The 50333-nt window shown below is 68.5% G+C and carries 43 protein-coding genes and 1 rRNA gene (1 of these 44 only partly in view); 22 read left to right on the top strand and 22 right to left on the bottom strand.

Translation table 11 applies throughout. The features are described from left to right. A 16S ribosomal RNA gene (locus VG561_RS14810) occupies nucleotides 1-78 on the bottom strand; the annotation flags it as partial. Nucleotides 79-734: 656 nt separating this feature from the next. Here VG561_RS14810 and VG561_RS14805 point away from each other — a divergent pair. Beyond that, on the top strand, nucleotides 735-1922 hold the full coding sequence (locus VG561_RS14805) for a benzoate/H(+) symporter BenE family transporter (protein ID WP_046433322.1): 1188 nt from the start codon (nucleotides 735-737) through the stop codon (nucleotides 1920-1922). A 23-nt stretch (nucleotides 1923-1945) separates the two neighbouring features. On the opposite strand, the gene VG561_RS14800 is transcribed toward VG561_RS14805, so the two are convergent. The 6 genes from VG561_RS14800 to egtB all read right to left on the bottom strand — a co-directional run bounded on the left by VG561_RS14800 (nucleotide 1946) and on the right by egtB (nucleotide 7886). Beyond that, nucleotides 1946-2491, bottom strand: a complete 546-nt coding sequence (locus tag VG561_RS14800; RefSeq protein ID WP_049442564.1) for a DUF2628 domain-containing protein — start codon at nucleotides 2489-2491, stop codon at nucleotides 1946-1948. A 71-nt stretch (nucleotides 2492-2562) separates the two neighbouring features. Then, nucleotides 2563-3333: a GYF domain-containing protein gene (locus VG561_RS14795; protein ID WP_262093452.1), complete on the bottom strand. Its 771-nt coding sequence runs from the start codon at nucleotides 3331-3333 to the stop codon at nucleotides 2563-2565. Nucleotides 3334-3359: 26 nt separating this feature from the next. Continuing rightward, complete coding sequence (locus VG561_RS14790) at nucleotides 3360-4250, bottom strand: D-hexose-6-phosphate mutarotase (protein ID WP_049442562.1); 891 nt, start codon at nucleotides 4248-4250, stop codon at nucleotides 3360-3362. A 61-nt stretch (nucleotides 4251-4311) separates the two neighbouring features. After that, on the bottom strand, nucleotides 4312-5559 hold the full coding sequence (locus VG561_RS14785; RefSeq protein ID WP_423179728.1) for a lytic murein transglycosylase: 1248 nt from the start codon (nucleotides 5557-5559) through the stop codon (nucleotides 4312-4314). Between the two features lie 84 nt (nucleotides 5560-5643). Continuing rightward, nucleotides 5644-6618 (bottom strand): L-histidine N(alpha)-methyltransferase, encoded by a 975-nt coding sequence (gene egtD, locus VG561_RS14780; RefSeq protein ID WP_262093451.1) that lies wholly within the window; start codon nucleotides 6616-6618, stop codon nucleotides 5644-5646. After that, nucleotides 6615-7886 (bottom strand): ergothioneine biosynthesis protein EgtB, encoded by a 1272-nt coding sequence (egtB, locus tag VG561_RS14775; protein WP_262093457.1) that lies wholly within the window; start codon nucleotides 7884-7886, stop codon nucleotides 6615-6617. Before egtB ends, egtD begins: the two co-directional genes overlap by 4 nt. A gap of 151 nt (nucleotides 7887-8037) precedes the next feature. Here egtB and VG561_RS14770 point away from each other — a divergent pair, with 151 nt between their 5' ends. After that, a complete protein-coding gene (locus VG561_RS14770) occupies nucleotides 8038-9318 on the top strand; it encodes a GGDEF domain-containing protein (RefSeq protein ID WP_075076415.1) in 1281 nt (426 codons plus the stop codon). Between the two features lie 3 nt (nucleotides 9319-9321). On the opposite strand, the gene VG561_RS14765 is transcribed toward VG561_RS14770, so the two are convergent. Further along, nucleotides 9322-9714, bottom strand: a complete 393-nt coding sequence (locus VG561_RS14765; protein ID WP_041863982.1) for a YchJ family protein — start codon at nucleotides 9712-9714, stop codon at nucleotides 9322-9324. Between the two features lie 102 nt (nucleotides 9715-9816). On the opposite strand from VG561_RS14765, the gene VG561_RS14760 reads away from it, so the two are divergent. Beyond that, on the top strand, nucleotides 9817-10596 hold the full coding sequence (locus VG561_RS14760; protein WP_032960169.1) for a sulfite exporter TauE/SafE family protein: 780 nt from the start codon (nucleotides 9817-9819) through the stop codon (nucleotides 10594-10596). A 104-nt stretch (nucleotides 10597-10700) separates the two neighbouring features. On the opposite strand, the gene VG561_RS14755 is transcribed toward VG561_RS14760, so the two are convergent. The 4 genes from VG561_RS14755 to folE form a co-directional block, all read right to left on the bottom strand. Next, nucleotides 10701-14081 (bottom strand): ATP-binding protein, encoded by a 3381-nt coding sequence (locus tag VG561_RS14755; RefSeq protein WP_032960149.1) that lies wholly within the window; start codon nucleotides 14079-14081, stop codon nucleotides 10701-10703. A gap of 16 nt (nucleotides 14082-14097) precedes the next feature. Continuing rightward, complete coding sequence (locus VG561_RS14750) at nucleotides 14098-14799, bottom strand: DUF4194 domain-containing protein (protein WP_005421303.1); 702 nt, start codon at nucleotides 14797-14799, stop codon at nucleotides 14098-14100. Beyond that, nucleotides 14786-16255 carry a DUF3375 domain-containing protein gene (locus tag VG561_RS14745; RefSeq protein ID WP_032960145.1) on the bottom strand — a complete coding sequence of 490 codons (1470 nt, stop codon included), beginning with the start codon at nucleotides 16253-16255 and terminating at the stop codon, nucleotides 14786-14788. The genes VG561_RS14750 and VG561_RS14745 overlap by 14 nt, the downstream gene beginning before the upstream one ends. Nucleotides 16256-16367: 112 nt before the next feature. Continuing rightward, nucleotides 16368-16979 carry a GTP cyclohydrolase I FolE gene (folE, locus tag VG561_RS14740; RefSeq protein ID WP_004141296.1) on the bottom strand — a complete coding sequence of 204 codons (612 nt, stop codon included), beginning with the start codon at nucleotides 16977-16979 and terminating at the stop codon, nucleotides 16368-16370. A gap of 592 nt (nucleotides 16980-17571) precedes the next feature. Between folE and VG561_RS14735 the strand changes: the two genes are divergently transcribed. The 6 genes from VG561_RS14735 (at nucleotide 17572) to VG561_RS14710 (ending at nucleotide 23252) form a co-directional block, all read left to right on the top strand. Beyond that, nucleotides 17572-18027, top strand: a complete 456-nt coding sequence (locus VG561_RS14735; protein WP_012481667.1) for a MarR family winged helix-turn-helix transcriptional regulator — start codon at nucleotides 17572-17574, stop codon at nucleotides 18025-18027. A 108-nt stretch (nucleotides 18028-18135) separates the two neighbouring features. Next, nucleotides 18136-18345, top strand: a complete 210-nt coding sequence (locus VG561_RS14730; RefSeq protein ID WP_010487502.1) for a DUF1656 domain-containing protein — start codon at nucleotides 18136-18138, stop codon at nucleotides 18343-18345. Then, nucleotides 18342-19259, top strand: coding sequence for an HlyD family secretion protein (locus VG561_RS14725; RefSeq protein WP_049442557.1), 918 nt, complete (start codon nucleotides 18342-18344; stop codon nucleotides 19257-19259). Before VG561_RS14730 ends, VG561_RS14725 begins: the two co-directional genes overlap by 4 nt. After that, nucleotides 19256-20716, top strand: a complete 1461-nt coding sequence (locus tag VG561_RS14720) for an efflux transporter outer membrane subunit (RefSeq protein ID WP_014648928.1) — start codon at nucleotides 19256-19258, stop codon at nucleotides 20714-20716. The genes VG561_RS14725 and VG561_RS14720 overlap by 4 nt, the downstream gene beginning before the upstream one ends. Nucleotides 20717-20719: 3 nt before the next feature. Then, nucleotides 20720-22759, top strand: coding sequence for an FUSC family protein (locus VG561_RS14715; protein WP_111205876.1), 2040 nt, complete (start codon nucleotides 20720-20722; stop codon nucleotides 22757-22759). A gap of 94 nt (nucleotides 22760-22853) precedes the next feature. Beyond that, nucleotides 22854-23252 carry a hypothetical protein gene (locus tag VG561_RS14710; RefSeq protein ID WP_049405551.1) on the top strand — a complete coding sequence of 133 codons (399 nt, stop codon included), beginning with the start codon at nucleotides 22854-22856 and terminating at the stop codon, nucleotides 23250-23252. 226 nt (nucleotides 23253-23478) lie between these two features. Here the strand turns inward: VG561_RS14710 and recD are convergent, their stop codons facing one another. Genes recD through recC form a run of 3 tightly spaced genes read right to left on the bottom strand, consistent with a single transcriptional unit; the run spans nucleotide 23479 to nucleotide 32374 of the window. After that, nucleotides 23479-25359 carry an exodeoxyribonuclease V subunit alpha gene (gene recD, locus VG561_RS14705; RefSeq protein ID WP_423179727.1) on the bottom strand — a complete coding sequence of 627 codons (1881 nt, stop codon included), beginning with the start codon at nucleotides 25357-25359 and terminating at the stop codon, nucleotides 23479-23481. After that, nucleotides 25356-29033, bottom strand: a complete 3678-nt coding sequence (gene recB / locus VG561_RS14700; RefSeq protein WP_423179726.1) for an exodeoxyribonuclease V subunit beta — start codon at nucleotides 29031-29033, stop codon at nucleotides 25356-25358. The genes recD and recB overlap by 4 nt, the downstream gene beginning before the upstream one ends. After that, nucleotides 29030-32374 (bottom strand): exodeoxyribonuclease V subunit gamma, encoded by a 3345-nt coding sequence (gene recC / locus VG561_RS14695; protein WP_262093448.1) that lies wholly within the window; start codon nucleotides 32372-32374, stop codon nucleotides 29030-29032. The genes recB and recC overlap by 4 nt, the downstream gene beginning before the upstream one ends. A 189-nt stretch (nucleotides 32375-32563) precedes the next feature. On the opposite strand from recC, the gene VG561_RS14690 reads away from it, so the two are divergent. The 6 genes from VG561_RS14690 to VG561_RS14665 are packed head-to-tail and all read left to right on the top strand — an operon-like array spanning nucleotide 32564 to nucleotide 36663. Next, complete coding sequence (locus VG561_RS14690; protein ID WP_014648934.1) at nucleotides 32564-33352, top strand: ABC transporter ATP-binding protein; 789 nt, start codon at nucleotides 32564-32566, stop codon at nucleotides 33350-33352. Then, nucleotides 33352-34101 carry an MlaE family lipid ABC transporter permease subunit gene (locus VG561_RS14685; RefSeq protein ID WP_005414955.1) on the top strand — a complete coding sequence of 250 codons (750 nt, stop codon included), beginning with the start codon at nucleotides 33352-33354 and terminating at the stop codon, nucleotides 34099-34101. Before VG561_RS14690 ends, VG561_RS14685 begins: the two co-directional genes overlap by 1 nt. Before the next feature lie 59 nt (nucleotides 34102-34160). After that, complete coding sequence (gene mlaD, locus VG561_RS14680) at nucleotides 34161-34685, top strand: outer membrane lipid asymmetry maintenance protein MlaD (RefSeq protein WP_014039020.1); 525 nt, start codon at nucleotides 34161-34163, stop codon at nucleotides 34683-34685. Then, nucleotides 34682-35350 (top strand): MlaC/ttg2D family ABC transporter substrate-binding protein, encoded by a 669-nt coding sequence (locus VG561_RS14675; protein ID WP_014648935.1) that lies wholly within the window; start codon nucleotides 34682-34684, stop codon nucleotides 35348-35350. The genes mlaD and VG561_RS14675 overlap by 4 nt, the downstream gene beginning before the upstream one ends. Beyond that, on the top strand, nucleotides 35340-35651 hold the full coding sequence (locus VG561_RS14670) for an STAS domain-containing protein (protein ID WP_014648936.1): 312 nt from the start codon (nucleotides 35340-35342) through the stop codon (nucleotides 35649-35651). The genes VG561_RS14675 and VG561_RS14670 overlap by 11 nt, the downstream gene beginning before the upstream one ends. Before the next feature lies 1 nt (nucleotide 35652). Continuing rightward, on the top strand, nucleotides 35653-36663 hold the full coding sequence (locus VG561_RS14665; protein WP_100450830.1) for an MlaA family lipoprotein: 1011 nt from the start codon (nucleotides 35653-35655) through the stop codon (nucleotides 36661-36663). A gap of 84 nt (nucleotides 36664-36747) precedes the next feature. On the opposite strand, the gene VG561_RS14660 is transcribed toward VG561_RS14665, so the two are convergent. The 3 genes from VG561_RS14660 to rmuC all read right to left on the bottom strand — a co-directional run bounded on the left by VG561_RS14660 (nucleotide 36748) and on the right by rmuC (nucleotide 39439). Beyond that, nucleotides 36748-37293 (bottom strand): glutathione peroxidase, encoded by a 546-nt coding sequence (locus VG561_RS14660; RefSeq protein ID WP_014648938.1) that lies wholly within the window; start codon nucleotides 37291-37293, stop codon nucleotides 36748-36750. Nucleotides 37294-37419: 126 nt separating this feature from the next. Further along, nucleotides 37420-37809 carry a hypothetical protein gene (locus tag VG561_RS14655; RefSeq protein ID WP_423179725.1) on the bottom strand — a complete coding sequence of 130 codons (390 nt, stop codon included), beginning with the start codon at nucleotides 37807-37809 and terminating at the stop codon, nucleotides 37420-37422. Between the two features lie 61 nt (nucleotides 37810-37870). Then, the gene (gene rmuC, locus VG561_RS14650; protein ID WP_423179724.1) at nucleotides 37871-39439 is read right to left on the bottom strand and encodes a DNA recombination protein RmuC; all 1569 of its coding nucleotides are present in this window, start codon (nucleotides 39437-39439) and stop codon (nucleotides 37871-37873) included. 55 nt (nucleotides 39440-39494) lie between these two features. Here rmuC and VG561_RS14645 point away from each other — a divergent pair, with 55 nt between their 5' ends. Next, a complete protein-coding gene (locus VG561_RS14645; RefSeq protein ID WP_126411548.1) occupies nucleotides 39495-40100 on the top strand; it encodes a glutathione S-transferase family protein in 606 nt (201 codons plus the stop codon). A gap of 67 nt (nucleotides 40101-40167) precedes the next feature. On the opposite strand, the gene VG561_RS14640 is transcribed toward VG561_RS14645, so the two are convergent. Then, on the bottom strand, nucleotides 40168-41175 hold the full coding sequence (locus VG561_RS14640) for a zinc-binding alcohol dehydrogenase family protein (RefSeq protein ID WP_014648942.1): 1008 nt from the start codon (nucleotides 41173-41175) through the stop codon (nucleotides 40168-40170). Between the two features lie 91 nt (nucleotides 41176-41266). Here VG561_RS14640 and VG561_RS14635 point away from each other — a divergent pair, with 91 nt between their 5' ends. From VG561_RS14635 to VG561_RS14625, 3 genes are read left to right on the top strand one after another with little or no spacing between them, the layout of a single operon-like run. Continuing rightward, nucleotides 41267-42238, top strand: coding sequence for a LysR substrate-binding domain-containing protein (locus VG561_RS14635; protein ID WP_423179723.1), 972 nt, complete (start codon nucleotides 41267-41269; stop codon nucleotides 42236-42238). A gap of 15 nt (nucleotides 42239-42253) precedes the next feature. Then, nucleotides 42254-42883: a leucine efflux protein LeuE gene (leuE, locus tag VG561_RS14630; RefSeq protein WP_005411716.1), complete on the top strand. Its 630-nt coding sequence runs from the start codon at nucleotides 42254-42256 to the stop codon at nucleotides 42881-42883. After that, entirely contained in the window at nucleotides 42880-43317 is a 438-nt protein-coding gene (locus VG561_RS14625; RefSeq protein ID WP_014648944.1) for a hypothetical protein, read from the top strand. Before leuE ends, VG561_RS14625 begins: the two co-directional genes overlap by 4 nt. Before the next feature lie 23 nt (nucleotides 43318-43340). Here the strand turns inward: VG561_RS14625 and VG561_RS14620 are convergent, their stop codons facing one another. Next, nucleotides 43341-44243, bottom strand: a complete 903-nt coding sequence (locus VG561_RS14620; RefSeq protein ID WP_046433388.1) for a LysR family transcriptional regulator — start codon at nucleotides 44241-44243, stop codon at nucleotides 43341-43343. Nucleotides 44244-44364: 121 nt separating this feature from the next. Between VG561_RS14620 and VG561_RS14615 the strand changes: the two genes are divergently transcribed. Both VG561_RS14615 and VG561_RS14610 read left to right on the top strand, forming a co-directional pair. Further along, nucleotides 44365-45360 carry an aldo/keto reductase gene (locus VG561_RS14615; RefSeq protein ID WP_126411549.1) on the top strand — a complete coding sequence of 332 codons (996 nt, stop codon included), beginning with the start codon at nucleotides 44365-44367 and terminating at the stop codon, nucleotides 45358-45360. A gap of 175 nt (nucleotides 45361-45535) precedes the next feature. Further along, entirely contained in the window at nucleotides 45536-46963 is a 1428-nt protein-coding gene (locus VG561_RS14610; RefSeq protein ID WP_046433392.1) for an amino acid permease, read from the top strand. A gap of 92 nt (nucleotides 46964-47055) precedes the next feature. On the opposite strand, the gene VG561_RS14605 is transcribed toward VG561_RS14610, so the two are convergent. Then, nucleotides 47056-48297, bottom strand: coding sequence for a dipeptidase (locus tag VG561_RS14605; protein ID WP_126411550.1), 1242 nt, complete (start codon nucleotides 48295-48297; stop codon nucleotides 47056-47058). Between the two features lie 135 nt (nucleotides 48298-48432). Next, the gene (locus tag VG561_RS14600) at nucleotides 48433-49602 is read right to left on the bottom strand and encodes a class I SAM-dependent rRNA methyltransferase (RefSeq protein WP_014648949.1); all 1170 of its coding nucleotides are present in this window, start codon (nucleotides 49600-49602) and stop codon (nucleotides 48433-48435) included. Between the two features lie 386 nt (nucleotides 49603-49988). On the opposite strand from VG561_RS14600, the gene VG561_RS14595 reads away from it, so the two are divergent. Beyond that, nucleotides 49989-50333, top strand: partial view of a TerC family protein gene (locus VG561_RS14595; RefSeq protein WP_014648950.1) — the 5' portion only. 618 nt of this gene lie beyond the right edge of the window; only the first 345 of its 963 coding nucleotides appear in the window; the start codon lies at nucleotides 49989-49991; its stop codon lies off the right edge, out of view.

Here is a 50333-nt window from a genome sequence, read left to right as displayed (position 1 = left end):
CCTGTGCTGCCGTTCGACTTGCATGTGTTAGGCCTACCGCCAGCGTTCACTCTGAGCCAGGATCAAACTCTTCACTTAAAACTACATGATCCGAAGATCAAAATTTAAAGCTGCAGATGATTGATTCTGGCAACGTATCGCTTGCTTTAAAACAATTAATAGTTGCTTGATCAAACGTCTGCAAGATGGACAATCATCCTTCCTGCAGGCGCCTTCACAAGATACCTGCGCATACTTTCAAAGATCCGGGGAAGTGGCCTCAGCGCCATTCCCGTGTGCTGCGAAGTTTCCTTCGTAGCGAGCCGCCCATTATAGCCGGCTTTTCCGCTTCGTCAACACCTTTTTTTCAAGGCCGTCTCACCGGAGTGGACGTTGTTGCCGATGCCGCTTCGTCGTTGGACCCGAGGGCCTTTCGTCGTTGCGAGCCGCCTATTATGCCGGACTTTTCGAGTCCGTCAACACCTTCGTTCGATCAATTCGTTCGCCGGTGGTGGCGTCGCTGTTCGCGTGTCGTTTCCGGGGAAGCGATGCGCTGCAGCAAGGGAGCGAATTCTAGAGATCCTGCGGATTTCGTCAAGGCTTTTTTTGCAGCGTGATGACAGAAGCACCACGCCATCACGCATGACGTACGCTCGAAGATCACTGCGGCGTTGCCCGCGCGTTGCGCGGTCAACGCCGCAACCCTAATCAATGCAGGGATGCACAATGCAGGGATGCACAGTGGAGACAGCACAATGAGCATGCAGGTGCGGCGCGCGTGGTGGCGCGATCTTTCGATGCCGGCAATCGTCGCTGGCTTCATTACGGTACTGGTGGGCTTCGCCAGCTCGGCCGTGATCGTGTTCCAGGCGGCACAGGCCGTCGGTGCCGACCAGGCGCAGATCGCCTCCTGGATGTGGGCGCTGGGGCTGGGCATGGGCGTGACCTGCATTGGCCTGTCGCTGCGCTATCGGGTGCCGGTGGTGACAGCGTGGTCGACCCCGGGTGCAGCGATGCTGGTGGTGGGTGCCGGCGGTGCTTCGCTCTCCGAGGCCACGGGCGCATTCCTGCTGGCCGCCGTGCTGGGCCTGCTTGCGGGTTTCTCGGGGGTCTTCGCGCGACTGATGCAACGGGTACCGATGGCGCTGGCCGCCGGCATGCTGGCCGGTGTGCTGCTGCGCTTCGGGCTGGATGTGTTCGTCGCCATGAACACCCAGCTGGTGCTCGCGCTGGCAATGTTCGCCACCTGGCTGGCCGGGCGCCGGCTGTTCCCGCGCTATGCGGTGATCGCCACATTGCTGGTCGGCATCGCCGTCGCCGCGAGCCGTGGCCTGCTGCACGCCCAGCAGGTGCATCTGCAACTGGCGATCCCGCAGTGGGTGACGCCCTCGCTGTCGTGGACCGCCGTGGCCGGCATTGCCCTGCCCCTGTTCGTGGTCACCATGGCCTCGCAGAACATTCCCGGTGTGGCGGTGATGCGCGCGTCCGGCTACGACGCCCCGGTGTCGCCGTTGATCGGCTGGATCGGTGTAGTCAATACGCTGCTGGCGCCGTTCGGTGCGTATGCACTGAACCTGGCGGCGATCACCGCCGCCATCTGCATGGGCCGCGATGCGCACGAGGATCCGGCGCGCCGCTACACCGCAGCGATGGCGGCCGGCGCCTTCTACATTGTCATCGGGCTGTTCGGCGCCACGGTGGCCGCACTGTTCGCGGCCTTCCCCAGGGAGCTGGTGGCCTGCGTGGCCGGTATCGCGCTGTTCGGCACCATCGGCAACAGCCTGGCCAGTGCATTGGCGGTGGAGCGCGACCGCGAGGCGGCGCTGGTCACCTTCCTTGTTACCGCCTCCGGAGTTTCCCTGGCCGGGATCGGCTCGGCGTTCTGGGGACTGCTGGCCGGTGCGCTGTGCCTGCTGGTGTTGCGGGCACGGACAGCGGCCTGAGCAACCCTATCAGGCCGGCATGATCAGGCCGCCATGCGGGCGACGGTATTGATCACCGCGTTGGCCGCCATGCCGATCACCACCGCCCACACGCTGGTGCCGCCACGACGCTGCAGTTCGGCACGGATGCGGTTGTGCTGCCCGGCGTGGGCAGCCTTCACTTTGCCCAGCAGTCGCGTGCAGTAGCGCAGGTACAGGGTGTTGGCGGTCACCGCGATGGCGAACCGAGGCACCGCCAGCAACGCCACCGTGAGCAGCGGGTTGGCGCGGGCCGCCAGCAGCGCGATACCGATCAGGACCAGCTCGAAGAGGATGGCTGCCAGGTACATCTTCCGGTGCAGCAGCCAGTACGTCGGCACCAGGAAGGCGGGCCAGTGCCACGGTCGCGGCGGCTTCGGCACCGGGCTGCCCAGGTGCCAGCGCTGGCGGTAGAGCGCCGCGTTGGGGCCGACGAGGAGGTTCAGGTAGTCCGCGTCGGACGGAGCGGGCGCGTCGGCCACCTCTGTGGCGGGCGCAAGATAGGGATTGTCATCCGCCGGGGAAACCGGCGGAGTATCCAGATGATTCATGTCGGCGATTCCTTGCCCAGGATGATCCCGCGGTAGCGGCAGCCACCGCTGGATCTGAAGCCTTCCCGGCCTCAGCCTGCCAGCGCCTGCCCCACCAGCATCATCGCAACGACGGCGATGGCCACCACCGCCGCCGCCAGTGCATTGGTGTCACCCCGTCTGGCCAGCTCGCTGCGCAGGCGCGCCTCGTCATCTCCCACCAACGCGCGCGCGCGGGCGATCTCACGCTGGCAATGCGCCAGGTACCAGCGGTTGGCATACGCTGCGGCGGTGATGTTGATGACGAGGGTGATGACCGTCGACACGCCTTCCGGAACGCCCAGCAACGCCTCGGCGATGCTGAAGAACACCAGCACGCCGGCCCAGATCGCCGCCAGCCGGTACATCCTGCGGTACACCATCCAGATCACGCCGATCAGGAACGCCGGCCAGTGCCAGGTGCCGTTGCCGTCGGCAATGCCCTGGTCGAGCCGCCAGCGCTGTCGATAGATCGGGAAGTTGCCGCCGACCACGGCGGCGTACAAGGCGATGTCGCCTTCCAGCTGCGGCGCGGTCGCGGCCACCGGCGAAGCTGCCGGCGCACGATAGGGGTCGGACGGATCAGCGGTCGATGCGCCGCTGGCGCTGACGGCCTGCGCCGGTTCAATCGACGGCGGGGTCGGATCCATCGGCGCCACCGAAGGATCCAGCTCGGCCAGCGGCCGCCACGATGCCATTCCTTCCCGCCACATCAGCGTACGGGCGGTTACCGTGCCGTCCTGCTGCAGACGGCGCAGCCCGGCCAGGTCCACCGGCCCTTCGCTCTGCTTGCTGTTGGCGTACCACCACTGTGCGTCCTGCATGCCATCCATTCCTGTCGATCCCATGGTTACTCCGAACACCCCGCCACGGCCTGCAGCGGTTCACTGGCCAGTACCTGCACCAACTGGTGGCGCGCGCCGGGTGCAAGGGCAATCTGCTCCGGCCCGGCATTGGCTACTTCCAGGCACACGTAATCGTGCCAACCGTCGCCGACATCGGCCATCTTCGCCGCCGCCTCCGCGCCCGGATTCCACGCCACCAGGGTCTGGCTGCCTTCGCTGCGGATCTCGATCCGCCGCTGCAGGACGGGATCGCGAAGCACGTAGTGGCCACCGGCACCGGTATAGATGCGGTCGCTGCGCCCCGGATCGCGCGGGTCACGCAGCGACCAGGGCCCCTGCTGCCGGCGCAGCTGCGTGTAATCCTCGTACTTGTCCAGATAGTGCAGGCCATCGAGGCCATCAACCTCGACACGACGGGCATCGCCTACCCGGAAGTAGCTGTGCAGGGCCTGGGTGAAAGCCACCGGGGACGGGCCGGTGTTCTCGGTGGTCAACTGCTGGCGCAGCTGGCGACCGATGCGCAGCTGCATCTGCAGGCGCAGGCCACACTCGGCAATCGACAGGGGCGCCAGCTGCAGCTCCAGTTCACCGTCATCGTCCTGGCGGGCCTGCAGCAGCTCCCAGCGCGCGGTGCGTACCAGGCCGTGTGCCGGCACGTCATCATCCTGGCCCTGGCGACCGAACCACGGCCAGCACACTGGAACGCCACCCCGGATCGGCGTGGGCAGCCCGGCCCGTTTCGGCGACAGCCACAGCAGGTCCGGCTGCCCCTCCGGGATGAACGACAGCAGCTGTCCGCCGAACACGCTGATGACCGCGGTGGCGCTGGGCGTGCGTATCTGCCAGGCCTCGAGCCCGTGGTACAGGCCGGTGCTGATGTCCGGGTTCGACTGCATGCTATGACGCTCCTTGAAGACCGCGGCGATGATGTCGCGGCCAGCCTGTGATCGGCAAGGTCTAGCGGGTGGCAGGCGTCCCTGCGGCTGCCTCCTGCTGCAACGCGCGCAGGATGCGCTGGCCGGCGCGCCCATCCGCATTGGCCCAGCCCAGGCGCTGCTGCTCGGCCTGGATCGCGCGGCGCGTGGCGGTGCCGATCATGCCGTCCGCGCTGCCGATGTCGTGGCCGCGGGCCAGCAGCAGGGTCTGCAGCTGGCGGCGTTCATCGCGGCCGATGCCGGGATCATCGGTCGGCCAGGCGGTGGCCAGGCCGGTGCCGCCACGCAGCTGGTCGGCCAGCGTGGCGATGGCCAGTGCATAGCTTTCGGCGGCGTTGTAGCTGTAGATCGCATCGTAGTTGCGGAACACCAGCAGCGCCGGGCCCTTGATGCCGGCCGGCAGCAGCAGGGCGGCGCGCGCGTCGGCCAGCAGATTGGGCGGCCCCAGCGCGCTGCCATCCAGCGCGGTCACGCCCTGCACGCGCCAATCGGCGAGGGCTCGACGTTGGGTGCGGCCCGCCTGGCTGGCATTGAAGCCGGGGGGAACACGGACCTCCATGCCCCACGGTTCGCCACTGCGCCAACCCGCACGCTTGAGGTAGTTGGCGGTGGACGCCAGCGCGTCGGGAATGCTGCCGACCAGATCGCGGCGGCCATCGCCGTCACCATCGACCGCGATACGTGCGTAGGTGCTGGGCATGAACTGCGTATGCCCGAAGGCGCCGGCCCAGGAACCGGTGAGCCCCTGGGCCTGCAGGTCGCCGCGGTCGATCAGCTTGAGCAGCGCCAGCAGTTCGCCACGGAAGAAGGCCTGGCGGCGGCCGGCGCAGGACAGCGTGGCCAGCGACTGCAGCAGCGGGCGCTTGCCGAAGACGCGGCCATAGTCGCTCTCCACCCCCCAGACCGCGACGATGGTGGCCGGGTCGACGCCATACTGCGCGGAGACGCGATCGAGCAGATCGCGATGTTGCTGCAGCAGGGTGCGGCCATCATCGACGCGCTGGCGGTCGACCAGCGCGGCCAGGTAATCCCAGATCGGCGTGGTGAATTCCGGCTGTGCGTCCAGCAGTCCGAGCACGCTCGGGTCCGGCGTGAGCCCGGTGGTGATCTCGTTGAAACGGTCGGCGCCGATGCCCTGGGTTGCGGCGGTGGCCTGCAGGCCCGCCAGGCAGCGGCTGAACGCCGGATCGTTGCTGGCGGCAGGGGCCGCAGGCAGCGTCGGGGTCGACGCGAGGGCGGCCGCCAGGCCGAGCGTGGTCAGAATGGGCATGGCGTCCTCCGTGTTGCCGTTGCACGGCCATCTTAGGGGCAGCAGTGCGGCCGAACCTGAAGGGGCACCGGCTGGCCGTCCCCCCTAGGCAACGCGCAGCAGGCGCAGGCCATAGGCGGGACTTTCGGCATCCCAACGCTGTGCGACCTGCAGGCCCGCCTGCTGCAACAGCGCCTCGAAGCTGTCATCGGTGTACTTGTGGCTGTACTCGACGCGGATGGGTTCACCGGCAGCAAAGTGGAAGGTGCGGCCACCGAGGTGGACGTCCTGCGGCCACTGGCTGACCAGGTCGGTTTCGATGCGCAGCCGCGCGGTGTTGTAACGGGCGCGGTGGCGGAATCCATCGAGATCGAAATCGCTTCCGATCTCGCGGTTGAGGCGGGCCAGCAGATTGAGGGTGAATGCCGCAGTGACGCCCTGCACATCGTTGTAGGCCGCTTCGATCAGCGCCGTGTCCTTGTGCAGGTCGATGCCGATCAGGGCCAGGCCGTCGCGGCCCATCGTCTGACGCATCGCCCGCAGCAGGGCGACGGCCTCCGCTTCGGCGAAATTGCCCAATGTGGAACCGGGGAAGAACAGCAGCCGTCGCGCGGGTTCGCGTTCGGGCATGGGCACGGCGACGGCGCGGGTGAAGTCCGCGCAGACCGGCAGCATCTCGACCTCGGGCAGCGCCGGCGCCAGGTGGTCGATGCTGGACAGCAGTGCGGCCCGCGAGATCTCGATCGGCGTATAGGCCACCGGATCCTGCAGCGCGGCCAGCAGCAACGCGGTCTTGCGGCCACTGCCGCTGCCCAGCTCCACCACATGCAGGCGCGGGCCGACCACGCGCGCGATATCGGGCAGCACCCGCGCCAGCAGCGCCAGCTCGGTGCGCGTGGGGTAGTACTCGCGGGTCTGGGTGATCTGTTCAAACAGACGCGAGCCGCGGGCATCGTAGAAGTACTTGGAAGGCAGCTGCCGCGATGCGCATGACAGACCGGCCAGCGCATCGGCCAGGATCTGCTGGCGGCTGGGGGTCAGGTCGGTCAGCGCCTGCAGCGCGTCATGCACCGTGCTCATATGAGGTCCCTGGCCAGGCGCAGTCCGGAGAACTGCCAGCGCGCCGGCGGCATGAAGAAATTGCGGTAGCTGGCGCGCACATGGCCACGGGGCGTGGCACAGCTGCCGCCGCGCAGCACCCATTGCCCGCACATGAACTTGCCGTTGTATTCGCCGAGGTTGCCGTCAAAAGAGCGGAAGCCCGGGTAGGCACCATAGGCGCTGGCGGTCCATTCCCAGACATCACCGAACAGCTGCCGCAGCCCACTGCCCCCGGCTGCCTGCGGGTGCAGGTGATCGTCATCGGCGAAATGACCGCGCAGGGGCTGCGACGCGGCGGCCGCTTCCCACTCGAACTCGCTGGGCAGGCGCGCACCGGCCCAGCGGGCGCAGGCATCGGCCTCGTAGTAACTGAGGTGGCAGACCGGCGCGTGCGGGTCCAGCTCGCGCCAACCACCCAGGGTGTACTCGCGCTGCAGGGCATCATCCCAGTACAGGGGGTGCTGCCAGCCTTCGGCTTCTCGCAGCGCCCAGCCTTCGCTGAGCCACCAGCGCGGTTCGCGGTACCCCCCTGCCTCGATGAAGGTGCGGTACTCGGCATTGCTGACGGGACGCTCGGCCAGGGCATGCGCGGGCAGCAGCACGCGGTGCGGCGGCGATTCGTTGTCGTAGGCAAAGGCGGCGTGCCGGGGCCATGCCGCGGCACCGACGGTGACGATGCGTTCGGGCGATTCGATCCAGCCCTGCGTCGCGGCGGTGCTGGCAACGGGCCGCAGGTCGTCGCGATACGGTGGCTGCAGTGGATTGCACCAGAACGCATGCTTGATGTCGGTCAACAGCAGTTCCTGGTGCTGTTGTTCGTGCTGCAGACCCAACTGCAGGTGGTGCAGCGCCTGCGCGTCGAGGTCACCGGCTGCCAGCCGTGACTGCACCTGCATGTCGACCTGTTGCCGGTAGTCGCGCACCTGCTGCAGCGAGGGCCGCGACAGCAGACCGCGTTGCGGCCGCGCATGCGCCGGGCCGATGCTCTTGTAATAGCTGTTGAACAGATAGTCCCAGGCCGGGTCATGCGCGGGCGTGGTGGCGAAACCGGCCAGCACGAAGCGTTCGAAAAACCAGGTGGTATGGGCCAGGTGCCACTTGCTGGGACTGGCGTCGGCCATGCTCTGCAGCATGGCGTCCTCGGCACTGAGCGGCGCGGCCAGCTGCAGGCTGCGCGCCCGCACCTGTGCAAAGCGGCGGGCGAGATCGCGCTGCGGGGCAGCGACGGCGGTGGGTACGCTGTCCATGCCGGAAGCATCGGCGCAGGACGGTGAGCGCAACGTCATGGCACCACATCACCACGTTCACATGACAGCGGGCACGCGCATTCAAGAAGCGCGTGGGGACGCCGCTAACGGCAATGTTGCGGCCGCATCGTCACCGCACTGGACTTACCGCGTGCCCCTGCATCCGCTCCGCCAGCCTGCGCATTACCTGTTCGTGCTGCCCGCCGTGCTGGTCGTCCTGGTGCTGTGGATGGCGCTGGGCACCGAGGATGTCGCCAGCCCGGCGCAGCGCATCCTGCCCTGGCTGCTGGCCTGTCTCGGTGCAGGCCTGGCCCTGCTCTACCACCAGATGCGCACGTTGTGCCTGCTGCTGGTGGTGGCGGTGGTATTCGCCCTGCTGCACCGGGACGTCGGTGGCTACCTGCGCAGCGGCCATGTCGACGCCCTGACCCCGCTGCGCTTCCACGCGATCTCGGCGTGGGTGCCGCTGCTGTTCGCCGGACTGGCACTATGGCCGGAACGCGGACGCCGACGCCAGGACCTGCTGCTGCGCAGCGTAGTGTGCGGCGCGGCGCTGATGATCTTCCTGCTGCTGGCGGCACAGCAGCCGCAGGGGATGCACGATCTGCTGTCGAACCGTCACTGGGCCTGGATTCCCGCCAACTGGAACGCGTTGGCGCAGTTGCCGGCGCTGCTGTTCCTGCTGGCGACCGCAGCATTGGGCTGGCAGGCGTGGCGGCATCCGCGGCCACTGCACACGGCAATGCTGCTGGCCCTGCTGTGCCTGTGGTGGATGCTGCCGCGGATCTTCCTGCAGCCGGTGCTGCTGCCGGCGCTGAGCAGTGCCGCCCTGCTGCTGATGCTGGGCGCGATGCTGCAGGAATCCTTCCACATGGCCTTCCGCGATGAGCTGACCGGCCTGCCGGGGCGACGGGCGTTCAACGAGACCCTGCAGCGGGCACGCGGTACCTACAGCATCGCGATGGTGGACGTTGACCACTTCAAGTCATTCAACGACACCCATGGTCACGACACCGGCGACGATGTGCTGCGCCTGGTGGCGTCGCGGCTGGCGCGGGTGGGCGACGGTGGCCGTGCGTTCCGCTATGGCGGCGAGGAGTTCGCGGTGGTGTTCCTGGACCGGCCGGCGGCAGCCTGTGTCGATGCCGTGGAAGCATTGCGGCAGAGCATCGAGGACACCCGCATGCAGCTTCGCGACCGCAGCACCCGCAGCCGTGACGACGAAGCCGGCCGCCAGCGGCGCGGACGCGGTGGCAGCGGCCAGGTGGTACAGGTGACGGTGAGCATCGGGCTGGCCGACAGCCGCGTGGATCCGCGGCCGATGGCCGTGGTCAAGGCCGCCGACCAGGCCCTGTATGTGGCCAAGGACGGGGGCCGCAACCAGGTGCGCGCGCACGGCGGCCAGCGCGTTCTGGCAGCGCACAGCGCGTAGTGCTCAGACCGCGTCGAGGTAGTACCAGCGGCCGTCGATGCGTTGGAAGCGGCTGTGCTCGGTCATCCTCACCGCGCTGCCGCCGCCGATGCGGTAGCGCGCGGTGAAGCGGACTTCGGCGCTGTCAGCACCAGTGACAGTGTGCTCGTGCACGGTCAGGCCCAGCCAATGGGTGCGCTGGCCGGGGGCATCGTCCAGCGACAGCTCGGCCGGACGCGTGTCCGGATGCCAGGACTGGCGCAGGTAGTCAGCCAGGCCACGCACATAGGCGCTGTAGCGCGAACGCATCAGGTGCTCTGCATCAGGCGCGGCTTCACCGGCATGGAAACGGCCACAGCAGGCAGCATAGTCGGCGGGAAGGCCACAGGGGCAGGGATCGGCGGGTTTTCGGCTCATGCCGGCATTGTCGCCGGGTTGCCGGGATTGATCCACGCGGGGCCGCAGTCGCCCGGAGCAGGACAGGCGTATGCTGTCGCGCCCCCTCCTTGATTGATCGCCGTGCTGGAACTGGTTCCCCCTGAGTTGTGGTGGCTGGTGGTGATCGCCTTCATCGCCGGCCTTGTGGATGCCGCTGTCGGTGGCGGTGGCCTGGTGCAGCTGCCCGGCCTGTTCACGGTGCTGCCGCAGCAGACGCCGGCGATGCTGTTCGGTACCAACAAGTTCAGTTCGATGTTCGGTACCGGTGCGGCCGCCTGGCGCTATGCGCGCAACGTGCGCTTCCCGTGGAAGCCGGTACTGTTCGCGGCCGGTACCGCCTTCATCTTCTCCTTCGCCGGGGCCACCGCGGTGAGCCTGCTGCCCAAGGACGCGGTGCGCCCACTGGTGCTGGTGCTGCTGATCGCGATGCTGGCCTACACGTTGTGGAAGAAGGACTTCGGCGCGTTGCACCGGCCGCAGGAGATCGGCCGCCGCGAACTGGCGATCGCGCTGGCGATCGGTGCGGCGATCGGCTTCTACGACGGCTTCTTCGGGCCGGGCACCGGCAGCTTCCTGATCTTCCTGTTCGTGCGCTTCTTCGGCCTGGATTTCCTGCGTGCGTCAGCGGCGTCGAAGGTGGTGAACCTGGCGACCAATGTGGCGGCAATCTCGTTCTTCGTACCGACCGGCAACATCCTGTGGCTGTTCGCGCTGCCGATGGCGGCGGCCAACATCATCGGCTCGGTGGTGGGCACGCGCCTGGCGTTGAAGGGCGGCACGCCGTTCATCCGCAAGTTGTTCGTGGGGCTGGTGGTGGTACTGATCGCGCGGATGGCGTGGGATACCTTCCGCGGTGCGTGAATGCGGTTGCCGGCCGCTGGCCGGCATCCCCATCCGATCGGGTCGTGAACCCCGCCCATGGGTAATGCCGGCCGCTGGCCGGCATCCCCATTCAATCGACCGGGTCAGGCTTCGGCTTCTTCCGGTTCGTTGGCCTGCTGGCGGCTGCGCTCGGGCAGCTTCAGGCGCTTGCCTTCTTCGTCGTACTCGATCAGCAGCACGCCGGAGTCGTGGCGGCCGCTGATCTCGACGAAGCAGGCGCCACCGATGAACGGCTCCAGCGTCATCACCGACTTCAGCGGAGTGGCGACCACCATCTGGAAACCGAAGTTGTCGAAGATGTTCATCGCCAGCGCGGTGAACTCGTTGTCGGCCTTGTCGAAGGCTTCGTCGAGCACGACGGCGGCGTAGCTGGGCAGCTGGCTGTCGGCGCCGCCGAGCTGGTAGCGCAGTGCCGCAGCCAGGCAGGTGGTGGCCAGTTTCTGGCGCTGGCCACCGGACTTGCCCGCGCCACTACGGTAGATCTCGACCTGCTGGCGCGTTTCCGCATCCAGCTCGACGCCGATGAACTCCACGTGCATGCGTACGTCCAGCACCAGCTCGCGCCAGCGCTTGTCCTCGCCTTCCTGCGAACCCAGGCGGTTGACCAGCTGGCGCAGCACGGTGAACTGCGATTCGGCCAGCTCGCGCTGCTCGGTCTGCTGCTGCGCCAGCACCTCGCGCAGCTGCAGGTGGAACTCGCCGACTTCCGGCAGGCGGCGGTCGCTCAGTTCGATGGTCAGCAGCGTGCCACGGTTGAACGGCACCTGCTCCAGGCTGGCGTTCACTTCGTCCAGGCGCTGGCCGATCGACTTGCGGGCCTCGGCGCTGTGGCGCTGCAGGGCCAGCAGGTTGTTCTTGCTCTGGTTCTGCAGCAGATCGAAGAAGCGCTCTTCGTGCTGCGGCAGGCCGTCGCGCTCCAGGCGCTCGAGGCGGGCAAGGAAATCCTCGGCCGAGGCCACCGATACGGTGAAGTCGCCCGATTCCTCCGGCCACTGCTGGATGAAGCGACGGAAGCAACCGATCAGCTGGTTCTCGATGCGGTTGAGGTCCTGCTGCGAGGTCGACAGCTGCTCGTTCAGCGCGTTGCTGACCTGGCGCATGTGCGCCTCCAGCGTTTCCAGGCTGAGCGGGCCCTGCTCCTGCAGGCGCTCGGCGAGCCCGGCTTCCTGCTCCTGGGCAAGGCTCGGCAGCACCAGCGCACGGCTCTGCTGGCGAGCGCGGTCGAGGCGATCGCGTTCCTTGACCAGCTGCCCGCGCTCGACGCGGACGTCTTCATAGGTGCGGCGGGCCTGCTCGATGTCGGCGCGCACGGCGTCGATCTGCTTGGCCAGCTTGGCCAGGTCGGCATTGCCTTCGCGCAGGTCGCGCAGGGTGGCCTCGATATCGGTCAGGCGCTGCTGCGGGGCGGCGATGTCGATCTCGTTCCAGCTGATGCTGACCAGCTCGTGGCAGGCCAGGCGACGTTCGTTGTCGCGGTCACGCTGCCCACGCAGGCGCGCGATGTCGGTCTCGCAGCTGGCGATGCGCTTGGCCAGTTCCTGGGCTTCGCGCTCGAAGGCGCCCACCTTGTCGTGGTTGTTGAAGCCGAGGATCCAGCGACGGCGGTCGCCCACCGCACTGCGGTCGTCCTTCTCGAAGCGGTCGCCGGGATGCTTGACCTGGCCTTCTCGGGTGATGCCGCGGTCGACGTTGCGCAGCTGCTTGGCATCCACGCACTCGTAGTCGAAGCGCTTGCCGAGCTCACGGCGCAGCCAGCTTTCGAACACGTGCTCGCGCAGCTCCAGCTTGTGCAGCAGCGACTTCGCCGACGGCTCGCGCGCGAACGCATCATCGTTGCGGCGCACACGGTAGTAGGTGAAGCGCATGCCCAGGTGAGTGCGATTCACCCACTCGGCGACGTCGTTGTAGTGCTTGTCATCGACCAGCAGCGACAGCGCGAAGCCACCCAGCACACGCTCGATGGCACCCTGCCAGCCCTGCTCTTCCGAGCGGACCTGGATCAGCTCGCCGACGAACGGCAGCGCCGCCTCGGCAATGCCGGTTTCCTCGGCCAGGCGCGCGCGCAGCTTCTGCATCGGCGCCGGGATGTTGGAGGGCGTGCGCTGCATCGCTTCGAGTTCCGCACGGACTTCGCCGAAACGGCGCTCGTCATCGCGCTTGCCACCCAGGCGATCGCTGATCGCATCGTCCAGCGCCGAGGAGGCACGCTGGCGGTCCTGCAGTTCGTTCTGCGCACGCTCGACCAGCTCGGCGAAGCCGTGTGCGTCGTCCGGAAGTTCAGCCCCCAGCTGCTGCGCGGCCAGGCTTGCCTGCTCGCGCTTGGCTTGGCGGCGGTCACGCTCGGCTTCGGCGCGGCCCTGCTCGCGTTCCAGTTCCTCGATGCGCTCACCGCCCTGCTGGCGACGCTGCAGTTCCAGTTCGGCCAGGCGCTCGGTGTGGTTGTCCAGTGCGGCACGGCGCTGGGCTTCTTCCCCGAGCAGGCCACGGTCACGCACGTCCATCTCGCGCAGGCGCGCCTCGATCAGCGCCTGGCGGCGGCTTTCACGGAAGCTGTCGACGCCAAGCTTGAGGGCTTCGTCGTCGCCGCGCCGGCGGTGCATTTCCTTCAGGTCGTTGTAGTAGGCGCGTGCCGGCAGCAGGGTCTCCACCTGGCGGCGGGCGGTGACCACGGCCTGGTGCGCGCCATCGAGTTCGGCGAAGTCGCTGACCAGGCGCTCGGCGGCGTCGAAGGTCTTCGGCGTGTCGAGCATGAAGTCGCGCAGGAAGACGTTGAGGTCGCCCAGGTTCTTCGCCGACTGCGTCTTGTGCAGCAGGCGCAGCGCCATCTCGTTGTCGATGCCGAGCAGGTCGCGGAAGCGCTCGGCGTAGCCGGAGAAGGTGTCGAAGTGGTGCAGGTCGGACAGCTTCTGCTTGAGCTTGCGCAGGTCCAGGTCGAAGCCGCCAAGATCCTTGGCGATGTCGAACGGACGCTCGGCGATCATGTAGTGCTTGCGCACGTCACCGGCCGAGGTTCCGTTACCGGAGATCCACAGCAGGCGCACGAGGCTGACCACGCGGCCATCGCCGGCGCGGTACTCCAGCACCAGCGCAGTCCAGGTCGCGCCCTTGCGAAGGTACTGGGTGGCGATTTCGCCAGTGCCGCTGTCCTGCTGGTCGGCCCACGCGCCACGCACGTAGGACACCAGGTTGCGGTCGCGGCCACTGCGCTCGGCTTCACGCGCGGCGGCGTTGAAATCGACGATGGCCGGCGGCGTCAGCAGCGCGGACATGGCATCGAGCAGGGTCGACTTGCCCGAGCCGGAACGGCCGACGAACAGGAAGCCACGCTCGGCGATCGGTACTTCGGTCAGTCCGTTGAACGTGCCCCAGTTGTGTACCTGCAGGCGACGCATGCGGAACTGCTGCAGGCGCGGGTCCGGCAGGCCTTCGTTGAACAGGGCGGGAGTGTGCTTGGAGATAGCCATGCGATGGTCGGGTCTCTCAGGCCTCGGCGGCCGGGGTTTCACGCAGCTGGCGGTAGACCGCCGAAAGCTGGGATACGTCTTCGGCGGAGAACAGCAGCTTCAGCGCCGGCGAGACTTCGTGGCGGTCTTCCTGGCCGCTGAGGCGGGTCAGGATGTGGTTGTCCTTCATCTTCTGCACCGCCGAGGCGACACGGCGGTTGAAGCCGGCGCGGTCGGTGGACAGGTTCTTCTCGTAGATGGCCAGCGCTTCGGCCATCTCGGCGTCGGCGACCACCGCGCGGTTGCCGCGCGCATCGGCCTCGGCCAGCTGCTGGCGCAGGTACAGCAGCAGCACCGAATCGATGAAGGTCAGCGGCGAGGTGCGCAGCAGCACCGGCGCATCCACGTCTTCGGTATCGGCCTGGCGGGTGAAGGCCACGCCGCTGTCACGGTCGAGCACCAGTTCCAGGAACAGGTCCGCCAGCGAGGAGCGGATGGCCGCCTCGCTGCGGATCAGTGCCGGCCACAGCTTGGCGTGGCGCAGCTGGTCGATGCTGGGGCCGATCAGCAGCTGGCACAGCGCGCGGCGTGCATCCAGCGGCAGGCGCCCGGTGTCGCCGAGGTAATACACGTCATTGCCACGGCGGGGCTGCGCCACGGCCGCCACCGGTTCGGCTTCGTAGGCGTCTTCCGCCACGTCGGCCTGCGGTGCGTCGATGGGATCTTCATGCCAGCTCATGGCGTCTCTCCTGGGTGAACCAAACCAGCGGGATGCGGGCGCGACGGACCTGGCCGTCGCCACCACGCCATTCGGCAAGCTCCTGCTCACCAGCGATCACGTTGCCGAAGCGCGTGCCCAGCGACAGGTAGCCGATGACGCTGCCGAGCCCCTGCGGTGCTTCGCGCTGCGACAGTGCCTGGGCGATGCTGAGCCGCGGCTGTGCATCGAGCAGGTCGTGCAGGTCGCGGCGCAGGGTGCGGAAGTCGATTTCAGACGAAGCGACCAGGTCACCGACGCTCTCCAGGCTGATGGCTGCGGCGTCGTTGTACTCGACGTTGCCATCGACCTGGGCGCTGCGCGGATCGTGCAGCTTCCACTGCGACCACGAGCGCAGGCGGCTGGTGGTCAGCTGCAGGTCGCGGCCGATGCCGCGTTGTGCGGGGAATTCGTCGCGCAGGGCCAGCGCTTCGGACTGCGCCTGCTTCAGCAGCTGGTTGAGGCGGCGCTGTTCCAGATAGCCACGGCTCTGCACGAAGCCACGCAGGCTGCGCGCGAAATTCTGCAGCACGTCGTGCACCTGGCCACCGCGCTCGAGCATGGTGCTGGTGAAGCCGCGCAGGAAGTTGCGTTCGTTACGGTCCAGGCGGCGGGCGAAGCCACGCGCCAGCACCGCTTCCAGCGCGGCATCGAGCTGGGCGCTCTGTTCGGCGTCGTTGAGCAGGCGCCAGAAGGCCTGGAAGCTGCGACCGGCATCGCTCTCGCCGATCACATCCACGCCTTCGAACAGCTGCGACAGCACATCGCCGCGCTCGCCCTCGTCGTCGATGATGCGTTCGCGGAAGTCGCGGTTGAGCTGCTCGAAATCGTCGCGCACGCGACGGAAATCCTCGGTCAGCTCGTCGGCCAGGCCGATGATCTGGCGCGCACGCTCCAGCGCGCGCTTGCCATCCAGCGCGACCACGCGGCCGGCGCCGACGCGGGCGATCTCGGCGTCGATGCGGTCGCGCTCGTCGCGCAGTGCCGACAGGCGTGCGTCCGGATCCGATTCGGTCTGCGCGGCCAACTGCGAGAGCTGTTCGATGACCAGCGCCAGGCGGCTTTCGGTGGCGGCCACGCGGGCCTGCTCAAGACCATCGGCGAAGCGGATGGCCTGCAGTGCCGCAGTCGACAGCTCGTACTGCTCCTGGTCGGCGCCTTCGGGCAGGCGGCGTTCCAGCCAGCCCTGGGCCAGCCAGTGCGCGATGTAGGCCTGCGCGGTACGCGGCAGCTCACGCGACAGTTCGTCGCCGTTGAGCTGGTCCAGCGCACGCTGCAGGCGCTCGTTGAGCACCGACGACGGCAGCGTGCGCTCGCCGTCCATCAGCAGCCCCTGCAGCAGGCCGATGATTTCCGGGGCGTGGTCGGCGGCAAGCAGCTTCCACTGGGGCTGTTCGCGCAGATGGCGGTAACGGGAGATGCGTTCGCGGTGCTTCATGCAGCGAAAGGAGTCATGAGGGCTGGCGGGGACGAGCAGCCGCCCGCGGCGGCCGCGCGGGCAGCCGTGGGCATGCCGGCCCGCAGAGGCCGGCGCAGTGCGGTCAAGCGGCTCAGCGCTTGCCGCCCACTTCGATGAAGCGCAGGAACTCGGCGCGGGTACGCGCGTCGTCGCGGAAGCTGCCCAGCATCTTCGAGGTGACCATGCTGACGCCGCGCTTGTGGATGCCGCGGGTGGTCATGCATTCGTGGGCACCTTCGACGACCACACCGACGCCGATCGGCTGCAGCACATCCTGGATGCACTGGGCGATCTGCGCGGTCATCTTCTCCTGCACCTGGAAACGGCGGGCGTAGGCTTCGACGACGCGGGCCAGCTTGCTGATGCCCACCACCTTGCCGGCCGGCAGGTAGCCGACGTGGACGCGGCCGATGATCGGCGCCATGTGGTGCTCGCAGTGGCTTTCGTACTCGATGTCACGCAGGACGATCAGTTCGTCGTAGCCGGCCACTTCCTCGAAGGTCCGCTCCATGTAGGCGCGCGGGTCGTCGCGGTAACCGCTGAACCAGTCGCCATAGGCTTCGGCGACACGGCGGGGGGTATCCAGCAGGCCTTCGCGGGACGGGTCCTCACCGGCCCAGCGCAGCAGGGTGCGCACGGCATCCTCGGCCTGGTCCTGGGTCACGTCGCCCTGCGGGGCGGCCTTTTCGTTGTTCTTGCTCATTGCGTACAGCGTCCCGAACGGGGGGCGAGCATCGTACCCGACCGGGGGGTGGGTCGTCCTGTTGGGACGGTTCATCGGGGGTCTCTTGCAGCGCCTCGGTGCTGCTGAGCGAGAGGAGGAGGGGCAGGCCGGGCAGGACACGCCGCAAGTACGTCCCTGTAGGCTCGGCCACGGCATCCATGCCGTGGACGGTCCTGCCCGGCCTGCCCCTCCCCCTCTCCGACGGTTTCCTGCGGGCGCGGCCGGACCGCCCGAAAGCGGGGGCAAAAGCGGGGGTTCATGGCTTCGGAAGCACCGCGGGCCGCTGCTGCGGTGGGTGCGGGCCGTTGGTCCGCACTGCTCCTGCCTTTAAAGAGCCAACCCACCGCGCTCGCGGGGTGATGGGAGGGCAGCGGGGGCGGGGCGGGGCAGGACCGTCCGCGGCATGGATGCCGCGGCCGAGCCTACAGGGACGTACTTGCGGCGTGTCCTGCACCGTCCGGCCCCCGCTGCCCCACCCGACACCAGGCAGGCGCAACGCTTTCCCCGCTACACCCCCATTCAGAAAAACCTATTGATAGGAATGAAATTAGTAGTATCCTATCTATCTCTTATGGACCGACCCCTCGACGAGCGCACCGTGCTGCAGATGCAGCTCAGCTCCGGCCTGCTGTACGCAGGGCGGCAGTGGCAGCGCCTGGCCGACAGCCGGCTCGGCAGCTACGGCATCTCCACCGCCTGCACCATGCCCCTGCTGATGATCGGCCGCTCCGGCGGTGGCATCCGCCAGGTGGCGCTGGCCCAGCAGCTGGGCATGGAGGGTCCTTCCCTGGTGCGCCTGCTGGACAAGCTGTGCGCCAGCGACCTGGTCCGCCGCGAGAGCGACGCCAGCGACCGCCGCGCCAACCTGCTGTGGCTGACCGACGCGGGCCATGCGCTGGTCAGCGAGCTGGAAGACCAGTTGATCGGCCTGCGCCAGGACGTGTTCGGTGAGCTTTCCATGGATGAACTGCACGCCGTGCTGAAGGCATGGCGCCTGCTGGCCGAGGCCGCCGACCGCATCACGTAAGACCGCTGCCCCCGAATACCGCCGCTGCCGTGCACACGCCAGCGGCTTTTACCCGTTGCTGTTGTTTCGTTGTTCCTCCCCTCCCCCACCTCGCCCCCGCCCCTACCGATGCCCGGTGAATTCAGTCTCCACGGAGTGTTCGTCCCGACCCTACTCGGGCTGATGTTGTTGGCCTACCTGGTCAACAGCGGCCTGCACGCGCTGCTGCAGCGTGCCGGCGCCTATCGCCACGTATGGCACCCGGCGCTGTTCAACCTGGCCCTGTACGGGATCGTGCTTGGCCTGCTGTTCCACCTCCTGCGTTGGATGCAATCGTGAACAAGATCGTGAAGAAGACCCTGCCGGTGCTGCTCACCAGCGCAGCCGTGATCATCGCCCTGCTGGTGCTGCGCCAGCTGTGGGTCTATTACATGGATGAGCCGTGGACCCGCGATGCCCATGTCGGCGCCGACGTGGTGCAGGTGGCGCCGGACGTGTCCGGGCTGGTGGAAACGGTGCAGGTGGCCGACAACCAGGCGGTGAAGAAGGGTGACCTGCTGTTCGTGGTCGACCGCGCCCGCTACCGCATCGCGCTGGAGCAGGCCCGCGCCAACCTGGCCGAGCGCCAGGCATCGGTGGCGCAGCTGCGCCGCGAGATCGGCCGTGACCGCAGCCTGCAGGACCTGGTCGCCGCCGAGGACGCCGAAGTGCGCCGCGCCAAGCTGCAGGCCGCACAGGCTGCGCTGGCCACCGCACAGGCGGCGGTCGACCTGGCCGAGCTCAACCTGGGCCGCACCGAAGTGCGCGCACCGGCCGACGGCCGGGTCAACGACCGCACCCTGCGCGTGGGCGACTACGTGGTAGCCGGCAAGCCGGTGCTGGCGCTGCTGGATACCGGCTCGTTCCGCATCGATGGCTACTTCGAGGAAACCCGCCTGCGCGGCGTGGCCCCGGGGCAGCGCGTGGACATCCGCCTGATGGGCGAGTCGGCCCCGCTGCGTGGCCACGTGGAAAGCATTGCCGCCGGCATCGAAGACCGCTACCGCAGCAACGGCAGCACCCTGCTGCCGAACGTGACCCCGGCCTTCGACTGGGTGCGGCTGGCACAGCGCATTCCGGTGCGCATCGCCATCGACGAAGTACCCAAGGGCGTGGAACTGATCGCCGGCCGTACCGCCACGGTGACCGTGGACACCGGCCGCCATCCGCACAACGACAAGGCCGGCACTGCGCCGACACAGGCGGGCCTGTGAACGCCGCCCTCCCCCGTCTCGGCCTGATCGTTGCGCTGGCCAGCCTGGCGGCCTGCAAGACCGTCGGCCCGGATTACGCCCTGCCGGAAGGCTCGGCCTTCAAGCGCCCGCAGGCCAATGCGGCCTTCATCGATACGCAGAACCCGCAGGTGGCCGCCAACCAGGCGCTGCCCGACCGCTGGTGGTCACTGTACAACGACCCGGTGCTGGACGGCCTGATCACGCAGGCGCTGCGTGACAACGTCGAGCTGAAGGCCGCCGATGCACACCTGCGCCGTGCCGCGGCGGTGTACGAGCAGGCGCTGGACGCCGGTGGCTTCGAGTACGAGGCCGAGGCCGGGGTCAGCCGCGCGCAGCTGTCGGCCGAATCGTTCCTGCAGGAGCACGAGCTGCCGGTGATCAACCTGGCCGATGGCAAGTTCGCGGTCAGCTACCAGTTCGACCTGTTCGGCAAGCTCAAGCGCGGCGCCGAGGCAGCGCGTGCCGACGAGCAGTCCGTTGCTGCCGCGCGCGACCTGGCCCAGGTCAGCGTGGTCGCGCAGGTGGCCGACAGCTATCTGGAAATCTGCCATGCCAACCACGAGCTGCACGTGGCCGAACATTCGCTGCAGCTGCAGCAACGCAGCCGTACGGTCACCGAGCGCCTGATCGCGGCTGGCCGTGGCACGCCGCCGGAACTGGCCCGCGCCAATGCCCAGGTGGCGCTGCTGGAGGCGGCACTGCCGCCGCTGCGCGCGCAGCGTTCGGCGGCCGCCTATTCGTTGGCCGCGTTGCTGGGCCAGACCCCGGGCCAGCTGCCGGCCGGCGTGATCGACTGCGCGCACGCGCCCAGCCTGGCGCAGCCGCTGCCGGTCGGTGATGGGCGTGCGCTGCTGCAGCGCCGTCCGGACGTGCGCCAGGCCGAACGCAAGCTGGCCTCGGCCACCGCGCGGATCGGCGTGGCCACCGCCGAGCTGTACCCGGACATCCGCCTGGGTGCCTCGGTGGGTGCCGCCGGCCTGCTGGAAGACTTCGGCACGCCGATGACCCAGCAGTGGTCGATCGGCCCGCTGATCTCGTGGACGCTGCCGTCCTCCGGCACGCACGCACGCATCCACGCCGCCGAGGCGGGCGCCGATGCCGCGCTGGCCGAGTTCGACCACACCGTGCTGCAGGCGCTGCGCGAGACCCAGACAGCGCTGGACCGCTATGCGCAGGACCTGCGCCGGCTGCAGTCGCTGCGCATCGCGCAGGAGCAGGCCGCACTGGCCGCCGAGCAGAACCGCCGGCTGTACCAGGGTGGCCGTACGCCGTACCTGTCCAGCCTGGATGCCGACCGCAGCCTGGCCACCAGCGATGCCACCCTGGCGGCCGCCGAAGCGCAGGTCTCGCGCGACCAGATCCATCTGTTCCTGGTGCTGGGCGGTGGCTGGCAGGCAAGCGCCACCGCGCCCAACGCCTCGACCGCAGCGAAGTAAACCATGAACGCGCTGACCGACCGCCAGGCCTGGCTGTTCTCGATCAAGACCTACCTGGCCGCGGTGGCCGCGCTGTACATCGCCATGGCCGGCAACCTGTCGCGCCCGTACTGGGCGATGGGCACGGTGTACATCGTCAGCCAGCCGCTGCTGGGCCCAACCCGCGCCAAGGGCGTGTACCGCATCGTTGGCACCCTGGTGGCCGGCCTGGCCACCCTGCTGGTGCTGCCGGCGCTGGTGGAAACGCCGCTGGTGCTGAGCGCGGCCATGTCGATCTGGCTGGCCGGCTGCCTGTTCATGGCCCTGCTCAACCGCGGCCCGCGCGGTTACGCGTTCCTGCTGGCCGGCTACACCACCGCCTTCATCGGTTTCCCTGCGGTGACTTCGCCGGAGACCATCTTCGACACGGTGGTGGCACGCAGCGAGGAGATCATCCTCGGCACGGTCGTGGCGGTGCTGGCCGCTTCGCTGCTGTTCCCGGCCTCGGTACGCCCGATGCTGCGCGCGCGCATCGGCAACTGGATGGAGGACGCCGCGCAGTGGTGCCGGCAGATCCTTGAACGTGGACGCGCGCACGCGCCGCGCAACCGGCTGGCCGCCGACCTGGTGCAGTTCGAGGCACTGATCGAATTCCTGCGCCGCGATGATCCGCGCCATGCCGGGTCTGCGGTGTCGATGGAGCGCCTGCGTGAGCGCATGCTGCTGCTGTTGCCAGTGCTGTCCTCGATTGCCGATCGCCTGAGTGCGCTGCGCAGCGACGGCCAGGCCCTGCCCGAAGGGCTGCCGGCGCTGGTCGATGACATCCACGATTGGCTGGATGGCCCGACCAACGCCAGTGAATACGCCCGCCTGCGCGCGCGCATCAGCGCGCTGAAGCCGCAGGTGGACCGCGACCTGCAGCATCTGCAGCTGGCCAGCCTGCTGCTGCGCCTGGAGGAACTGGTGGACCTGTGGCAGGACTGCCGCACCCTGCAGCACGCCATCGACCACGGCACCGCGCCGCTGGACCGCGCGCATTACCGCATCCGTACCGAACGCGTGGCCGCCGACAAGCACGTCGACTACGGCATGGCGCTGTTCTCCGCGCTCAGTGCCGGCGTGGCACTGATGAGCTACTGCGTGCTGTGGATCGCGCTGGGTTGGGAGGGCGGTGGCAACGGCGCGATGATGGCGGCGGTGACGGCGGCGTTCTTCGCCGCGCAGGACGACCCGGCACCGAGCATGGTGTCGTTCCTGGTGTGGGCCATGGTCGCCTCGGTGGTGGCCGGCGTGTACCTGTTCGGCGTGTTCCCGGCCGTGCACGACTTCGGCCTGCTGGCGCTGGTGCTGGCGGTGGCGTTCCTGCCGCTGGGGCTGATGCTGCACCACCCCAAGAGCGCGCTGTTCGCACTGCCGCTGACGGTGAACCTGGCCGCGCTGCTGAGCCTGCAGAACACCTACAGCGCCAACATCCAGACCTTCCTCAACTCGTCGATCGCGATGTTCATCGGCATTGGCTTTGCGGTGGTGATGACCCGCCTGTTCCGTTCGGTGGGTGCCGAGTGGACCGCGCGCCGGCTGGTGCGGCAGGGCTGGACCACGCTGGCCGAGGCCGCCGAAGGGCGCGGCCAGCAGGACCGCCAGCGCTTCGCCGCACGCATGCTCGACCTGCTGGGCCTGCTCGCGCCGCGCCTGGCGGCGACGCCGGAGGGCAGCGACATCGCCTCGGTGGACATGCTCAATGAAGCACGCATCGGCCTGAACATCCTGCAGCTGCGCCGCGCGCGGCTGGAACTGCCCGAGCGCAGCCGCGAAGCGGTCGAGCACATCCTGGAAGAGGTCGCCGTGCACTACCGGCGGCAGATTGCCGCACGCAAGCCGATGGTGGCGGCCGACGCATTGCGCGAGCGGCTGGATACCTCGCTGGGACGGGTCGGCAGCGTAGCCGCCTGCAAGGCACGCGACGAGGCGCTGATGGGCCTGATCGGCCTGCGCTTCGCGCTGTTCCCGGAGGCGAAGGCGCTGGCGCCGGGCCTGGCCATGAGTGCAGCCGAACAGCCGTAGCGCGATACCCTGTGCAGCCACAGACCTCGTTGCCGGGGTCGGATCCTTCGCCGCGAGCGGAGGCTCTGACCCCTGCTCTGCACAGGAAGCTCCAATGAGTTACGACATGATGGTGTTCGAGGCCAGCGCCGCGCCACGCGAGGCGGCAGCCTTCATCGCCTGGTTCGAAAAGCAGACGCAGTGGAACGAGCGCCACGAGTACGACGACCCGGCAGTCAGCAGCGCGGCGCTGCAGGCGTGGTTCGCGGAGATGGCGCAGGACTTCCCGCCGTTGAACGGCCCATTGAGCAACGACGATGACGACCGCGCCGAGGTGACCGAGTACAGCATCGGCCAGCAGGTGATCTACGGTGCGTTTGCCTATTCGGTGGCCGAGCGTGCGCATGGCCGCGTGCAGGACCTGGCCGAAAAGCACGGCGTGGGCTTCTTCGACGTGAGTGCCGATGAAGCGGCGATCGTGTTCCCAGATGGGCTGGTGTTGATCGCGGAATAGGTGTGGCGGCAGGGCTGCGCCCTGCACCTGCCGAAACAACGTCAACAGCAACGTCAAATGCGTGCTATCCGTGGGTTGGCGGGGTGGGTCCACGCCATGCGTGGATGAACGTCGGAATGATCGAAGTACGCTTCTGTAGAGTCGAGCCATGCTCGACTGCTTTTGCCTGGCGATCAGGTGAAGGGGTCAGAGCCCGTTCCCGGTGGGAAGGGGACCCGACCCCGATTCAGAACAACTGGCCCTGCACCGTGGGCTGTTCGAGGCGCGCCGGTGCTTCGGCCACCGCTTCCGCACCCAGCCGCCAGGCCAGGCCACCCAACCGGCTGGCGTGGCGTTTCAATGCGGCCTGCAGCACCTCTGCGCTGCCCGCCACATGCAGCACCTGGCGGGCGCGGGTCAGGCCGGTGTAGACCAGTTCGCGCGACAGCACACGGCTGTCCTGGCGTGGCAGCTGCAACCACACTTCATCGAACTCCGAGCCCTGTGCCTTGTGCACGGTCATCGCAAAGGCGCTTTCGTGCGCGGGCAGTGCCGCCGGGTGGAAGGCGCGCGGCTGCTCGACGGTGTCGCCGGGGAACCAGGCCACCATCGCGCCGCTGCGGTCGCGCAGGCAGATGCCGATATCGCCGTTGAACAGGCGGTGCCGGTAGCTGTTCTCGGTCACCAGCAGCAGGCGGCCCTGGAAGTAGCCCGGGGTGTTGCCCGCCAGGAGTTGCTCGATACGGCTGTTGAGGCCACGCGCGCCCTGCGGGCCTTCGCGCAGCGCGGTCAGCACGCGCAGTCGCCCGGCCTGCTGCAGGGCAAGCACCGGATCGGCGGCGTCGGCCAACGCACGCCAATGGCCCAGCAGGTGCTCGCGCTGGCCGCGCAGCGGGTCTGCCTCACCTTCATTGAAATGCACGCCTGCCAGTTCACCGCCGCGCAGCAGCTGCAAAGCGGCGACGGCGTCACCCTCGCGCACGGCATCTGCCAACGGGGCCAGCACCAGTGCATCGCTCTGCCGGTACCCTCGTTGCAGCTGCACGCGGCGGCCGGCGAAGGTGTTCGGTTCGGCCTGGGGCTGCAGCGTGGACGGCGCCAGCAATCCACGCAGCGCCTGCGCGTCATCGGCGCGGGTGCCGATGCCATCACCGCTGGCACGCAGGATCGCACTGAGTACGTCGCCGGCCTCCACCGACGGCAGCTGGTCGGGATCGCCGAGCAGGATCAGCCGCGTGCCGCTGGCGATCGCATCGACCAGCTTGGCCATCATCGGCAGATCGATCATCGAGGCTTCGTCGACCACCACCACGTCTACCGGCAGCGGATTGTCGGCGTGGTGGCGGAAGCGCGGCGAATCCGGGATCACGCCGAGCAGGCGATGCAGGGTGGTGCCGGAACTGGGCAGTGCCGCGCGCAGCGCCGGGTCCACGCCGTGCTCCTGCAGGCGCTGCACGGCCAGCCGCAGGCTCTCGGCCATGCGTTCGGCGGCGCGCCCGGTGGGCGCGGCCAGCGCCACCTCGGGCAGCGGCTGGCCAGCGTGCCGGGCCTGTGCGGCCAGCAGCAGCAACAGCCGCGCGATGGTGGTGGTCTTGCCGGTGCCGGGACCGCCGGTGACCAGCGCCAGCGGATGGCGCAGGGTCACGCCGGCGGCGCGTGCCTGGTGATCCTCGCTGCCCAGTGCCTGCGGGAACAGCTGCGCGAACAACGGTGCCAGCGCGGCCATGTCCGGTGCCGGCAGCGGATGCCGGCCGATGCGCTGCAGCCCGGCCGCCAACTGCCGCTCGTACTCGCGATAGCGGCGCAGGTAGAGCAGGCCGTTCTCCAGCACCAGCGGCGCATCCTCGGCGATGGCATCGGCCTGCTCCGGCGTCGCTACCCAGGGCGATGCGCGCAGCTGCGCCAGCCAGTCCTGCGCGGCAGGCCACTCGGGCACGCCGTCCAGCAACCGCTGCGGCTGTGCCGGATCAAACCCGGCGTGGCCCTGCGACACCGCCAGCGAGGCGAGCGCGGCCGCCAGCGCCACACTGTCCGGCGTGTCGTCGCGCAACCGCTGCAGGCTGGTCGCCAACGCGTGATCGAGGGTGCGCAGCAGGCCCTTCTGGTGCAGTTCCTTCAGCAGGCTCATGCGCTGGCCCCACGGGCACGTGCGGCCAGTTCGGCCTGGGCCTGCTCGCCACCTGCGAACAGCGCGTCGAGTGCATCCACCAGCGCGAACGGGAAGCGGTCCACATGCACGCCGTTGCCGGCTGCATCCAGGCCGCGGCAGAACAGGTAGCGGATGCCCCCCATGTCGCGCTCGTAATCGTAGGCCGCGCCCAGACGGAAGCGCAGCCAGCGATGCAGGGCCACGGTATAGATCAGCGCCTGCAGGTCGTACTCGCTGTGGCGCATGGCAATGGCCAGCAGGTCCGGACTGTAGCCGGGCAGCCGGTTGGATTTGTAGTCGAGCACGTACCAGCGCCCGTCGCGCACGTAGGTCAGGTCGATCATGCCGGTCATCAGCCCTTCCAGGCGGCGGCGCTGGCCGAAGCCGCGACGCGCACTGGAAACCCCATGTGCATGCAGCAGCTGCAACAGCGCCGGTACCGTGGTCGGTTCGATGGCAAAATGGAAGTCGATTTCCGCGCGCCGCTCGCCTTCGCCCAGGCTGTGCAGCGCACCGCCCTCGGGCAGTGGCACGGTGAGCGTGTGGCCGACCAACGGCACCAGCACCGCCACGCCATCGTCCAGGTCGACGTCGGCATAGCCTTCATCGTGCAGCGCCTTGCGCAGCACCTCGGCCTGGCCCTCGGGCGCTTCCAGGCCCGGCTGCCAGCCCCCCCACGCAGCGAAGTCGACGTTCTCCATCGCCTCGTGCAGCACGTTGCCGAAGCGGCTGCCCATGAAGCGCGGGTCGACCGGCGGGCTGTCTTCGACGGCGGCGGGTTCCGGCAGCGCGGGCTCCAGCGGCAGTTCCGGGCCCGCGGGTTCGTCGGCGGCGGGCGCCGGCAGCTCGGTGGCGGCGGCTTCAATATCACTGCCAGCGCCCGCGTCGGCATGCGCCAGCTGGGTGAAGCTGTATACCCACCAGTCGTGCGGCACGCGCCGGGTCAGTGCACGCACTGCCGGAAGATCCCCTTCCACTTCGGCCGCCAGCTGCGGCAGCGCGGCCACTGTCTCACTGTCATCGATGTGCACGTCGGCGTGCGCGCGCAGCGCCTGCAGGTCGCCCAGCAGCGGCGCCAGGCGCGTCTTGCCAAGCCCGGCCAGATCACCCACGGCGATCCACAGCGCATGCTCGGCGCGGGTCAGTCCCACATACAGCAGGCGCGCATCCTCGGCCCGCTGCTCACGCTCGCGCTGTGTGCTGGCCGCTTCCCAGGCCTCGTCCCTGTCCAGCTTCCAGTGCAGCTGGCGCTGGCCATCGACGTGCACGGTGCAGTGCGAGGCGGTGTTCGGTGCGCCGCCGTCGATGCCGACGAAGGGCAGGAACACCAGCGGATACTCCAGGCCCTTGCTCTTGTGCAGGGTGATGATCTGCACGCGGCGCGCATCCGATTCCAGGCGCAGCAACTGCTGCTCGTCATCCTGGTCGGCGCTGGCCATCTGCCCCTGCAGCCAGTCCAGCAGGCCATGCATGCCCAGCGCCTGCGCCGAGGCTTCCTGCAGCAGTTCGCCCAGCTGCAGGTAGTTGGTCAGGCGGCGCTCGCCGTCGATCAGCGCCAGCAGGCGTTCGCCGTGCGCGGCACAGACATCGGCGATCACCGCGAACGGACCACCGCGCTGCCAGCGCTCGCGCCAGTGCAGCAGCTGCGCCTGGAACCCGCGCTGCAGGTCGCCCTCGCGCTCCATCGCCGCGATCGCACTGGCCCGCTGGCCCAGCAACACCGTGGCCAGCGCTGCACGCAGGCGGCCTTCGTCTGCCGGTTGCAGCAGCGCCAGCAGCAACGCGCGCAGATCACGTGCCTCACTGGTGGCGAACAGGCTCTGCTTGCCCGCCGCCACTGCGGGTATGCCAACCGCAGCCAGCGCGCGCTGCACCAGCGTGGCCTCGCGATGCGAGCGCACCAGCACCGCGATATCACCAGGCTGCACCGGGCGCCCACGCAACACCGCTTTGCCCGCACGCGCCTCGACCAGGGCCTGGTGGATCGCAGCGACGCAGGCCTGGGTCGCTGCCTCACGCGAGGCATCGGCACTCATCGCCTTGTCACCCCCGCTGCGCAGCACGCGCAGGGTGAGTGCCTTGGCGGCGTGGCCGTCGTGCAGATAGTCCTCATCGGTGCGCACGCCACCGGGACGCACCCGCTCGAACTGGATGTCAGGCTCGAGGAAGGCGTCCTCACCCCCGTTGTCGTACAGCGCCTGCAACGCGCGCAGCACTGACGGTCGCGAGCGGAAGTTCTGGTCCAGCACCGGCGCCTGCTGCGCCACCTGCTTGGCTTTCAGGTAGGTGTGGATGTCGCCGCCGCGGAACCCGTAGATCGCCTGCTTGGGATCGCCGATCAGGAACAGCGCCGGTGCCAGGCCGAGTTCGCGCACCTCCGGCGAATTGCCGAACACGGTGTGGAAGATGTTCCACTGGCGATCATCGGTGTCCTGGAACTCATCGACCAGCGCGATGCGGTACTGCGCGCGCAGCTGCCTTACCAGCGGCAGCCGCTGCGGGCCTTCCAGGGCCAGTGCCACGCCATCGATCAGATCGTCATAGGTCTGCACCCGGCGCGTGCGCTTCAGCGCCTGCAGGCGCTGCATGGCTTCGGCGCGAAGCGCGTGCAGGAAATTCAGCGCGGTACCACGCAGCCAGGCATCGCGTTCGGCCAGCAGCGCGACATAGCGCGCCAACGGCACCTGCACTGGCGACGACGGCGTGCGGTCGGGGAACTTCTTGTTGGTCTTGTCGGCCAGCACCTCCGGCAGCAGTGCCGGCAGGCGCTCGCTGGCCAGCAGCTCGCGCGGGTCGCCCCGCTCGGCCCAGGCCAGCAGCTGCCGGCCCAGCGTGTGCAGCCAACCCAGCTTGTAGGACACCCCGTTGATCCACTTGTTGTCGACGGCATCGCAGAGGTCGATGAAGAACTGCTCGCCATGCCCGCGCAGCGCCTGCTGCAGTTCGGTGGCGGCGGCCTGCAAAGCCGGCTGTGGATCGGCCAGCGCCACCGGCCGCGGCAACGGGTGCAGAGGCGGCGCAGCCAGCAACGCGCGCAGATCGGTGGCCAGCGCGTCCGGGTTGGACCACAGCCAGGTCAGCGGCTCCAGCGCGGCCGCGTCGTTGGCGTGCACCCGCCACAGATCGGCCGCCAGTTCCTCCAACAGCTCACGGTCGCTGGCCAGTAGTTCCGGCGGATCGAAGGTATGGCCGCTCTCCAGCGCATGCTCGCGCAGCACGCGGGTGCAGAAGCCGTGGATGGTGAAGATCGACGCCAGGTCGATCTCATCGGCGGCCACCTGCAGGCGGCGCTTCAGTGCGGCGGCGCTCTCGGTGCCCCCCTGCAGATGGCGCTGCAGCACCTGGCGGGTCAGCCTCGTGTCCGGTGCTTCGCCCTCGGCCGGTTCCAGATCGACCAGGCGCGCGGCCAGCGACAGGCGCTCGCGGATGCGCTTGCGCAGTTCCTGGGTGGCGGCATCGGTGAAGGTCACCGCCAGGATCTGGCCGATGCGCAGGCCCTGCTCCACCACCAGGCGGGTGAAGAGCGTGGCCAGGGTGAAGGTCTTGCCGGTACCGGCGCTGGCCTCGATCAGGCGGATACCATCCAGCGGCAGGGCCAGATAGGGATCGCCCGCCATGCGCTGGGAGTCCTCATCGACGATGGCGGTGCTCATGTGCTGCCCTCCTGGCGTGCATCGGCGCCAAGGGTGCGGCCTTCGCGCACCGCGCTGAAGACCACCTGGCTGTTGCGCAGCAGATCGGCATAGCCGGCGTCGGTGGCAAATGGATCGGCACCGCGCAACAGCAGCTGCCAGGCGTCGCTGCTGGATTCACCCCAACTGCGGTCGCTGCCGTGCCACTGCTTCCAGCCTTCGCTGCGCTGCTTTTCGGCCGGCGCGTTGTACAGCACCCAGCCGGTGTAGGGGGCAAAGCGCAGCGGTTCACGCAGTCCGCGTTGGCGCAACTGCAGCAATGCGCGCAATGCCGCGCGTGCAGCAGGAGCGCTCAGTGCCGGCAGTACATGCGGGCCGGGACCGGCGTCGCCGCCATCATGGAACTGCACCAGCGGCAGGGCATCGCCGGCAGCGTTGGCCAGCAGCCAATCCAGGCCCTGGCGGATCACCGCAGTGCCATTGAGGGTGCCAGCGCGCAGGCGCACCAGCCCGTCGGGGTGTCGATCGGCCACACGGCCATGCAGGCGCACGCCATCGATCTCCACTTCATAGCGGCGGCTTTCCAGCGGCTCGCCCCGCATCCAGCCCAGCAATGCACTGGCATACGGGCGGGTCTTCAACTGCTCCACCTCGAACTGGCGCTCGCCCAGGGGGCCCGACGGCAGCACGCCACGCGCGCGCAGCCGCGGATACAACGGCTCGGTATCGCCACTGAGCGTGGCGCGTACCACCGCCGCCTGCACGCTGCGCTTTTCCGGCCCGCGCGAGGACAGCACCAGCGGTTCCAGGTCATCGACCTCCTCGACATCGTCGGCCAGGCGCAGGCCCAGCGACTGCGCCAGGAACTGCCCGGCCGGATCGCACAGGAAGCGGCGCAGGGTATCGAGTGCAACGTCGTCTTCCACCGCATCGTCGAGCGGCGGCAACGCGGCATCGAACCACGGCTGCAGGCCTCCGCGCGCGCCGGTGAGGCGACCGGCGGCCGGATGCCATTGGCGGCGATAGCTGAAGCGGCGTGGATCACCGTCACCGAACGCCGCCGGAGAGAACGGCTGCAGTGCGTGGCGCACGGTGAAGTCGCGGACCGCCGCAGGCGGATCGAGGTGATACGCAGCGGCGGCATCGATCAGTTCACTGACCAGCACCGACGGCTCACGCGCGCTGCCATCGCGCGGATCGGCACCGAGGTAGCTCAGGTAGAACACCTCCTGCGCGGCGGCGAACAGCTGCAGGAACAGGAAGCGGTCGTCTTCGCGGGTGGAGCGGTCGCCGGGCCGGCGGCGCGGCGTGTCCAGCTCGGCAGTAAGCTGGTTGAGACCGGCAGCCGGGTCACGGCGCGGGAAATCGCCATCATTGAGACCGAGCACGCAGATCACCCGGAACGGCAGCAGGCGCATCGGCACCATGCGGCCAAAGCTGATGCCACCGGTCAGCAGCGGCGCGCGCGTATCGGCCTCGCCCAGTGCTCCGGCGAAGTGCGCGCGCACGACCTCCGGCGGCACCCCGTCCGTGAAGCCGGCCTTGGCGGCATCATCGGCGAACTGGTTGAGCAGCTTGCGCAGGCGCTCCAGGGCACGCTGGCTGTTGGGCGAACTGGGCGCAGTCGGCAGCAGCGCGTCCAGCAGCGACAGCAGGCGTTGCCGCCACTGCGCCGGCGTCAGCAGTTCGCCGAGGCGGCGCTGGTAGACCGCCAACACGCGCAACAGGCGCAGCAGCCGGTCCAGGGCGTCCAATGCGCCGCCCTCCAGCTCGATCCACGGGGCAACACCGGCCAGGTCGGCCTCGCTGCCGGTGGCATGACCGAGCACCAGGCGATCCAGCGCGAACTGCCAGGTGTAGGCGTCGTCGGCCGGGGCCTGGTGCTGGTTGCGGTGCTTCGCATCCAGGCCCCAGCGCGCGCCAGCCTGCTGCAGCCAGCCATGCAGGCGATCAAAGTCCACCGCCTCCAGCCCGGCCGCTTCGGCCAGCGGCGCGCTGGCCAGCAGGTCCAGCACTTCGTTCAGGCCGAAACGCGAGACCGGCAGGCCCAGCAGGTGCACGAACACGTCGGCCAGTGGCTCGCCGGCGAGCGGACTGCTGTCGGCCAGCGCATAGGGAATGTGCTCGTCCTCGCCCCCACGGCCGCCGAACACGGCTTCCAGATACGGCACATAGGGGTCGATGTCCGGTGCAAGCACGGCGATCTCCCGCGCCTGCAGCGGCGGGTCGAAGCGCGGGTCCTGCAGCAGGCTGCGCAGCTGGTCGTGCAGCACCTGCAGTTCGCGCAGGCGGGTATGGCAGGCATGCACCTGCAGGCTGGGATCGTCGCTGCGCAGCCCGTCGCGCAGCTCGCCCGAGGGCAGCGCACGGCGGTGGAACAGATCGCGCTGCAGGCGATGCAGCAGGCTGTCGGACAGTCCACCTTCGGCCAGCGTCGGCCGGGTGTCGTCCTCCGGATCCGAATACGCGGCAATCTCGCCGGCCGGGTGCACCACCTCGTAGCTGCCCAGCACCGCCATGAAATCGCGCCCGGCCGCGCCCCAGGCTTCCAGCAGGCGGTTCTCACCGGCCGCTTCACCGAAGGGATCGGGCGCGCCGCTGCGCAGGCGCTCGGCCAGCGTCTGCAGGTCACCCCAGTACGACTGCACCGGCGTGGGCATATAGAAGTGCAGCTCGCCCACCCGCGCCTGGGTGGCCATCACCCGCAGCACATCGGGCGAGATGTTGAGCGTCGCGAACGCGGACATGCGTGGTGGCAGGCCCTGCGGCAACGGCTGGCCGGCGCCCTCGAAGCGGTCCAGGTAAGCCTGGATGCGGCGCGCGCGGTAGTCGTGGCCAGCGGCGATGCTGCGCCAGAGGATGGCCTGCGGGTCGGCCGGGTCGGCGCCGGCCTCCCAGCGCAGCAGCCAGTCGCGGCGCCAGGCCTGGTACTTCTCGAACACCGACGCCAGTTCACCGGCCAACGCCCACGGCTTCAATGCATCGCTACCGGCAAGATAGGACTGCAGCGCGCGCATCGGTGGCTGCGCCAGCAACGCCGGGTCGCGCAGTGCCTGGTACACCTTCCAGTGCAGGCCGGCCGCGTCCAGGTCGTCGCGTTCGCCGGGCACATTGGCGTTGAGTGCACGGGCAACGAACTCGCCCGGGGTCAGGAACTCAAGATTGGCGGCCACGCCATATTCGGCAGCGAGTGTTGCTTGCAGCCAACGCCGCATCGCCACCTGCGGAATCAGCACCACCTCCGGCGCCAGCAGCGGCTGACCCGCAACCGGCGCACGCACGTTGCGCGCCAGCAGCGCGGCCAGCACGTCCAGGGAGTTGGAATGGTAGAGGCGGAAATCGCTGCCCGGGTCACTCATCATGCACAGTGTGCAGCACGGCAGGCAGTATTCAATGGCCGGCCCATCGCCGGTACGGATTGTTCCGGGCTGCCGGCCGATTATCCCGGCCTGGCAGGGATCTTGCCGTGCCACAATACTGGACCGTCCAGTCTGCTTATGTTCAGCCGACGGGCCCGATCCTTCGATGTCTAAAAAACGTTAATGGTGCCCATGTCGGCTTCCACCTCCAGTCTGGTGCAGTTATCCAACGTCCGCATCGACCGGAGCGGGCGCACGATCCTGCGCGACGTGTCGCTGCAGGTGCCCAAGGGCAGCATCACGGCCGTGCTGGGTCCGTCCGGCAGCGGCAAGTCGACCCTGCTGGCGGCACTGACCGGCGAACTGCGCCCGGTGGCTGGCGAGGTCACCCTGTTCGGCAAGCCGATTCCGCAGGACAGCGGCGCGCTGCTGGAAATGCGCAAGAGTGTGGGGGTACTGCTGCAGGGCAACGGCCTGCTGACCGACCTCACTGTGGCCGAAAACGTCGCGCTGCCGCTGCGCACGCATACCCGCCTGCCGACCGCCGTGCTGCGCCGCCTTGTGGAAATGAAGCTGCATGCGGTGGGCCTGCTGGCCGCTGCCGATGCCTGGCCGCGCGAGCTGTCCGGTGGCATGGCGCGCCGCGTCGCGCTGGCCCGCGCGCTGGCGCTGGACCCGCCGCTGATGATCTACGACGAGCCACTGACCGGGCTGGACCCGATCGCCTCTGGCGTGATCATGAGCCTGATCCAGCGCCTCAACCACAGCCTGGGCCTGACCAGCATCATCGTCAGCCACCACGTGCACGAGACCCTGCCGATCTGCGACCAGGTGATCGCCATCGCCAATGGCGGCATCGTGTTCCAGGGCACGCCCGAGGCGCTGCAGTCCAGCCAGGACCCGTTGCTGCGGCAGTTCCTGCACGGCCAGCCTGACGGCCCCATCCCGTTCGATGCCGCACCGCGCGCGAGGGTCGCCTGATGCCGTTCGTCCAAGCCACCCGCTCGCTCGGCCGCGCCGGCCTGTTCTCGCTGACCGTGCTGCGTGGTTCGCTGCCGACCCGTGATTTCCTGGCCGAGCTGACCCGCGAGATCTACAAGATCGGCGCGCGCTCGCTGCCGATCATCGCCGTCGGTGGCGCCTTCGTCGGCCTGGTGCTGACGCTGCAGGGCTACCGCACGCTGACCACCTTCGGTGCGGCCGACGCGCTGTCGACCCTGCTCGGCCTGTCGCTGTACCGCGAACTGGCACCGGTGCTGACCGCGCTGCTGTTCATCGGCCGCGCCGGCAGCTCGATCGCCGCCGAACTGGGCCTGATGCGCGCCACCGACCAGATCAAGGCACTGGAGCTGATGGCGATCGATCCGGTGGCCAAGGCCGTGGCGCCGCGCTTCTGGGCGGCGGTGCTGACCGTGCCCCTGCTGACCGGCATCTTCTGTTCGCTGGCGATCAGTGCCAGCTACTTCGAAGCGGTACACGTGCTGGGCCTGGACAATGGCGTGTTCTGGTCGGCGCTGCGCAACAGCGTCGATTTCTGGGATGACTTCGGCGTGGCGATGCTGAAGTCGGCGATCTTCGGCGGCACCGCCGCGCTGGTCGCCGCCTACGTTGGTTTCCACGCCGAGCCGACCATCGAGGGCACCTCGGTGGCGACCACCCGTGCGGTGGTCAACGCCTCGCTGCTGGTACTGATGTTCAACTTCGTGCTGTCGGCAATGTTGTTCACCTAACCCCTCCACCGGCGGTGCGCAGGCGCGCGCGGCCACCACGACTCGATCAGGTAATCCACATGGCCATCCGCGGTCCCAGACTCGAATTCTCCGTCGGCGCCTTCCTGCTGCTGGCCCTGGCCTCGCTGATGGTGCTGGCCGTGGCCTCGACCAACCAGCGCTGGAGCTGGGGCAGCCAGGGCTACGAGCTGAAGGCGCGTTTCTCCCAGGTCGGCCAGCTGCGCAAGCAGGCGCCGGTGAAGATCGGCGGCGTCACCGTCGGCCAGGTCGCCTCGATCGACCTGGATCCGGTGAAGTTCGAATCCATCGTGACCCTGCGCATGGACAGCAAGGTCAAGGACCTGCCGGCGGACACCTCGGCCGGCATCTTCACCAGTGGTTTGCTCGGCGAGAGCTATATCGGTCTGCAGCCGGGCGGTGACCCGGACGTGCTCAAGGCCGGTGACGAGATCGTCTTCACCCAGCCGGCGGTGGACCTGATCCAGCTGGTCGGCAAGTACATGTTCAGTGGCGGCGCCGGTGGTGGCGCAGGCCAGAAGCCCAACGATGGCGCGCAGGCGCCTGCAACGGAACCGCAACCATGAAGATGAAACTGATCCCGGCCCTGCTCGCCTCGGCGCTGCTGGCGGCTACTCCATTCCTCGCCCAGGCCCAGGCCACCGCTCCCGCCCCCGCCGCTGCCGCGGCGCAGGGCCAGGCCGGCAAGGTGGTGATCGATGCCAGCACGCGCATCCTCACCACCCTGCAGCAGCGCCGCAGCGAGTTCAGCAGCAACCCGGCCAGCCTGCGCAGCTACATCGACAGCGAACTGAACCGCACCTTCGATCGCGACTATGCCGCGCGCCTGGTGCTGGGCCCGCACGCCCGCGGCGCCTCGGATGCCGACATCAAGCTGTTCGCCGATGCCATGGCCGACAGCCTGATGCAGCGCTACGGTTCGACCCTGCTCAACATCCAGGGCAAGCCGAGCTTCCGCCTGAAGGGTGAAAGCCCGCTGCCGGGCAACCGTGGCGTGCGCGTGAGCACCGAACTGGTGCGCGCCGGCAACGAACCGACCCCGGTCGAATACTGGATGCGCAACGTGAACGGTCAGTGGAAGATCTTCGACGTCAACATCGAAGGCATCTCCTACGTGCAGACCTTCCGCAACCAGTTCGATACCCCGCTGCGCCAGAAGGGCATCAAGCAGGTGGCCAGCGAGCTGCACAGCGGCAGCATGCAGGCCGGGCCCGCGGGCAATGGCAAGTAACGCACTTGCGCTGCTGGAAGGCGACACCCTGCGCCTGCGCGGGGTGCTTGACCGTGCCGCGGTGATCGCACTGTGGCCGCAGCTGCAGGCCCTGCCGGCCAAGCTGGCGCGGCTGGAGCTGGGTGAGGTCGAGCGCGTGGACAGCGCCGGCCTGGCGCTGCTGGCCGAGCTGGCGGCCCGTGCACGCAAGGCGGGCCATGCGCTGGCCATCTCCGGCGCGCCCGCCGGCTTCAACGAGCTGAGCGCAGCCTACCGGCTGTCGCCCGACCTGGATTTCAACGCTACTTCTGCTGCGAGCTGACATGAACGTCGTACGCACTTTCCCCCTGATCCTCCTGGCCACCGCCCTGACCGCCTGTGCCGGCAAGCCCGCGCGCAGCGATGCACCGGTCGCCAGCACCGTGGTTGCGCCCGGCCCCGCTGCTCCGGCCGCAACGGCCGATACCGGCGGGGTCGACGCTGCTCCGGTCGCCTCCGTGGCCAACCCTGCCGCGCCCACCGCTTCAGCGCCGACGGCTGCGCCGCAGGGCGCAGAGGCCAGCCCACCGAAGGCCGCAGCGTCCACCGCCGCCGCCGGCGACGATGATTTCGACGCCCTCTATGGTGGTACCGGCAACACCGGCAACGCGGCGGCCTACGATCCGTGGGAACCGTTCAACCGCAAGGTGCACACCTTCAACAATGCGGTCGACCGCGGCGTGGCGCGCCCGCTGGCCACCGCCTATACCCATGTGGTGCCGCGCTTCGCGCGCACCGGCGTCAGCAACTTCTTCAGCAACCTGCGTGCGCCGGTGACCATCACCAACCAGTTGCTGCAGGGCCGTGGTGCCGATGCGTGGGACAGCCTCGGCCGCTTCCTGATGAACAGCACGCTGGGCATCGGTGGCCTGTTCGATCCAGCCAGCAAGGCGATGGTGCCGCGTCGCAATGAAGACTTCGGCCAGACCCTGGGTGCCTGGGGCTGGCGTCGTTCGCGCTACGTGGAACTGCCGTTCTTCGGCCCGCGTACCGTACGCGACGTGTTCGGCCTGGCCGGTGACATCCCGTTGTCGCCGATCCGGCGCGTCGAGGAAGACAAGATCCGCATCGGCCTGCAGGGCCTGCAGCTGGTCGACACCCGCGCACAGCTGCTGGCGATCGACGATCTGCGCGACACCGCAGTGGACGAATACGCCCTGGTCCGCGATGCCTGGATGCAGCGCCGCAACTACCAGATCGAGAACGATCTGCGCAGCAAGCGCGACCGCGGCCATGACGATGCCAATTCGCCGATCCCCGTCGATGCGATGCCGATGCCGCAGTGGACCCACTGAGGCCGCGCGACGGTGCATGAAAAACCCCGCCTCGGCGGGGTTTTTCTTTTCCGGTGGGTGCCAACCCTGGTTGGCACGCCGTGCTCAGGCCGCCAGCGCGGCCTCGATGGCCTCGCGCAGGCGCGCGTCATCGGCGGCCACGTCCGGGGCAAAGCGTGCGACGACCTTGCCATCACGGCCGACCAGGAACTTCTCGAAGTTCCACAGCACCGCCGGTGCCGGATGGATCGGGATCTCCTTGCTGGCCAGGCGCTCACGCAGCGGGCCTTCGCCGATCGACTGCGGCTGCGCGGCGGTCAGCTGCTGGTACAGCGGGTGGGTGTCCTCGCCAGCCACGCTGATCTTGGAGAACATCGGGAAACTGACATCGTAGGTGAGCTGGCAGAACTGCTGGATCTCGGCCTCGCTGCCCGGCTCCTGGCCAAGGAAGTTGTTGGCGGGGAAGCCCAGCACTTCCAGGCCCTGCGCGTGCTTTTCCGCATACAGCGCCTGCAGGCCTTCGTACTGCGGGGTCAGGCCGCACTTGGAGGCGACATTGACCAGCAGCAGCACCTTGCCCTGGTAGTCGGCAAGCGAGGACGGCTGGCCGTCGATGGTGGTGAGGGGAATGTCCTGGATCGGGGTGCTCACGCGGGGGCTCCGGCTACGGCGGGGAATGGCCCACCAGCATAGCGCCGCGCGCGCTGTTGTAGAGCCGAGCCCATGCTCGGCTGATGGTATGGCAGCCGAGCGTGGGCTCGGCTCTACAGGCAGGATTCAGTCCACGCAGATCGTGCCCTGCGCCTTGCCATCATCGATGCGCTGGCGGCACCCGAAGTTCTGGCGCACATCACGCTGGCAGGTACCGGTGGCGGCACTGCCGGCGGCCACCTCGGCTCCGGCCAGGCACTGGCCCGTGCAGTCGCTCTTGCGGCTGCAGGCCTTGCCGGCGTCCGCATAGGGAATCACGCACTGCTCGCGCTGCAGGCGGCCGAGCCGCTGCAGCGTGCCGCCAGCGGCCTGGCAGTCGACGTCACGTGCTTCGCGGTAGGCCTCGCTGGCTTCCGGCGCAGGAGCGGCCGTAGCCGTGTCGGCGACCGGGGGCGTGCTGCTGCACGCAGCCAGCAACGCAGCCAGGACAAGAACGGCACAGGAGCGCAAGCACATGTCGATACCCGCCACGGACTCAGGGTGCCCAGCATAGCCAGGCGCAGGTGCACGGGACGTGTCAACCCGCATTGCTGTCCTCGTCGTCCTCCGGCGCGCCCAGCTGCTGCATCGGGTCCGGGGTCAGCTCCGGGGGCAGCGCGCGCTTGGCCTTGCTGCCCAGTTCGGCAAGCCGACGGGCGCGGCTGATGGCCGACTGCGGCGAATCGATCAGGCGATTGCGCGCATCGGCGTAGGCCTTGCCGGCATCGTCCAGCTTCTTGCCCATGGCGGTGAAGTCCTGCAGGAACCCGGTCAGGGCGTCCAGCACCAGACCGCCGGCCTCACTGATCTTCAGCGCCTGCTTCTGCACCTTGTCGCGCGTCCACAGGCGCTCGGCCACGCGCAGCAGCGCCATCAGGGTGTTGGGCGAGGCGAACACCACGCGGTTGTCGAAGGCGAACGCCTGCAGGCTGCCATCGGCGCCCAGTGCGGCTGACAAGGCACCCTCGATGGGAACGAAGGCGATGGTGATGTCCAGCGTCTCGCTGCCCAACGCCTTCGGATAATTCTTCTCGCCCAGGTCCTTAACGTGCTGGCGCAGCGCAACCGCGTGCCTGCGCAACGCGTCTTCCGACTGCTCCGGGGTAGTGGCATTCATGGCTTCCTGCCAGGCGATCAGGTTCACCTTGCTGTCGATCACCACGCTGCGTTCGTCGGGGAACTGCACCACCACGTCCGGTCGCAGGCGCGCACCTTCGTCATCCACGGCATGCTTCTGCCGCTGGTAGTGCACGCCCTCTTCCAGCCCCGATCCGCGCAGTACGTTGTCGAGCATCAGCTCGCCCCAGTCGCCGCGGACCTTGGCATTGCCCTTCAGCGCATTCGTCAGCGCCGATGCCTGCGCCGCCATGTCCTGGTTGAGCGTCTTCAGTTCGCCCACCGCACCCAGCAGGCTGGCGCGTTGCCGCGCTTCCTCGCCATACAGCGTATCGACGCGGGTGCGGAAATCGCCCAGCTTGTCGGCGAACGGCTTGAGCAGCCCCTCGATGTCCGCGCGTGACTGCACTGTCGCCTGCCGCACGTTCTTCTCGAACTGCTGTCCGCGTTCGTCGAACACCTTGCCCGCCAGTTCGGCGAAGGCGCCCGACAGCTTTTCCTTGGCGGTATCAAGATAGCTGCGCAGTTCGGCACTGGCCCGTTCGGAGTGCTGCAGATTGGCCACCGCGCGGGCATGTTCACCGTGCAACTGCTGATAGCGCTGCTGCGCCTGCTGCAGCTCGCTGCTGGTCTCCGCAACGGCAGCGCGCGCCTGCGCCAGGGCCGCTTCACGTTCGGCCAGCTGTGCTTCGCGACTGGCCGACAGCGCTGCTTCGCGCTCCACCCGGGCGGTCAGCGTAGTGACGGCCTGTGCGTGCTGCTGGCTGCGGCTCCGTTCGTTCTCCAGTTCAGCGCTCAGCGCATCGAGGCGGCCGCGCAGCTGGCCGGCATCGACCAGGGCGAGGCGATGCTGTTCGCGTTCGCTGTCCAGCAGCCGCTGCAGTTCGTCGGAGGGTGCACCGCCAGCACTGCGACGCCACAGCAGCACCAGCGCGACCAGGGTCGCCAGCAGCAGGACCACTGCCAGGATCATGAGGACTTCGATATTCATGCGATCAGTTTAGCCCCGCTGCGCTAGGCTGGGTCGGTCTGCCCCGGAAGCCCCCATGCTCGCTCTGTACGGAAAGCCCACCTCCATCAACGTGCGCAAGGTGCTGTGGCTGTGCGTCGGGCTCGACCTGCCACTTCACCACGAGCCAGCGCCGCCGGCGGACCTGCTGGCCACACTGAACCCGAACCGGCAGGTGCCGGTGCTGCGCGATGGCGACTTCGTGCTGTGGGAATCCAACAGCATCTGCCGCTACCTGGCCGTACGCGCTGGCCGTGATGACCTGCTGCCCCGCGCGGCACAGGATCGTGCGCGGGTCGAACAATGGATGGACTGGCAGGCCAGCGACCTCAACAGTGCCTGGCGGCACGTGTTCATGGCGCGCGTGCGCCAGCACCCGGACTACCCGGATGACGCCCGCGCCGCAGCCAGCCTGGCGCAGTGGAACCGGCTGATGGCTGTCCTTGATGCACAGCTGGCCACTACCGACGGCTACGTGGCGGGCAACACCTTCACTCTGGCCGACATCGTGCTCGGGCTGTCGACCCAACGCTGGCGCAGCACGCCCGGCAACAAGCCCGTGCTGCCACACCTCGCGGCGTGGTTCGAGCGCCTGCGACAGCAGCCGGGTTTCACCACCCACGTCGACAACGGCGTGGCCTGAGGCAGGGGTCGGATCCCTTTCCCGGGGCAAAGGGATCTGACCCCAAGGGTGCGGGAACGATCCGGCCTTACCAGCCTTCCAGCACGATCTTGCCCTTGGCGCGGTGGCTCTCCAGCAGCGCGTGGGCGCGCCGCAGGTTGGCCGCGTCGATGCGCCCGAAGTGCTCGCCCAGCGTGGTCTGCAGCACGCCCGTGTCGATCAGCTCGGCCACACGGTTCAGCAGGTCGTGCTGGCGCTGCATGTCGGCGGTGCGGTACAGCGGCCGGGTGAACATCGACTCCCAGTGCAGTGACAACGCCTTGCGCTTGAGCGCCATCACGTCCACCTGGCCAGGATCATCGATCAGCCCCAGCTGGCCCTGCGGCGCCAGCAGTTCCACGATCTGCGCGTAGTACTGGTCGGAGTGGGTCAGGCTGGCCACATGCTGCACTTCGCTGATGCCGAGCCGCGCCAGTCCCTCGGCCAGCGGCAGGCGGTGGTCGATCACGTGGTGCGCGCCCATTGCGTATGCCCAGTCCTGGGTATCCGGACGCGAGGCGGTGCCGATCACGGTCAGCCTGGTCAGCTTCCGCGCCAGCTGCACCAGGATCGAACCGACACCACCGGCAGCACCGATCACCAGCAGGGTCTGGCCCTCGCCACCACCCTCGGGGATGCGCAGGCGGTCGAACAGCAGCTCCCAGGCGGTGATTGCAGTCAATGGCAGCGCCGCGGCGGCGGCATCATCGAGGCTGGCCGGCTTGCGCCCGACGCTGCGCTCGTCCACCAGCTGGTACTCGGCATTGCTGCCCGGGCGGTCGATGACGCCGGCGTAGTAGACCGCGTCGCCGGGCTGGAACAGGGTCACCTCGCTGCCCACCGCGTCGACGATGCCGACCGCGTCCCAGCCCAGTACGCGCGGGCCATCGGTGGCCACGCCGCGGCGGACCTTGGTGTCGACCGGGTTCACCGCCACCGCGCGTACCGCCACGCGCAGGTCGCGGGGGCCGGGCTGCGGCAGCTCCAGTTCGATGTCGATCAGGGCCCGGGCATCATCGATCGGCAGGCCGGCGTGGGTATAGGCAATGGCGCGCATGGCAGCGGTCCAGTGGGGAAGGAGGCGACAGGTTGCGCCGCGCGCGCTCCCTCGGAAAGGCGCAGAATCGGGCAGCACTTTCACTCTGGCGATGAAGATGATCCGCATCGACGATCTGCAGCTGTTCGTCCGCACTGCCGCGCTGGGCAGCTTCTCGCAGGCCGCCCGCGAGGCCGACCTGCTGCCCGGGCAGGTCGCTGCGGCGGTGGCACGGCTGGAGCGCGAGCTGGACCTGCGCCTGTTCGTGCGCACGACCCGCAGCCTGCGCCTGACCGGCGAGGGCGCGCTCTACCTGCCGTATGCGCAGGAGGTGCTGGCCACCCTGCGCGAAGGCCAGGCCCGCGTGCAGGGCGAGGACACCGAGCTGCACGGCATCCTGCAGCTGTCGGCGCCGTCGGACTTCGGCCGCAACCTGCTGTTGCCCTGGCTGAGCGCGTTCCGCGCCGCGCACCCGCGGCTGCGCCTGCACCTGCGCCTGTCCGACGAGGTCGCCGACGTGTTCCGCGAACCGGTCGACGTGGCCATCCGCATCGGCCACTTCGATTACGCCAACTACGTAGCCCTGCCCCTGCTGGAAGGCAACCGGCGCGTGCTGGCCGCCTCGCCCGGCTACCTGCAGCGGCGTGGCCCGCCCACGCGCCTGGAGGATCTGCGCGAGCACGACTGCCTGGTCTATCAACTCAATGGCCGCGCCTACGATCGCTGGTCGTTCGAGGTGGACGGGCGCCGCAGCGTGGTTCCGGTACGCGGCCCGCTGGTCTGCGACGACGCCGACGTGGTGCGGCGCTGGGCCGTGGCCGGCGAAGGCATCACCTACAAGTCCTGGCTGGACCTGCGCGAGGATGTGCTGGCCGGGCGCCTGCAGGTGCTGCTGGACGGCGTTGGCAGCAGCATCCCGCTGCAGCTGGTGTGCCCGCATCGCAAGCAGTTCTCACCCGCCGTGCGGCAGCTGCACGCGCAGCTGCGCCAGCACCTGCAACCGCTGCTGTCCGGGATGCCGGTTGGCCCCACCGGCCCCCTGTCGCCCGCCGCAGCGCTGGCCGACAATGGCGGCCCCCCGTAACAGAAGAGCACCGCCATGCCGTGGATGGGCATCCAGGACCTGTGGACGTTTCTGGTCGCCGTGCTGGTGTTTCTCGCCCTGCCCGGTCCCGGTACCTTCACGCTGCTGACTGCCACCGGCCGTGGCGGCGTGCGCGGCGGCTACACCGCACTGGCCGGCCTGCTGGTCGGCGACCAGATCCTGATGTGGCTGGCGCTGGCCGGCGTGGCCGCACTGCTGAAGGCCAATCCTCTGGTATTCCACGCCGTGCAGTACCTCGGCGCGGCCTACCTGGTGTGGGTCGGCATCAGCCTGCTGCGCACGCCCAAGCACGAGGGCGGCGACGCCGGCCCGATCCGCATGCAACCCGGCCGCTACTTCCAGCAGGCGATCCTGGTCAGCCTGCTCAACCCGAAGGCGATCCTGTTCTACATGGCCTTCCTGCCGTTGTTCATCGATCCGAAGGCGCACCAGGGCATCGCCACCTTCGCCGCGCTGGCCGGCATCATCCTGGTGGTCAGTATCGCCTACTGCTCGATGCTGATCGGCGTGGGCAACCTGGCCCGCCGCCGGTTGATCCAGCACCCGCGGATCAGCGATGCGCTGCGTCGCGTGGCCGGCCTGTTCCTGGTGGGGTTCGGCATCCGCCTGGGGCTGAACGGATGAACGGGCGGCTGCCACTGCTCGGCATGACCCTGCTGCTGGCCGGTGCCGCCTCTGCCGGCACCGTGCAGGACCATCGCTGCCTGACGGGCGGTCGCAACGACAACATCCACCTGGAATGGCGCTGGCTGGAAGACGGCCGGGCCGACGTGCGTTACGCCGGCCAGCGCGAGCGCCTGCCCCTGCACCGGATCTCGATGGAGACCACGGTGCTGGCCGAAGATCGCCCGTACCAGTTCGACAGCGTGTGGGAAGAGCGCATCGACGGGCGCCTCAACGGCCGCTACCTGCTGAGCACGCAGGGCGCGCTGGTGCTGGATCTGAGCTACGAACGCGCCCGTGATGGCCGTCGCACCACCTTCCACGATGACAGCCAGGCGTGGCAGGAGGATGGCTGCCATTGGCCGGGAGGCGTAGCGGCGCGCGTGGTCGATTGAAGCATGCCAACCAAGGTTGGCATCTACCGGTCGTGCATCTCCGCGCGCAGGTGGTCGATGAACACCCGCAGCTTGGGCGCCATCTGCTCACGCGCCGGGTAGTACAGGTGGAATCCGGGGAATGGCGGCTGCCAGTCCTGCAGCACGCTCTGCAGTCGCCCAGCGTTGATGTCGTCGGCCATCAACGAGGCGAAGCCCTGGGCCATGCCCAGACCCGCCAGCACGGCACCATGGGCGACGCCGGCATCGTTGAACACCAGCCGCCCGCTCACTTGCACGTCCAGGTCGTGGCCGTCGCGGCTGAACTCCCAGGGCATCAGCCGGCCGTTGGCCAGCCGGTGCACGATGCAGGCGTGGCCCTGCAGGTCATGCGGGGTCTGCGGCACGCCATGGCGTTCGAAATAGGCCGGCGTGGCTACCACCACCTGCCGCTCGGGTGGCCCGACCGGCACCGCGATCATGCCCTGTGCGAGTGATTCGCCCAGGCGGATGCCGGCGTCGAAGCCCTCGGCCACCAGATCGGTCAGCGCGGGGTCGACGCACAGTTCCACCTGCACCTGCGGGTAACGCGCAAGGAAGTCGGGCAGCCGCGGCAGCACCATGCGATCGGCGACGATGCGCGGCAGGGTCACGCGCAGCCGCCCGGCAGGCACCGAGCGCGCGCTGTCCAGTTCGGCAAGTGCCTGGTCGATCTGGTCCAGGCCGCCGCGCACGCGCTGCAGGAAACGCGCGCCGTGCTCGGTCAGGTTGACCCGCCGCGTGGTCCGCTGCAGCAGCCGCACGCCCATCCGCGCTTCCAGCGCGCGCACGCTTTGCGACAGCGCCGAGGTCGACACACCCAGGGCATCGGCGGCGCGGGTAAAGCTGGCGTGCTCGGCCACGTGGACGAAAGCGACCACAGCAGTGAGCGGGACGGAGGCATCCATTGTGAAGGCAGCCTTCAAGGTAAGTCCGGTGACACGCAGTTTATCCACATGATGGCGTGGAGGATGCTGTGCCCCTCGCCACTGCCCATCCAGACGTGGCGCCTTCCCCAAGGAGATCCACATGAAGACCCGTACTCTCGGCCCCGCCGGCCCCACCGTGTCCGCCCTCGGCCTGGGGTGCATGGGCATGAGCGCGTATTACGGCGGCCGCGGCAGTGACGATGACGGCATTGCCGTCATCCGGCACGCGCTGGACCGTGGCGTGACCCTGCTCGACACCGCCGATGTGTATGGCCCGCACACCAACGAGGTGCTGGTCGGTCGCGCGATTGCCGGCCGCCGCAACCAGGTGTTCCTGGCCAGCAAGTTCGGCATCGGCCTGGACCCGGCTGACCCGAAGGCGCGGCAGATCAACGGCCACCCGGACTATGTGCAGGCCGCCTGCGAGGCCAGCCTGCGTCGCCTGGGCGTGGACCACATCGACCTGTACTACCAGCACCGCGTCGACCCGACCGTGCCGATCGAGGACACCGTGGGTGCCATGGCACGCCTGGTGGAACAGGGCAAGGTGCGCTGGCTGGGCCTGTCCGAGGCCTCGGCGGCCACCCTCCGCCGCGCCCATGCGGTGCACCCGATCACGGCGGTGCAGAGCGAGTACTCGCTGTGGTCGCGCGAGCCGGAGCAGAACGGAGTGCTGGCCACCACGGCGGAGCTGGGCATCGGCTTCGTGCCGTATTCGCCGCTGGGCCGTGGCTTCCTGACCGGCGCCATCCGCAGCCCGGACGACTTCGACGCCGACGATTACCGGCGCACCTCGCCCCGCTTCGAAGGCGAAAACTTCCAGCGCAACCTGGCATTGGTGGACACCGTGCAGGCGCTGGCCGCCGAGCGCGGCATCGCTGCCTCGCAGCTGGCGCTGGCCTGGGTGCTGTCGCGCGGCGGGCACATCGTGCCGATCCCGGGCACGACGCGGCGGGCACGGCTGGACGAGAACCTCGCTGCACTGCAGGTGGAACTGGATGCGGCCACGCTGGACGCATTGGATGCGGCCTTCCCGCTGCATGCCGCGGCCGGCGAACGCTATTCGGACAGCGGCATGGCCAACATCGAGTCCTAGCGGGGGCCGGGACGAACGTACACCGGTGGCTGCCGCCGGATTATGCCGATTCCGGCAGCCTGGCCGGGGCGCAGCGCGTGCCCCGCCATGCATGACCCCCGTCAGTGGTAATGCTGCGCTGCGTTCGGTCACACTCGGGAACTTGTCGTTCTTAGTCACCCCTTCCGAGGCCTGCATGTCCCTGTTCCGGCGCAAGTCCCTAGATTCCGTCACCGTCCACGAAGCCGGCAGGCGCCTGATCCCGACGCTCAGCTGGCCGCACCTGATCGCACTGGGCATCGGTGCCATCGTCGGCACCGGCATCTACACGCTGATCGGCGTCGGTGCCAACCTGGCCGGCCCGGCCGTGCTGATCTCCTTCGCCATCGCCGGTGCGGTCTGCGCCTGTGCGGCGCTGTCCTATGCCGAGCTGTCGACGATGATGCCGGCCGCCGGCAGCGCCTACACCTACAGTTACAGTGCGCTGGGCGAGGTGTTCGCCTGGGTGGTGGGCTGGAGCCTGATCCTGGAGTACTCGCTGGTGGTGAGTACGGTGGCGGTGGGCTGGTCCGGCTACTTCGTCGGCTTCCTCGAATGGGTCCACACCCAGTTCGGCTGGAACGTGCACCTGCCGGCCTGGCTGGCAGCCGGCCCGCACGTGGAAGGCGGCATGATCAACCTGCCGGCGATCATCATCACCTGGCTGGTGGCCGGCATGCTGATGGCCGGGACCAAGGAAAGCGCCACGCTCAATGCCATCCTGGTGGTGTTCAAGCTGATCGCGCTGGCGATCTTCGTGGCCGTGGCCCTGCCTGCGTTCGACAGCGCCAACCTGCAGCCGTTCATGCCGTATGGCTTTGCCAAGTCGATGGGCCCCGATGGCGTCGAGCACGGCGTGATGGCGGCAGCGGCGATCATCTTCTTCGCCTTCTACGGCTTCGATGCGATCTCCACTGCTGCGGAGGAGACCAAGAACCCGGGCCGTGACCTGTCGATCGGCATCATCGGTTCGATGATCGGCTGCACCATTGTCTACGTGCTGGTGGCGCTGGCCGCAGTGGGTGCGATGAGCTACGCCGTGTTCGGGCACAGCGCCGAGCCGCTGGCGCTGATCATGCGCCAGCTGGGCCATCCGACAGCGGCGATGGTGATCGGCGTGATTGCGATCATCGCGCTGCCGACCGTGCTGCTGGCCTTCCTGTACGGCCAGAGCCGCATCTTCTTCGTGATGAGCCGCGACGGCCTGCTGCCGCGTGGCCTGTCCAAGGTCAACGCGCGTACCGGCACGCCGGTGGCGACCACACTGTTCACTGCGGTGGTGGTGTCGGCGCTGGCCGGCGTGGCCCGCCTGGACGAGATCGCCGCGCTGGCCAATGCCGGTACCCTGGCCGCGTTCACTGCAGTGGGCGTCTGCCTGGTGGTGCTGCGCCTGCGCGAGCCGGACCGCGCGCGCACGTTCCGCACGCCGCTGGCCTTCGTGGTTGGCCCGCTGGCCGCGCTGGGTTGCATCTACCTGTTCATCAGCCTGCCGCACACCACCCAGCTGTACTTCCTGTTGTGGAACGTGGCCGGCCTGGTGCTGTACCTGCTGTACAGCCGACGCCATGCGCTGATCGCGAAATAGACCGATCACCGGTAGTGCCGGCCGCTGGCCGGCAACCCGAATCCTGTTGATAGGGGCAATGCAGCCGCTGGCCGGCACCACCGCACGGCGTTTCAACCGCCCTGCTTTGCGGCGTAATCCTGCGCCTGGCGCATCACCCGCAGCAGGTTGCCGCCCCAGATGCCGGCAATCTGCTGCTCGGTATAGCCCTTGCGCAGCAGCCAGGCGGTGATCTTCGGCAGCTGGCTGACATCGGGCAGGTCACTCAGGCCACCGCCGCCATCCCAGTCCAGGCCGATGCCCACGTGCTCGGGGCCGACCACCTTGAGGATGTGCTCGAAGTGGGCGAAGAAATCATCCAGGCTGGCGTGGCGCACCGGGTGCTCGTGGTCCAGTGCCTGCTCGGCCTTCAGCAGCGCAACACCCTGCTCGATGCCCATGCCTTCCCAGCCGCCCAGCTGCCTGCTCAGCGCTTCTTCGGCCTGCTTGCGCTCGGGCGTCTTCGCCGTGTCGATCAGGTAGCCGCCATAGGCGTTCACCTGGATCACGCCGCCGGCCTTGGCCAGCTTGCGCAGCCGCGCGTCATCAAGATTGCGCGGGTGGTCGTACACGGCCTTGGCCGAGCTGTGCGACAGCACGAAGGGCACCGGCATCATCGCCAGCAGGTCGTCGAACACCGCGTCCGAGGCATGCGACTGGTCGATCACGATGCCCAGCTTCACTGCCTGCCGCACCAGCTCCTTGCCGGCCGGGCTCAGGCCCTTCCACTCCGCGCCCTTGGGATCGGTGGCCGAATCGGCGAACTCGTTGTTGGCGAAGTGCACGGTGCTGAGCAGCCGCAGGCCGGCGCGGTGGTAGAACGAGAGCAGGCTCGGGTCTTCCACCAGCGGGCTGGCATTTTCCATGCTGATGTAGACCACGCGCTTGCCGGCGCCCTTGATCCGCGCCGCATCATCGGCGGTCAGTGCCAGCGCGAAGCGCGCGGGATTGGCCGCCAGCATCTCGCGGATTTCCAGCAGTCGCTGCAGGCCGTGGTCACGCTCGGCCAGGTGGGCCGCTGCGCTGCGATCGCCCTGGTCGGTGTAGATCGCCCAGAAACCGCCATCGAGCGCACCTTCGACCATGCGCGGGTAGTCCACCTGCGAAAGCGCGTTGCGGTCGTGGCGCTGCTCGATGTCGAAGCCGGTCCGACCGAAATTTGCCGGCGTATCCAGATGGCTGTCGAGCGTGACCAGGCGCTGCTGCAGCGCCTTGGCACGGGCCAGTTCCTCGGCGCTGAACTCGATGGCATGAGCCGACAGCGGCGCGCACAGCGCCACGGCGAGCACGACGGACAGGTGGCGCAACGATGGCATGGGCTCTCACCGGCAATGGGAAGAGCCCGACCATAGCGCTGCACCCGGCCTTTTTGTAGAGCCGAGCCCATGCTCGGCTGCCAGACAGATCATCCGAGCGTGGGCTCGGCTCTACAGAGATCGGCAGTGACGCGGTCAGTCCACCACGCGGCAGAACACGGCCTTCAGGTAACGCGATTCCTGCACGTGGGCCATGAACGGGTGGTCCGGACCGGCGCCGGCCACCTTCAGGATCTGGATCGTGCGGCCGGAGAAATACGCCGCGCGGCGCAGCATGTCGAGGAACTGGTCCTCGGCCACCAGGCCGGTGCAGGAGAACGTGGCGAACAGGCCGCCCGGCTTGACCACGCCCAGCGCCAGCTTGTTCATGTCCAGGTACTTCTTCAGCGCAGTAATGACCTGGTCGCGGTCGCGGGTCATCTTCGCCGGGTCCAGGATCACCACGTCGTACTGCTCGCCACGATTGGCCGCATCACGCAGCCACGGGAAGATGTCGGACTGGACGAACTTCGGGCGCACGTTGTTCAGGCGCGAATTGCCCTTGGCGATCTGGATGACGTCTTCATCGATGTCGATGCCGACCACTTCCGAGGCGCCTCGCGCCGCCGCATACACCGCAAAACCGCCGGTGTTGCAGCACAGGTCCAGCACGCGCTTGCCTTCCACCTGCTGGCTCAGCCACTCGCGGTTCTCGCGCTGGTCGGCGAAGAAGCCGGTCTTGTGCGCACCGGCCGGGTCGGCGCGGAACTTGATGCCGTACTCGGTGATCACCGACGCTTCGGTGGTGGTATTGCCGTGGAAATCGAAGCTTTCCTGTTTCTGCACGTGCTCATCGGCGAAGCTGTGGAAGCGGCAACCCGGGAACTGCTCGCGCAGGGCGTCGTAGATCCACTCGCGGTGGCGGAACATGCCGGCGGCGAAGAATTCGACCACCACCAGGTCGCCGTAGCGATCCACCACCAGGCCGGACAGGCCGTCGCCTTCGCTGTGCACCACGCGCCAGGCGTCGGAGACCGCGTCGAGCTTGAGCACCTCACGGCGCAGCGACACCGCCTGGGCAATCTTGCGCGAGAACCAGCCGGCATCCACCGGCACGTTCTGGTCGGTCTCAAGGATGCGCACGGCAATGCGCGAATGCCCGTTGTAGAACCCGCGGCCAACGAACTCGCCATCAATGCCGACCACGTCGACGATGGAACCGGGCTTGGGCCGGACGGTCGGCTTCTCGACCAGTTTCTGGAAGATCCACGGGTGGCTGGAGCGCCACGCATTCTTGAGGCGGACAATCGGAAGGGGGGTATTCATCCACCCATTGTAAACCGGGCGCCGGGGTCAGATCCCCGCAGGGGCTCTGACCCCCGCCGGCGTGCCAACCAAGGTTGGCACCCACCAGGCCGGAACGGGCTCGGGAATGGGGTCAGAGCCCCTACGGGGATCCGACCCCTCGTCCCCCATTTGACGGCGGCCCAGCCAGACGGCAGAATCGGCGCCAGAAGGGGAGTAGCTCCCAGACGTTGTCGCCGTCATTTCGAGCCCGCAGGCTCCGGTGCAACGGCAGTTCCAGCCGACTGGAACTGCGAGCGAGACCTTCGCCGTACTGGCGAAGCTCTGTCCCTGGATCCCCCTCCCGATCCTCCGTTGCAGATCCTCGCCGTCCGGCCTGGCATTCATCTTTCCAACGGACATTCCCAATGCAGACGATCGGTAACGTGTGGTTGTGGGGCGGCTTCGCAGCGGTGGTGGTCATCGCCCTGCTGGTCGACCTCGTGTTGATGCGCCATGGTGGACCGCACAAGGTCACCTTCAAGGAAGCCCTGTGGTGGTCGATCGGCTGGGTCGCGCTGGCCCTGCTGTTCAACGCCGGCCTCTGGTACTACCTGAATGAGACCGCCGGCCAGGTGGTGGCCAACAAGGTCGGCCTCGAATTCCTGACCGGCTACCTGGTCGAGAAGGCGCTGGCGGTCGACAACATCTTTGTGTTCCTGATGATCATGAGCTACTTCGCAGTACCGGAGGAGCAGCGCCAGAAGGTGCTG

The sequence above is a fragment of the Stenotrophomonas sp. CASM110 genome (assembly GCF_049384345.1).
In the GTDB taxonomy this organism is placed as follows: domain Bacteria; phylum Pseudomonadota; class Gammaproteobacteria; order Xanthomonadales; family Xanthomonadaceae; genus Stenotrophomonas; species Stenotrophomonas muris.
Note: the sequence above shows the minus strand (reverse complement) of the source record. Positions and strands in the feature narration are given on the sequence as shown.

Coding starts and splice junctions, on each gene's coding strand:
- folE (WP_004141296.1), bottom strand. CDS start 16,979: ATGAGCAAGAACAACGAAAAGGCCGCCCCGCAGGGCGACGTGACCCAG.
- VG561_RS14710 (WP_049405551.1), top strand. CDS start 22,854: ATGAGTTACGACATGATGGTGTTCGAGGCCAGCGCCGCGCCACGCGAG.
- VG561_RS14805 (WP_046433322.1), top strand. CDS start 735: ATGAGCATGCAGGTGCGGCGCGCGTGGTGGCGCGATCTTTCGATGCCG.
- VG561_RS14625 (WP_014648944.1), top strand. CDS start 42,880: ATGAACGGGCGGCTGCCACTGCTCGGCATGACCCTGCTGCTGGCCGGT.
- VG561_RS14620 (WP_046433388.1), bottom strand. CDS start 44,243: ATGGATGCCTCCGTCCCGCTCACTGCTGTGGTCGCTTTCGTCCACGTG.
- VG561_RS14615 (WP_126411549.1), top strand. CDS start 44,365: ATGAAGACCCGTACTCTCGGCCCCGCCGGCCCCACCGTGTCCGCCCTC.
- VG561_RS14610 (WP_046433392.1), top strand. CDS start 45,536: ATGTCCCTGTTCCGGCGCAAGTCCCTAGATTCCGTCACCGTCCACGAA.
- VG561_RS14645 (WP_126411548.1), top strand. CDS start 39,495: ATGCTCGCTCTGTACGGAAAGCCCACCTCCATCAACGTGCGCAAGGTG.
- VG561_RS14685 (WP_005414955.1), top strand. CDS start 33,352: ATGCCGTTCGTCCAAGCCACCCGCTCGCTCGGCCGCGCCGGCCTGTTC.
- VG561_RS14785 (WP_423179728.1), bottom strand. CDS start 5,559: ATGCCCATTCTGACCACGCTCGGCCTGGCGGCCGCCCTCGCGTCGACC.
- VG561_RS14665 (WP_100450830.1), top strand. CDS start 35,653: ATGAACGTCGTACGCACTTTCCCCCTGATCCTCCTGGCCACCGCCCTG.
- recB (WP_423179726.1), bottom strand. CDS start 29,033: ATGAGCACCGCCATCGTCGATGAGGACTCCCAGCGCATGGCGGGCGAT.
- VG561_RS14715 (WP_111205876.1), top strand. CDS start 20,720: ATGAACGCGCTGACCGACCGCCAGGCCTGGCTGTTCTCGATCAAGACC.
- VG561_RS14795 (WP_262093452.1), bottom strand. CDS start 3,333: ATGCAGGACGCACAGTGGTGGTACGCCAACAGCAAGCAGAGCGAAGGG.
- VG561_RS14690 (WP_014648934.1), top strand. CDS start 32,564: ATGTCGGCTTCCACCTCCAGTCTGGTGCAGTTATCCAACGTCCGCATC.
- VG561_RS14735 (WP_012481667.1), top strand. CDS start 17,572: ATGGACCGACCCCTCGACGAGCGCACCGTGCTGCAGATGCAGCTCAGC.
- rmuC (WP_423179724.1), bottom strand. CDS start 39,439: ATGAATATCGAAGTCCTCATGATCCTGGCAGTGGTCCTGCTGCTGGCG.
- VG561_RS14675 (WP_014648935.1), top strand. CDS start 34,682: ATGAAGATGAAACTGATCCCGGCCCTGCTCGCCTCGGCGCTGCTGGCG.
- egtD (WP_262093451.1), bottom strand. CDS start 6,618: ATGAGCACGGTGCATGACGCGCTGCAGGCGCTGACCGACCTGACCCCC.
- VG561_RS14790 (WP_049442562.1), bottom strand. CDS start 4,250: ATGCAGTCGAACCCGGACATCAGCACCGGCCTGTACCACGGGCTCGAG.
- VG561_RS14755 (WP_032960149.1), bottom strand. CDS start 14,081: ATGGCTATCTCCAAGCACACTCCCGCCCTGTTCAACGAAGGCCTGCCG.
- VG561_RS14670 (WP_014648936.1), top strand. CDS start 35,340: ATGGCAAGTAACGCACTTGCGCTGCTGGAAGGCGACACCCTGCGCCTG.
- VG561_RS14640 (WP_014648942.1), bottom strand. CDS start 41,175: ATGCGCGCCATTGCCTATACCCACGCCGGCCTGCCGATCGATGATGCC.
- VG561_RS14765 (WP_041863982.1), bottom strand. CDS start 9,714: ATGAGCCGAAAACCCGCCGATCCCTGCCCCTGTGGCCTTCCCGCCGAC.
- VG561_RS14635 (WP_423179723.1), top strand. CDS start 41,267: ATGAAGATGATCCGCATCGACGATCTGCAGCTGTTCGTCCGCACTGCC.
- VG561_RS14605 (WP_126411550.1), bottom strand. CDS start 48,297: ATGCCATCGTTGCGCCACCTGTCCGTCGTGCTCGCCGTGGCGCTGTGC.
- mlaD (WP_014039020.1), top strand. CDS start 34,161: ATGGCCATCCGCGGTCCCAGACTCGAATTCTCCGTCGGCGCCTTCCTG.
- VG561_RS14800 (WP_049442564.1), bottom strand. CDS start 2,491: ATGAATCATCTGGATACTCCGCCGGTTTCCCCGGCGGATGACAATCCC.
- VG561_RS14745 (WP_032960145.1), bottom strand. CDS start 16,255: ATGAAGCACCGCGAACGCATCTCCCGTTACCGCCATCTGCGCGAACAG.
- VG561_RS14600 (WP_014648949.1), bottom strand. CDS start 49,602: ATGAATACCCCCCTTCCGATTGTCCGCCTCAAGAATGCGTGGCGCTCC.
- VG561_RS14750 (WP_005421303.1), bottom strand. CDS start 14,799: ATGAGCTGGCATGAAGATCCCATCGACGCACCGCAGGCCGACGTGGCG.
- leuE (WP_005411716.1), top strand. CDS start 42,254: ATGCCGTGGATGGGCATCCAGGACCTGTGGACGTTTCTGGTCGCCGTG.
- VG561_RS14655 (WP_423179725.1), bottom strand. CDS start 37,809: ATGTGCTTGCGCTCCTGTGCCGTTCTTGTCCTGGCTGCGTTGCTGGCT.
- VG561_RS14730 (WP_010487502.1), top strand. CDS start 18,136: ATGCCCGGTGAATTCAGTCTCCACGGAGTGTTCGTCCCGACCCTACTC.
- egtB (WP_262093457.1), bottom strand. CDS start 7,886: ATGGACAGCGTACCCACCGCCGTCGCTGCCCCGCAGCGCGATCTCGCC.
- recD (WP_423179727.1), bottom strand. CDS start 25,359: ATGAGCCTGCTGAAGGAACTGCACCAGAAGGGCCTGCTGCGCACCCTC.
- recC (WP_262093448.1), bottom strand. CDS start 32,374: ATGATGAGTGACCCGGGCAGCGATTTCCGCCTCTACCATTCCAACTCC.